The following is a 54,463-nucleotide window of genomic DNA, read 5'->3' as shown; positions in this document are numbered from 1 at the left end:
CGATGTTCGGCGTCACGGCCATCAGCTCCTCCGGCATCGTCGCGAAGGTGCTCACCGACCTCGGCCGGCTGAGCAACCGGGAGACACCCGCCGTCCTCGGGGTCCTGGTGATCGAGGACCTCGCGATGGCGGCCTACCTGCCGCTGCTGACCGCGGTCCTGGCGGCCTCCTCCGCGGGGTCGGCGGTGGTGTCGATCGCGGTCGCGCTGGTCACGCTGGCCGTGGTGCTCGCGGTCGCGCTGCGCTGGGGCGAGGGCGTCACCCGCTTCGTGGGCGCCCGCTCCGAGGACGTGCTGATCCTGCGGGTGGTCGGCCTCGCGCTCCTGGTGGCCGGTGCCGCCGAGGCGGTGCACGTGTCGGCCGCGGTGGGCGCCTTCCTGCTGGGCATCGCGCTGTCCGGCGAGGTGGCCGAGCAGATCCGGGGGCTGCTGGGGCCGCTGCGGGACCTGTTCGCCGCCGTCTTCTTCGTCTTCTTCGGGCTGTCCACCGATCCGTCGCAGCTGCCGGGCGTGCTGCTGCCCGCGGCCGCGCTCGCCCTGGTCGGCATCGCCACCAAGGTGGCCACCGGCTGGGTGGCGGGGCGCCGCAGCGGGGTCGGCCCGGCCGGTCGGCTGCGCGCCGGCGCCGCCCTGGTGCCCCGCGGGGAGTTCTCGATCATCATCGCCGGGCTGGTGGGTGCCACGGTCGCCCCGGAGTTCGCCCCGACGGTCGCCGCCTACGTCCTGCTGCTGGCCGTCGTCGGCCCGCTCGCGCCGAGGATCGCCGATCCGTTCGCCCGCCGGCTGGCGCGACGCGCGGCTCGGTCGGACCCGGCGCGGCCGAGTCCCGTCACGGCGTCCCGGCCGCACGTACTGTGAGACGGGTGAGGGGACGCACGGCGGGCCGCGCCAGGCGGCTGCTCGCCGTCCTCGTCCTCGCCGGCGCGCTGACCGGCTGCGGCAGCGACGGCTACGAGCAGGACGGCCCGTGGCGGCCGCTGCCGGAGGGCGCGCCGCCGGAGGTGGGGCCGCCCACCGAATCGGCGCCGGCGCCCGCGCCCGGCCAGCCGGCCGACCCGGGATCGGGCGAGCAGGCCGGCGACCCCAACGTCGTCGCCACCGACCTGGACGTGCCCACCGGCCTCGTCGTCCTCCCCGACGGGACGGCGATCGTCGGTGAGCGCGAGACCGGCCGGCTGCTGCAGGTCTTCCCCGACCGCTCCCCCGCGCGCGAGCTCATGACGGTCACCGGCATCGACACCGCAGGCGACGGCGGCCTGCTGGGCCTGGCGCTGAGCCCGACGTTCGCGGAGGACGGCCTGCTCTACGCCTACGTCACCACCCCGACCGACAACCGGGTGGTCCGCTTCCCGATCGGCGGCACCCCCAACCCCGTGCTCACGGGCATCCCTCGCGGCGAGACCCACAACGGCGGCGGGCTGCTGTTCGCCCTCGACGGCACCCTCTACGTCGGCACCGGCGACACGGGCAACCCCGCGCTCGCGCAGGACCCGCTGTCGTGGGCGGGCAAGGTGCTGCACGTCGACGTCTTCGGCCAGCCGGTCGGCCCCGGTCCGGTGCACGCCCGCGGCCTGGCGAACGTCACCGCGCTGTGCCTCGGCGGCGAGAACGCCATCCACGCCACCGACGACTCGGCCGACGGCGCCGACGAGATCAACGCGATCGCCTTCGACCGCGACTACGGCTGGCCGACCGAGTCGAGCGGCACCGCCGACCCCGTGACGACCTTCCCGTCGGCGGAGGGCGGCCCGGGCGGGTGCGCGATCGCCGGGCCGACGGTGTTCCTCGGCATGCTGGAGGGCGAGAAGGTCGCCATCGCCACCCTCGACGAGGACGGCAACGTCCTCGAGGAGCCCGAGGAGTTCCTCGCCGGCACCTACGGCCGGCTGCGCACCGTCGTCCTCGACGCCCAGGGCGGTCTGTGGATCACCACGTCCAACCGCGACGGCAACGGGACGCCCCGCGAGGGCGACGACAAGGTGCTGCGGATCATCCCGCCGACCAGCGGCGGCGACTCGCCCCTGTGAGTGATCGGTCGTCCCTGGCGCGGGCCCGGAGGGCTCCCGGCGGGGACGACGCGACCGGCTCCGCGCGACCCGGGGACGGCACGTGGCCGCGGTGCGATCCGGAGGATCGCGGTGCTACAGCACGCGCTCCTCGAGCATCCGCCTGACCGTCGGGGCGTCGGCCTTGCCACGGGTGGCCTTCATGACCTGCCCGACGAGGGCGCCCAGCGCCTGCACCTTGCCGCCGCGCACCTTCTCGACGACGTCGGGGGCCCCGGCGATCGCGGCCTCGACCGCGGCCACCAGCTCGTCGGACTCGCCCATCACCGCCAGCCCGCGCGCCTCGACCACCGCGGCGGGGTCGCCCTCGCCGGCCAGCACGCCGTCGAGCGCCTGGCGGGCCAGCTGGTCGTTGACCGTGCCGGCGGCCACCAGCGCGGTCAGCTCCGCGACCTGCCGCGGCGTGATCGGCAGCTCGGCCAGCTCGACGCCGGCGTCGTTGGCGCGGCGGGCGAGCTCGCCCAGCCACCACTTGCGGGCGTCGGCGGGCGAGGCGCCGGCGGCGACCGTGTCGGCCACCAGGTCGACCGCGCCGGCGTTGACCAGCCAGGCCATCTCCGTCGCCGACAGGCCCCACTCCTCGCGCAGCCGGGCACGCCGGGCGGCCGGCAGCTCCGGCAGCGCGGCGGCCAGCTTCTCGACCCACTCGGGGTCGGGCGCGACCGGCACCAGGTCGGGCTCGGGGAAGTACCGGTAGTCGGTCGCCTCCTCCTTGCTGCGGCCGGGCGAGGTGGTGCCGGTGTCCTCGTGGAAGTGCCGGGTCTCCTGCAGCACGCGCCCGCCCGAGTCGAGGACGGCGGCCTGCCGGCGCATCTCGTAGCGGACCGCGCGCTCCACCGAGCGCAGCGAGTTGACGTTCTTGGTCTCGGTGCGGGTGCCCCAGTCCAGGCTGCCGATCGGCGCCAGCGAGGTGTTGACGTCGCAGCGCAGGTTGCCCTGCTCCATGCGCACCTCGGAGACGCCCAGCGCCAGCAGGATGTCGCGCAGCTCGGTGACGTAGGCGCGGGCCACCTCGGGCGCCTTGGCGCCGGCGCCGGGGATCGGCCGGGTGACGATCTCGACCAGCGGGATCCCCGCCCGGTTGTAGTCGACCAGCGAGTGGTCGGCGCCGTGGATGCGGCCGGTCGAACCGCCCACGTGCAGGTTCTTGCCGGTGTCCTCCTCGAGGTGCACCCGCTCGATCTCCACCCGGTAGGTCTCGCCGTCGACCTCGACGTCCAGGTGCCCGGCCGTGCACAGCGGCTCGTCGTACTGGCTGGTCTGGAAGCCCTTGGGGATGTCCGGGTAGAAGTAGTTCTTCCGCGCGAAGCGGCACCAGGTGGCGATCCGGCAGCCCAGCGCGAGACCGATGCGGATCGTCGCCTCGATCGCCGCCGCGTTGGCCACCGGCAGCGAGCCGGGCAGCCCGAGGCAGACCGGGCAGGTCTGCGTGTTGGGCTCGGCGCCGAACGCGGTGGAGCAGCCGCAGAACATCTTCGAGGCGGTGCCGAGCTCGACGTGCGTCTCCAGCCCGATCACCGGCTCGTAGCGGGTGAGCAGCTCGTCGAAGTCGACGAGCCGTTCCCCGGTGGTGGTCGTCACGGGGTCTCCTCCTTGGTGGAGCGGCCGGTCAGCCAGGCGCCGACGCCGGTGAGCAGGCCGAGGACGAGGAAGACGGCGAAGACGGCCCGGCCGGTGACCAGCCAGAGCAGCAGCCCGGCGAGGATGACGAAGACCGTCAGCCCCCAGGCGACCTTGAGCGGGCCGGTCACGCCTCGGCCCCCCGCCCGGCCAGCTCGTCGAGCAGCCGGTGCCCGCGCGCGGCGTCCTGGGCCGCCTCCAGCGCGGCGGCGACCGAGTAGCAGCGGTCGTCGGCCAGCGCCGGCGCCATGACCTGGAAGCCGACGGGCAGGCCCTCGGACAGCCCGCAGGGGACCGAGATCGCCGGCAGCCCGGCCAGGCTGGCCGGCAGGGTGCACAGGTCGGCGGCGTACATGGCCAGCGGGTCGTCGACGCGCGCCCCGAGCGGGAAGGCGACGGTCGGCGTGGTCGGGCTGACCAGGACGTCGACCTGCTCGAAGGCGGCGTTGAAGTTTCGGGTGATCAGCGTGCGGACCTTCTGCGCCTGGCCGTAGTAGGCCTCGTAGTAGCCGCTGGACAGCGCGTAGGTGCCGAGGATGATGCGCCGCTTCACCTCGGGGCCGAAGCCCTGCTCGCGGGTCAGCGCCATGACGGTGTCGAGGTCGCGCTCGCCGTCGTCGCCGACCCGCAGGCCGTAGCGGACGCCGTCGAAGCGGGCCAGGTTGGACGACGCCTCGCTGGGCGCGATCAGGTAGTACGCGGGCAGGGCGAGGTCGAAGGCCGGGCAGGAGACCTCCGTCACCTCGGCGCCCATGCCCTCCAGCAGCGCCACGGCCTCGGCGAAGCGGGCCAGCACCCCGGGCTCGTAGCCGTCGGAGTGCCCCTCGCCGCCCAGCTCGCGGACGACGCCGACGCGCAGGCCGGCGAGGTCGCCGGCCGCCCCGCGCCGGGCGCACTCGGCCAGCGGCGGCAGCGGGGCGTCGATGCTCGTGGAGTCGCAGGGGTCGTGCCCGCCGATGACCTCGTGCAGCAGCGCGGCGTCGAGCACCGTCCGCGTCATCGGGCCGGCCTGGTCGAGGCTGGAGGAGAAGGCGATGAGCCCGTACCGGGAGACCGAGCCGTAGGTGGGCTTGTGCCCCACCAGGCCGGTGACCGCGGCCGGCTGGCGGATGGAGCCGCCGGTGTCGGTGCCCAGCGCCCAGGGGGCGAGGAAGCCGGCGACCGCGGCGGAGGACCCGCCGGACGAGCCGCCGGGGACCCGCTCGACGTCCCAGGGGTTGCGGGTGGCCCCGTAGGCGGAGTTCTCGGTGGACGAGCCCATCGCGAACTCGTCCATGTTGGTCTTGCCGAGCAGCACCGTGCCCGCCGCCTTGAGCCGCGCGGCGACGGTGGCGTCGTAGGGCGGTCGCCAGCCCTCGAGGATCTTCGAGCCGCTGGTCGAGGGGACGCCGTCGGTGACGAAGACGTCCTTGAGCGCCATCGGGACGCCGGCCAGCGGGCCGAGCTCGGTCCCGGCGGCGCGGGCGGCGTCGATCTCGCGCGCCCGGGCAAGCGCGGCGTCGGGGTCGACGAAGAGGTAGGCGCCGATCCGGCCGTCCTCGGCGGCGATCCGGTCGAGGTAGGCCTGGGTCACCTCGGCGGCGCTCACCTCGCCGGAGGAGAGCAGCCGGGTCAGCCCGGCGACGTCGGTGCGGACGAGGTCGCTCACGGCCGTGGTCACGCCTCCTCCCCGAGGATGCGGGGCACGCGGAAGCGGTCGTCCTCCGCGGCGGGGGCGCCGGCCAGGACGACGTCGCGCGGGAGGCTCGGCCTGACGACGTCGGGGCGCACCACGTTGGTCATCGGGACGGCGTGCGTGGTCGGGGCGACGTCCTCCGCGGCGGCGTCGCCGACCCGGGCCACGGCGTCCAGGATGACGTCGAGCTGGCCGGCGAAGACGTCCAGCTCCTCGTCGGTGACGGCCAGGCGGGCCAGGCGCGCCAGGTGGGCGACCTCGTCCCGGGAGAGCTTGGTCACGGGGTGTGGACTCCGTTCCGGCGGCGCCTCGTGCGCCGCAGCAGGTCCTTCGGATGCAACCCCGCCACTGTACGTGGCACGGGTGTGCTCGACCCCGGGCCGGGGATGCGGAAAGCTGCGGTACCGGCGATCGACGGAGATGGCCCGCATCCGCAGCGCCGGCCCGGCCCGAGCCCCGGAGGAACCGTGTCCTATCTCCTGCGCCTGGTGGTCCCCGACCGCCCCGGCATCCTGGGCGCCGTGGCGACGGCCCTGGGCGACGCCGGGGCCGACATCGTCTCCCTCGACGTGCTCGAGCGGGCCGGTGGCGTCGCCGTCGACGACGTGGTCGTGGACCTGCCCCCGGGCCGGCTCCCCGACGCCCTCATCACCGCCGCGCAGACGGTGCCGGGCGTGCGGGTGGAGTCGCTGCGCCCGTTCGCCGGGCCGCTGGACACCCACCGCGAGCTGGAGCTGCTGGACGCGCTGGCGCGGACGGCCGAGGACTCCGCCGAGAAGCTGCTGGCGGCCGAGCTGCCCCGGGTGTTCCACAGCGGGTGGGCCGTCGTGCTGGCCGGGAGCGCCCCCGACTCCTGCGAACTGGTCGCCGCGTCGGAGGCCGCGCCGGCGTTCGAGGGGCTGGCGCTGCCGTGGATGCCGCTGACCGCCCCGCGGCTGCTGCCCAGCGAGGCGGAGTGGCTGCCGGAGCGCTGGCGGGAGATGGCCATCGAGATGATGGCCGCGCCGTTCGGCGCCGGGCGGGCGGTCGTCCTCGGCCGGTCGGGCGGCCCCGCCTTCCGCCGCTCGGAGCTGCTGCGGCTGGCGCACCTGATCGGCATCGCCGGCACGGTCACCCACCTGCCTCCGGCCTAGGAGCAGGATCCCCCGCCCTGCTCGCGGCGGGTCCCCGCACGGGGCCGCGAACGGGTAGCCAGCCCGACGGCGATGCGGTGTCATCGAGACGTCCACCGACCCGACCGGACGGATGCCCGCGATGCGTCTCGGAGAGGTGCTCGACGCGGCCGGCCGACGCACCTTCGTCGGCCGTGAGGCGGAGCTCGCCCGCTTCACCGACGCGCTCAGCGGACGCGCGCCGCAGCGGATCTTCCTGGTCCACGGCGAGGGCGGGATCGGCAAGTCCACCCTGCTCGGCGAGTTCCGGGTCCGCGCGCTCGCCGCGGGCCGGCCGGCGGTCCTGGTCGACGGCCGCGAGGTGGACCCCTCCCCCGAGGGCGTGCGCGACGCGCTGGCGAGGGCGCTGCGCAGCGGTCCACCGCGGCTCGAGGAGCTGCCCGGGCTCGCGCTGTTCGTCGACCACTACGAGCACCTGACCCCGGCCGACCGGTGGATCCGCCGGGAGCTGCTGCCGGACCTCCCCGGCGACGGGTTGGCCGTGCTCGCCGGCCGGCAGGCACCGGACCCCGCGTGGCGGCGTCTGCCCGGCTGGCGCGAGCTCGGCGCGGTGCTGCGCCTGGAGTGCCTGACGGAGCGGGAGGGCACGGAGTTCCTGACCCGGTCCGGGGTGCCCGGCGAACGGCACGGCCCCCTCCTGTCGCTCAGCCGCGGGCACCCCCTGGCGCTGGCCATGCTCGCCGACGCGGTCGCCGAGGGGCCGCTGCCCAGCGAGCTGGCCGCCGCGCCCGACCTGGTGTCCGCGCTGCTCGAGGGCGTGGTCAGCCAGGTGCCCGCGGAGGCCCACGCCGTCGGTCTGGCCACCTGCACGGTGGCGTGGGCGACGACCGAGGACCTGCTCGCCGAGACGGTGGGCGACCGGGCGCCGGAGGTGTGGGACTGGCTGGCGCGCCAGCCCTACGTGTCGTGCGGCCCGCGCGGGCTGGTCCTGCACGACCTCGCACGGGACGTGCTCACCGCCGAGCTGGAACGGCGCAACCCCGAACGGCAGCGGAGGCTGCACCGGACCGTCCACGACCGCGTCGTCAGCGAGATCCGCTCGGCCGCCGGCGCCGACCGGCAGCACGCCGCCGAGCAGCTGCTGTACCTGCACCGCCACAGCCCGCTGACCAGCACGTTCTGGCAGCTGCGCAGCAGCGGCTCGACGGCCGTCGTCCCCGCGGGACCGCAGGACCGCCCGGCGGTGCCGGCGATGGTCGAGCGGTTCCTCGGCCGCGCGCACGGCGACCTGGCCCGCGAGTGGCTGCGGGAGGCGCCCGAGGGGCTGCACGTGGTGCGCCGGGAGGGCGCGGTCTCCGCGTTCGCCCTCGGCCTGCTGCTCCCCACGGGCTCCCCCCTGGAGGGCCGGGACCCGGTGGTGCGGGCGGCGCTCGAGCACGTCGCGCGCACCTCGCCCCTCCGGCCCGGCGAGCGGGTCCACCTCACCCGCTTCCTTGGCGGCGCCCAGGAGTTCGAGCGCGATCCGCACGCCGTCCTGGTGTCCTCGGTCGCCGCCCTGACGACGTACCTCACCCGACGCCTCGCCTGGTCGTTCACCGCCCCCGTCGACGTGGAGTTCTGGGGGCCGTTCTTCGAGTACCTCGCCTTCCTCCCGGTCGGGGAGGTCACGGTCGGCGGGCACCGGCACGTCCTCTTCGGCAACGACTGGCGCCGGCTCCCGCCGGACGCGTGGATGGACCTGATGAACGACCGGGAGCGGACCGGCGCGACCGGCCCGCCACCGGACTCCCTCCTGCGGCCCGCACCGCTGGGCCGCGACGCCTTCGCCGCGGCGGTGCGCGCGGCGCTGCGCGACCTCCACCGGGACGACCGGCTGGCGGCCGGCCCCCTGATGGCTTCCCGGCTGGCCCGGGGACCGGCCGGCCCGGACCCGGCCGCCCTGCGGTCCTCCGTCCGACGCGCGGTGGTCGTTCTCGCCCAGCAGCCGCGCGGCGCCGGCCGGTGCCGGGTGCTCGACCGCACCTTCCTGCGGCCGGCCCCGAGCCAGGAGGCCGCGGCGGAGGTCCTCGGCCTGCCGTTCAGCACCTACCGGCGGCACCTGGCCGCGGCCCTGGACGACCTCGTCGCGCTGCTCTGGGCGGTCGAGGTCGGCGAGGTGACGCTCCCCGAGGAGCGGCGACCGGGTGAGCACCGGGTGGGCACCGACTGACCTGGGAACCGAGCACCCGCTCGCGCCACCCTCCGCGGCACCGATCCGGAGGAGGGAGCGGAGATGGCGACGATCACGGTCCTCGGCGCCGGGATGAACGGCCTGACGACGGCGATGCTGCTGGCCCGCGACGGGCACCGCGTGACGGTCCTGGAGCGCGACCCGGCCGCCCCGCCGGCGCCGCAGCGGGCCTGGGAGGGGTGGGACCGGCCGGGCGTCGGCCAGTTCCGGCAGCTGCACTTCATGCTGTCGCGCTGGCGCGTCGAGCTGCAGGCGGCGCTGCCGGAGGTGCTCGACGACCTCGTCGCGGCCGGCGGGCTGCGGCTCAACGTGATCACCGCGCTGCCGGAGCACGTGCGGGGTCCGGTCCGCCCGGACGACGGCAGGTTCGAGACGGTCACCGCCCGGCGGCCGGTGCTCGAGGCGGTGCTGGCCGCCGCGGCGGCGCGCACGCCGGGCGTGGACGTCCGGAGGGGGGTCGCCGCCACCGGCTTCCTCACCGGGACGCCGACGGCTCCCGGCGTGCCGCACGTCGCCGGGGTGCGCACCGCCGACGGGGAGCAGATCGCGGCCGACCTCGTGGTCGACTGCCGCGGCCGCCGGGCACGGCTGGCCGACTGGCTGGCCGCCATCGGGGCCCGGCCGCCGGCGGAGGAGCGGGAGGAGTGCGGCTTCGTCTACTACAGCCGGCACTTCCGGCCGGCCGGCGGCGGGCAGCCGGTCGCGATGGCGCCGCTGCTGCAGCACTACGCCCCGTTCACGCTGGTCACGCTGCCGGCCGACAACGGGACGTGGTCGGTCGGGATCGTGACCAGCTCGGCCGACCACGCGCTGCGCGCGCTGCGCGACCCGCGCGCCTGGTCCGCGGCGCTGGCCCGCTGCCCGCTGGCCGCGCACTGGGCCGAGGGCGAGCCGTTCACCGGCGTCGACGTCATGGCCGGGCTGGAGGACCGGCACCGGCGGCTCGTGGTGGACGGCGAGCCGGTCGTCACCGGCCTGGTCCTGGTCGGCGACGCCTGGGCGCGGACCAACCCGGCGCTGGGCAGGGGGACCTCGATCGGCGTCATCCACGCCCGGGCGGTGCAGCAGGTGCTGCGCGAGGTCGACCTGGCCGACGCCGACAAGGTCGCGCGACGGGTGGACGACGTCACGGCCGCGACCGTCGAGCCGCTGTACCGCGCCACCGTGGCCTTCGACCGGCACCGCCTCGCCGAGCTGGCCGGCGAGGTGAGCGGGCGCCCCTACGAGACCGACGACCCCGGCTGGGCGATGACCAAGGCGCTGACGGCGGCGGCCCTGGTCGACCCCGACGCGCGCCGGCTCCTCGCCCGGCTGTCGCTGCTGGTCGAGCCGGCGTCCCAGGTCCTGGCCGATCCGGCCGTGGTCGCCAGGATCCGCTCGCTGGCCGCGGGCGCCCCGCGCTACCCGCTGCCCGGTCCCGGCCGGGCCGAGGTGCTCGCCGCCATCGGCGCCTGAAGCGCACGTCCGGACCCCGGGACCGCACCGCCGGAACTGTCGTCCGAGGGCCCCGGCGTCGGGCGCGTGCCGACCGGGGAGTTCTGGGACGTCGTCGAGGGCCGCGCCGCGCCGCCGCCGGTCGCCGGCCGCCGAGCTGCTCGGGTTCCGGCTGAGGGACGTCGACCCGGCCGCGATGACGATCGAGGTCGAGTTCGCCGCGGCGCCGTCGTTCACCAACCCGGCCGGCGACGTCCAGGGCGGGATGCTCGCCGCGATGCTCGACGACACGATGGGCCCGGCCCTGGTCGCCACGCTGGCCGACGGCGAGCGGGCGCCGACGACCGACCTGCACGTGCAGTTCCTGCGGCCGGCCCGCCCGGGCGTGCTGGTCGGCCGGGGACGGGTGGTCCGCCGCGGCGGCTCGGTGGCGTTCCTGGCGGGGAGCTCAGCGACGCGGACGGCCGGGTGGTGGCCACCGCCGTCGCCACGGCGTCGCTGCGCACCCGGGCGGGTAGGGGGCCGTCATGACAGCGCTGGAGCTCGGCCGTGCCGGCCTGCAGGGGTGGCGCGGCAAGGTGGCCGACGCCGCCGGACCGGTGGTGGCCCGCAACACGCCCTTCACCGAGGACCAGGTGAAGGCGGCGATCGGCGCCGCCTTCCTCGTCCTCTCGGTGGTCTACGTGGCCAAGACCGCCCGGGAGTGGATCCGGCGCACCTGAGCCGATCGACCCTGTGCCCGCGGCAGCATGTCGCCGCGGCAGCATGTCGCCGCGGCAGCACGGAGCCGCCGGCCGGTCCGCTGCCCGGCGCCGTGGAGACCGTCGACGTGGACGGCCTGCGCACCGCCTTCGAGCGCGCCGGACCCGGGCCCGCGGTCGTGCTGCTGCACGGCTGCGTCGCGGACGGCCGCACCACCTGGCGCCACCAGCTCGACGACCTGTGCGACGAGTTCACGGTCGTCGCCTGGGACGCGCCCGGCGCCGGCGCCTCGGCGGACCCGCCGGAGGACTTCGGCATCGCGGGCCACGCGGACTGCCTCGCCGCGTTCGTGGACCGGCTGGGCCTGGGCCGCCCGCACGTGGCCGGCCTGTCGTTCGGCGGGGGGCTCGCCATCGCGCTGACCGGCCGGCACCCCGCGCTCCCCCGGTCGCGGGTCCTGGTCTCCGCGTGCGCGGGCTGGCGCGGCTCGCTGCCCGAGGACGTCGCCGCGGCCGGGCTGCGGCAGGCGGTCGACCTCTCCGTGCTGTCCCCCGATCGGTTCGGGGCGACACTCCTGCCCACGATGTTCTCGCCGTCGACGCCGGCTACGGACGTGCGCGCACCGCGGGCGGTGGCCGAGGGGCTGCACGCCGGGATCCGGGGTCGCGGCTGCTGGTCCTGCCGGGTGTCGGGCACGTGTGCAACGTCGAGGCGGCCGACGCCTTCGACCGCGAGGTCCGGGCCTTCCTCTCCGAGGTGGGGGGCTGAGCCGCCTACTCCGCCGGCTCGCCGCCGTCGCCGACGGTGGCGACGGCGCGGGCGGCCTCCGGCCCCTCCTCGAGCAGCACCCGGAAGCCGTCGTCGTCCAGGATCGGCGCCTTGACCTGCACGGCCTTGTCGTACTTGCTGCCCGGGTCGGCGCCCACCACGACGAAGCCGGTCTTCTTGCTCACCGAGCCGGTCACCTTGCCGCCGCGCTCCTGGATCGCGGCGGTGGCCTGGTCGCGGCTGAAGTCGCGCAGCGAGCCGGTGACGACGACGGTCACGCCGGTCAGCGGCCCGGGCCCGTCGGCCTCGCCGTCGTCGGCCATGCGCACGCCGGCCGCCCGCCACTTCTCCACCACCTCGCGGTGCCAGTCGACGGCGAACCAGTCGCGGATCGACCTCGCGATGGTCGGGCCGACGCCGTCGGCGGCGGCGAGCTCCTCCTCGCCCGCCGCGGCGATGCGGTCGAGGGAGCGGAAGTCGCGGGCCAGCGCCTGCGCCGCCGTGGGGCCGACGTGCCGGATGGACAGGCCGACCAGCACCCGCCAGAGCGGCACGTCCTTGCGGGTCTGCAGGTTGGCCAGCAGCTTCTGGCCGTTGGCCGAGAGGGTGCCGTCCTTCTTGGTGAAGAACTCCGACTGCTCGAGCTTCTCGGCGTCGAGGAAGAACAGGTCGCCCTCGTCCTGGAGCAGGCCGCTCTGCAGCAGCGCGATCGCGGCCTCGTAGCCGAGGTTCTCGACGTCGAAGGCGCCGCGGCCGGCGACGTGGAAGACGCGCTCCCGCAGCTGCGCCGGGCAGGACCGCGCGTTGGGGCAGCGGATGTCGGCGTCGCCCTCCTTCTCCGGCCGCAGCTCCGTGCCGCACTCCGGGCAGTGCGTCGGCATCTCGAACTCGCGCTCGTCGCCCGTGCGGGCCGCGACGACGGGGCCGAGCACCTCGGGGATCACGTCGCCGGCCTTGCGGATGACGACGGTGTCGCCGATCAGCACGCCCTTGCGCTTGACCTCGGAGGCGTTGTGCAGCGTGGCGAGCTGCACGGTGGAGCCGGCGACCTTGACCGGCTCCATGAACGCGAACGGCGTGACCCGGCCGGTGCGCCCCACGTTGACCCGGATGTCGAGCAGCTTGGTGGTCGCCTCCTCGGGCGGGTACTTGAAGGCGATCGCCCAGCGCGGCGCCCGGGAGGTCGAGCCCAGCCGCCGCTGCAGGGCGACCTGGTCGACCTTCACCACCACGCCGTCGATCTCGTGCTCCACCGAGTGCCGCTGCTCGCGGTAGCGCTCGATGTAGGCCCGGACGCCCTCGAGGTCGTCGACCACCTCGTAGCGGTCGCTGGTGGGCAGGCCGAGCTCGCGCAGCCGGACGTAGGCGTCGGACTGGTTCTCGGGCTGCCACCCGTCGTGGGCGCCGAGGCCGTGCACGATCAGCCGCAGCCGCCGCGAGGCGGTCACCCGCGGGTCCTTCTGCCGCAGCGAGCCGGCGGCGGCGTTGCGCGGGTTGGCGAACGGCGCCTTGCCCTGCTCGACCATCGAGGCGTTGAGGTCGGCGAACGCCGCGACCGGGAAGTAGATCTCGCCGCGGACCTCCAGCCGCTCGGGCAGGTCCTCCCCCGCGAGCTGCTGGGGCACGTCCTGCATGGTGCGCACGTTGGCGGTGACGTCCTCGCCGGTGACGCCGTCGCCCCGGGTGGCCGCGCGCACCAGCCGGCCGCGCTCGTAGAGCAGCGCCACGGCGAGGCCGTCGATCTTCAGCTCGCACAGGTAGCGGGCGCCGGTGCCGACCTCGCGCTCGACCCGGGCGGCCCAGGCCGAGAGCTCGTCGCTGCTGAACGCGTTGTCGAGGCTCTGCATCCGCTCCAGGTGCTGCACCGGGGCGAAGGTCGCGGCGAAGCCGCCGTTGACCTTCTGGCTCGGCGACTCCGGCGTGACCAGCGCCGGGTGGGCGGCCTCGATGGTCTTCAGCTCGCCCATGAGCTCGTCGTACTGGCCGTCGCTCACCAGCGGCTCGTCGCGGACGTAGTAGGCGAAGGCGTACTTGTCGAGCAGCTCGGAGAGGTCGCGGTGGCGCGTGCGCGCGTCGTCGGGGACCTGCGTGAGGTCCTCGCGGTCCTCCGCGGCCACCACCTGCGGGACGTCGACCTCAGCCTCGGTGCTCACGCACCGAACCGTATCCGCCCGGTACGACGGCGGACCCGCGTCCACCTGCCGTGGCGGTCACCCCTGGTCACCATGACGGGCGTGCACGTCGAGCTCGCCCGCGCCCTCGTCCCCGTCGTCCACGACCTGACCGCCACCGGTGCGCCGGTGCCCCGGGTGGTCGACGACGGCTGGTCCGACGACCCGGGGACGGCGAGCGCGATGCTGTGGAGCCGGGACGGCACCCACGGCTCCGGCGTCGGCGTGCGCCTCGGCGCCCCGCGGCACGAGCAGCTCGTGCACGTCGCCGACCAGGTGCAGGAGTGGGCGTTCGACGAGCTCCGGGGGACGGCGGCGACGAACTGGCCGCGGTGCCCGCACCACCCGGCCACCCACCCGCTGCAGGCCGCCGTCCGCGACGGCGCCGCGCGCTGGGTGTGCCCGCGCGACGGCACGGCGGTCGCCGTCGTCGGCGGGCTGCGCTAGTCCGGCAGGAGGTACCTGGCGGCCTCGCGGACGTGCGCCATCGCGGCCCGCGCGTAGGCGGGGGTGGCCCCGGCCAGGCCGCAGGAGGGCGTCAGCGTCACGGCGGTGTGCAGCTGCTCGGCCGGGAAGCCGAGCTCGCGCCACAGCCCCTGCAGGCGCGACGCGGTGGCCTTCGGCGTCCCGAGCGGGGCGTCGGTGCCGGGGACGACGCCGACGAGCAGGTGGGTGCCCGCCTCCACCGCCTCGCCCACGGCGTCGAGGTCCTGCACGAGCCCGGAGTCGAAGGACACCCCGGCCGCGCCGGCCGCCCGGAACAGCCCGAGCGGCGCCCGCGGCGCGCAGCAGTGCACCACCACGGGCCCGGGCAGCGCCGCCACGGCGTCGGCCAGCTCCTGCTGAACCGTGCCGGCCTCCACCGCGGCCAGCCGGCCGTAGCCGCTGGCGGTGGGCAGCGCGCCCTCGATCACCGCGGGCACCGACGGCTCGTCGAGCTGGACGACGACCCGGGCCCCCGGCACGCGGGCCCGCACCTCGGCGACGTGCGCGGCCAGGCCCTCCGCGAGCGACTGGGCCAGGTCGCGGCGGGCGCCGTGGTCGACCACCGCCCGCTCCCCCCGCTCCCGCTCCAGGCCGGCGGCCAGGGTCCACGGCCCGGCGGCCTGGACCTTGAGCGGGCCGGCGTAGCCGTCGGCGACGTCGGTGAGGGCGTCGAGGTCGCGCTCGAGCAGGTCCTGCGCCCGCCGCAGGTCGACGCCCGGCCGCGCGACCAGCCGCCACCCGGCGGGGGTGAGGTCCACCGCGACGTCGACCAGGAGGGCGGCGGTGCGGCCGACGAGGTCGGCGCCGGGGCCGCGGGCCGGCAGCTCGGGCAGGTGCGGGAACTCCGGCAGCTCCCCCAGCACCAGGTGGACGGCCTCGACGGGGTCGCCGCCGGGCAGCGACCCGACGCCGGAGGCCGGTCCCCAGGGTGCGGGGGCCGGCTCCGGCTCGTCGCTGACGTCCTGCGGTTCGGGTTCGGACGACGGGACCACGACGGCGACCGTAGCCCAGCCGCCGCCGCGGTCCCGGCCGCCCGCCTCAGCAGCTGGGCGTGGTCACGGGGACGGCGTGGTCGCCCGTCGGCGGGGTCAGCGGCGAGCCGGCCGCCAGGTGGTCGACCGCCGTGTCGACGTCGACCGGGCCGGTGACGGGGTCGGTCCCGCGGGTGAAGGCCGTGAAGCCGTCGCCGCCGGTCGCGAGGAACGAGTTGACCGCGACCCGGTACCTGCCGGTCGGCTCGACCGGGACCCCACCGATCGTGATCGAGCAGGCGAACACCCGGTCGCCCTCGGCGCGGGCGGGGTCGTACTCGTAGCGGAACCCGTCGGACGTGGAGAGCACGAGCGTCGAGGCGCGGGCCGCGCTCGGGAACTGCTGCTCGAGGACCTGGTCGATGTCCGCGCCGGTCAGCGTGAGCGTGTTCACCGTGTTGCTGAACGGCTGGACGTCGAACAGCTCCCGGTAGGTCACCTCGCCGGCGGCGATGTCGGTGCGCAGGCCGCCCGGGTTCATGAAGGCGACGACGGGCGGCTCGCCGCCGACCGCGGCGGCCCCCGCCAGCTGGGCGTTCGCGACGAAGGTGCCGAGCACGGACTCGTCGTCGCGCACGACCTCGCCGGCGGCGTTGCGGGCCCGCAGCAGGTCCCCGGTCACCGTGCCGACCACCTGGTCGCCCGCCTCGGCCGCCCGCTCGTTCCAGTGGTCGACGATCGCCTGCACGCGCGGGTCGGGTGCCCCGCGGGTCACCGGGACGTTGGTGGCCGTGTACGTCGCCGCCCGGTCCACGTCGCCGGTCGCCCGGTCGAGGGTCAGCCGGATGTCGGTGACCAGCCGGCCGTAGAACCCGGCCTGGGTCACCAGCCGGGGCGTGCCCTCGCGGTCGGGCAGCAGGCAGTCGTAGGCCTGGTGGGTGTGCGCGCTGACGATCAGGTCGACGGCGGGGTCGACGGCCGCGTTGATGTCGACGATCGGACCGGTGAGCCGGTCGCAGCCGTTCGGGTCGAGCGCGGTCGGCCCCTCCGCCTCGCCCCCCTCGTGGACGAGGACGCCGATGGCCTCGACCCCTGCCTCCCGCAGCTCGGGGACGAACTCGTTCACCGCCTCGGCCTCGTCGAGGAAGGTCACGTCCGCGATCCCGGCGGGCGCGACGATCGTGGGGGTCGTCTCGGTGACCACCCCGATGAGCGCCACCTGCGTGCCGGCCGGGGTGTCGAACACCTGGTACGGCGGCAGGATCGGCTCGCCGGTCGCCCGGTTGCGGACGTTGGCCGCGAGGTACGGGAAGTCGGCGCCGTCGAAGGCGTGCTCCCCCTCGCCGAAGCAGCCGTCGACCCCGGGGGTGACGCCCTGGCAGGCGGTCACGTCGTCGGTGAAGGTGCCGTCGGTCGCGCCGGAGATGCGCCGCAGCTCCTCCGTGCCGCGGTCGAACTCGTGGTTGCCGACGGCCGAGACGTCCAGGCCCATCGCGTCCAGGACCTCGATCGTCGGCTCGTCCCGGAAGAAGCTGGACTCGAAGGTCGACGCGCTGACCAGGTCGCCGGCGCCCACGAACAGGGAGCCGGCCGGCCCCCGCGTGCCCGACCGGAAGGACTCCTGCAGCCGGGCGACGGTGCTGGCGACGTTCGCCGACCCGCCGACCTCGGTGACGACGTCGTCGGCGGTGTCGTAGGCCCCGTCCGGGCCGGGGGCCGTGACGAGCTGGCTGTCGCCGCCGGTGGTGGGCGAGATCCGGCCGTGGAAGTCGTTCATGGCCAGGATCTGGACCGCGACGTCCTCCGGCCTGCCGCCGCCGCCGCCGCCGTCGGCGGCGGCCCCGGCGGCGAGCGGGGTGCCGGCCACGACCAGGCCCGCCAGGGCGAACGCGGGCAGGATCGATCGACTGGGGCGCACAGGGTCCTCCGGTGGTTCTCCCCCGCGGACGGACGGCTTCCTCGTGAGCTCGGCTAACTAGCAGTGCTCAGCACCGGGCTCACGGGCACGCTAACCCGGCACGTGCGCGCGGGCCAAGTCCTACCCGGGAACGGACCCCGCCCGTTCGCCGGCCCGCAGCACGGCCCCCTGGCCGAGCACCAGGTCGCCGCGCTCCGGGTCCGGCGCGTAGAGCACCGCCGACTGGCCCGGGGCGACGCCGCGCTGCGGGTCGTCCAGCCGCAGCAGCAGGCCGTCGTCGACGGCGGTGACCTCGCAGGCGACGGGCGTGCCGTGCGCGCGCAGCTGCACCTCGGCCCGGGGGGGGGGGGCCCGGGGGGGGCGGGGGGGGGGGGGGGGGGGGGGGGGGGGGTGGGGGGGCGCGGCGCGGGGGGGGGGGGGGGGGCGGGGGGGGGGGGGGGGGGGGGGGGGGGGGGGGGGGGGGGGGGGGGGGCGGGGCCCCCCCCCCCGCCCCCCCGCTACCGGTGCTGCAGGCCCTGCTGCCGCTCGCGGCGTGCGCGCCGGTGGCGCTGGCGCTGCAGACCGCGTTGTGAAGGGCCTCCTCGTCACCGTCGTGGTCCTCCTCGGGCTCGCGCTGCTCGCCGACCGGGTGGCCGTGGGCGTCGCCGAGGACCGCGTCGCCGAGGAGCTGGCCGCCCAGGGCGGTCTGCAGGGCACGCCCGCCGTCGAGATCGGCGGCTTCCCGTTCCTCACCCAGGCCGTCGCGGGCGACTACGAGGAGGTCCGCATCTCGCTGACCGCCGAGCAGCTGGGGCAGCCGGCGGGGACCAGCGCCGACGCCGTCCTGCGGGGGGTGCGGGTGCCGTTGTCGGCGGTGCTGTCCGGGTCGGTGCAGGAGGTGCCGGTCGACCGCATCGACGGCTCGGCGACGCTCGCCTACGACCTGCTCGCCGCCGAGCTCGGCGGCGACACCACCCTGGCGCCCGAGGGCGACGGGCTGCGCATCACCAGGACCGTGGAGGCCGCCGGCCTCACGCTGCCGCTGACCGCGACGGGGACCGTCTCCCTCGACGGGGACGTGCTCGTCGTCGACGTCGAGGAGGCGGCCGGCGCGGGCGTGGACGTCCCCGCGTGGCTGGTCGACCGGGTGAGCGACCTGCTGGACCTGCGCTACCAGGTGCCCGCGCTGCCGTTCGGGCTGCAGCTGACGGGAGTGCGCCCGGGGCAGGACGGCGTCGTCGTCACCGTGGAGGCGACCGACACGGTCCTGAGCGGCTGACCGCTCCGGGAGCCGCCCCGTCCGGGAATGCCGGCGCCCGCGAGCGGTGTTGCGCCGGGGGATGAGTCCGATCGGAGCGGCCGTGCTGGCCGTCGCCCTCGTGCTGGCGGCCGCGGCGGCGTGGTGGCTGCGCGTCCGCGACGGCGCCGTGCGCGCGGCGGGAGGGGACGGCGACGTGGGTCCGCGGGCGGTGCTCGAACGGCTCGGGGTGCGCCCCCAGGACGCCGACCTCACCGTCGTGCAGTTCTCCACGGCGTTCTGCGCGCCCTGCCGCGCCACCCGCGCCCGCCTGCAGCAGCTGCAGGCCACCCGCCCGGGGCTGGCCTACGTGCACGTCGACGCCGAGAGCCACCTCGACGAGGTGCGCGAGCTCGACGTGCGCCGCACCCCGACCCTGTTCTACCTGCGCCGCGACGGCAGCCTGGTCGGCCGCAGCAGCGGCGCCCCGCGGGCCGACGAGCTCACGGCCCTGGTGGACGCCCATGTAGGGACTACAGCGTGATCCGTTACCCTCGGCCCGTGGGCACCCTGCTGACATCGCGGCGCACAGTGGACCTGTGCCGCGTCGGCAGCTGCCTGTGTCCGACCTGCTGAGGTCGGTTCCCGACCGTCCAGACGTGCCCCGTCCGCCGTCCGAAGGTCTCCGCTCCCCATGACTGCACCGCCGCGCGAGGTCGACGTGCGCGGCCCCCGCTTCGCCGCGTGGGTCACCAGCGCCGTGCTCGCCGCCGTCCTGCTCACCGGCTCCTGGCATCTGCTCGCCGCCCAGGCCGTCGTGTTCGCGGTGGGCGCCCTCGCCGGTCTGCGGTACGCGCCCTACGGGGTGCTGTTCCGGGTCCTGGTCGCCCCGCGGCTGGGCCCGGTGCGCGAGCGGGAGCCCGAGGCCCCGCCGCGCTTCGCCCAGTTCGTCGGCCTGCTGTTCGCGGTGGTCGGCGTCCTGGGCCACCTGGTCGACGCGCCGCTGGTCGGCGCGATCGCCACCGGCCTCGCGCTGGTGGCGGCCCTGCTCAACGCGGCCACGGGCTTCTGCCTCGGCTGCGAGATGTACCTGCTCACCCGGCGCGCGACGGGCACCCGCGCCCGCGCCGCCTGACCCTCTCCCACCAGGAAGGAACCCCCATGAGCCGCAACGACGTGCTCGTCACCGCCGACTGGGCGCAGGAGCACATCGGTGACCCCGGCCTCGTGTTCGTCGAGGTCGACGAGGACACCAGCGCCTACGACAAGGGCCACATCGAGGGCGCGGTCAAGCTGGACTGGAAGAAGGACCTCCAGGACCCGCTGCGCCGCGACTTCGTCAGCAAGGAGCAGTTCGAGCAGCTGCTGTCGCAGAAGGGCATCGGCAACGACGACACCGTCGTGCTCTACGGCGGCAACAACAACTGGTTCGCCGCCTACGCCTACTGGTACTTCAAGCTCTACGGCCACGAGGCCGTGAAGCTGATCGACGGCGGTCGCAAGAAGTGGGAGCTCGACAGCCGCCCGCTGTCCGACGCGACCGTCGAGCGCCCGGCCACGCAGTACCAGGCCAAGGACCCCGACACCTCCATCCGCGCGTTCCGCGACGAGGTCGTCGACGCGATCGGCCAGAAGAACCTGGTCGACGTCCGCTCGCCCGACGAGTTCGCCGGCAAGCTGGTCGCCCCGGCGCACCTGCCGCAGGAGGGCGCGCAGCGCCCCGGCCACATCCCGACCGCGGTGAACGTGCCGTGGAGCAAGGCGGCCAACGAGGACGGCACCTTCAAGAGCGACGACGAGCTGCGCAAGCTCTACGAGGACGCCGGCCTCGACACCGGCAAGGACACCATCGCCTACTGCCGGATCGGCGAGCGCTCGAGCCACACCTGGTTCGTGCTGCGCGAGCTGCTCGGCCACCAGAACGTGAAGAACTACGACGGCTCGTGGACCGAGTACGGCTCGCTCGTCGGCGTCCCGATCGAGAAGGGGGCCTGAGCATGTGCGGAGCCCCGAAGCAGGGCGGTGGCCTCGCCGGGGTCGACCTGGACACCCAGACGGTGATCCAGGGCCAGGTCTGGCACGACGGCGCGCCGGTGGCCGGGGCCTACGTCCGGCTGCTCGACGCGACCGACGAGTTCACCGCCGAGGTGGTGACCAGCCCCGAGGGCGAGTTCCGCTTCTTCGCCGCGCCGGGTGAGTGGAAGGTCCGCTCCCTCGCCCCGGTCGGCAAGGGCGAGCGGGTCCTCACCGCCGACGTCGGCCTCAACGAGACGACGGTCGCGCTCAGCTAGGCGCTGCGCCCCACGACAGCCCGCCCCGGCCCGGCCGGGGCGGGCTGTCGTCGTCCGCGGGGGTCACGCCCGGGGCCCTGGACCCCGCGGCCGCGGCGCTCCACGATGACCGTCCGTGGAGATCGGCATCCTCGGCAGCGGCGTCGTCGGCCGGGCGCTGGCCGCCGGGTACGGGCGGCACGGGCACCGGGTGCGGATCGGCACCCGCCAGGCGGTCGTCGAGGGCGTGCCCACGGGGTCGCCGGACGAGGTGGTCCGCGTCGCCGAGGTCGTCGTCCTCGCGGTCAACGGGCAGGTCGCGGTCGACCTCGTGCGGTCGGTGGCCGGCGAGCTCGAGGGCAAGGTGCTCGTCGACGCGACCAACCCCCTCGACCTGTCCTCCGGCCGGCCGGCGCTGTTCGTCGGCACGACCGACTCGCTGGGCGAGCAGGTGCAGCGGGCGGTCCCGGCGGCCCGGGTGGTCAAGGCGTACAACACGGTCGGCAACGCGCTCATGGTCGACCCCGACCTGCCCGGGGGTCCGCCGACGATGTTCATCGCCGGCGACGACCCCGGCGCGAAGCGCACCGTCACCGGGCTGCTCGAGGAGACCGGCTGGGACGTCGCCGACCTCGGCGGGATCGAGGCCAGCCGGTGGCTGGAGGCGATGGCGCTGGCGTGGACGGCGTACGGCTTCGCCCACGGCACCTGGACGCACGCCTTCCGGCTGCTGCGGGGGTAACCGGCAGTCAGCGCTCCGCGGTCAGACGGACCCGGCGCCGCAGGTGCCAGGCCGCGGCGAGCAGGACGCCGGAGACGAGGACGGCGCCGCCGGCCCAGCGGGCGCCGGGGAAGACGGCGTCGTCCAGGCTCGCCGTGCCCGCCGCGGCGGTGAGGCCCGCGGCGAGCCCGACCCCCGCCAGGAGGGGCCACACCCACCGGCCGGCGGCATGCCCCGCCGCGGGCACGCACGGCGTCCGCCGCCACCACCGGACGAGCCAGGCCGCCAGCACCGCCAGGCCGGCCACGCTGCCGGCGTACTGCAGCCACCGGTAGCCGGGCAGCGGGCCCCAGGCCGCGGCGAGCGCGGGCAGCTGCTCGGGCCCCCAGCGTCCGGCGTGCGTGAACTCGTCCCAGAGCAGGTGCGTGGCGCCGCCGAGCACCAGGGCCGCGACCAGCAGCAGCGCCTGGCGGCCGCTCGCCAGCCGGCCCCGCAGCCCCACCCCCAGCCGGGAGAGCCGACCCCGCAGCGGCGCCGGAGCCGCCGCCAGCGCGGGTGCGGCCAGCACCCCGTGCCAGACCGCCCAGGCGAGCAGGCCGATCAGCAGGTCGGAGGTGACGAGCGCCGGGGCGCTGTGCGTCGCGTACCACTGCGGCAGCGGCAGGTAGAAGGGCAGGTCCGGCGCCGTGCTGCCGATGACCAGCCCCGACGCCGGCAGCGGCGTGCGCAGGAACGGCAGCACCGCCGCCGGGTGGCTCCCGGTGAAGGGCACGGCGTCAGGCCAGGCCGAGGAGGCTCGCGAGCTCGCCCATCGCGCGGTCGAAGTAGCGGTCGGCGTCCTCGACGGCCCCGACGAAGTGGCCGAAGAGCTCGAAGCTGATCGTCCCGTAGACGGAGCTCCAGGCCAGCAGCGCGCGCACCCGCACGCCCTCGTCGATCGCCGGGTGGTCGCCGCCGAGCACCGCGACCGTCCCCTCGCTGATCAGGCCGGGGTCGCGCTCCCCGGCGGTGCCGGGCAGCTCCCCGGCCCGCGCGGCGTCCCCGAGGATGCGCCCGAGCAGCGTGCCGACCCGGACGGCCGGCGGCACCGTGTCCCGCGGCGCGCGGTACCCGGGCACCGGCGAGCCGTAGAGCAGCGCGTACTCGTGCGGGTGCCCCTTGGCCCAGCCCCGGACGGCGCGGCACACCGCCAGCCAGCGCTGCCGCGGCGGGGCGCCGGGGTCGTCGGCCCGCTCGGCCGCCTCCCCGAGGGCGTCGTAGCCGTCGATGATCAGCCGGGTCAGCAGGTCGTCCCGGCTCGGGAAGTAGCGGTAGAGCGCGGAGGAGACCATCCCGAGCTCGCGGGCCACGGCGCGCAGCGACAACCCCGCGGCCCCCACCTCGGCGAGCTGCCGCCGGGCGGCGTCGGTGATCTCGCGGGTGAGCTCGGCGCGGACGCGTTCGCGTGCGGTGGTCGGCACCCGGCCATCGTCGCCGACGTGAGCACCGGACGCAATAGAGAGCACCGCTCTTGACAGCCGCCGGTGCGGACGAGAGCATCGTCCGCATCCGAGAGCACCGCTCACCACAAAGGGGATGCGAACCATGGCACTGCACGTGATCGTCGGCAAGGGACCGGTGGGGACGGCGACGGCGGAGCTGCTCGCCGCGCGCGGGCACGAGGTGCGGGTGCTGTCCCGCAGCGGCGGCACGTCCACCGGCGCGATCGAGCACCGCGCGGTCGACGCGGCCGACGCCGGTGCCCTCACCGCCGCCGCCCGCGGGGCGGCCGCGCTCTACAACGCCGTGAACCCGGCCTACCACCGCTGGGCCACCGACTGGCCGCCGGTCGCCGCCGCCCTGCTCACCGCGGCGGAACGCGCCGGCGCCGTCCTGGTGGCCATGGGCAACCTGTACGGCTACGGCCGGCCGGACGGGCCGATGACGCCGGACTCGCCACTGCGGGCCACCGACACCAAGGGCCGCGTGCGCGCCCGGATGTGGGCCGACATGCTGGCCGCCCACGAGGCCGGCCGGGTGCGGGTGACCGAGGCGCGCGCCGCCGACTTCGTCGGGCCCACCGTGCCGGCCGGCCACTCCCACCTGCAGCGCCAGCTCCCCGCGCTGCGGGCCGGCCGCCGGGCCTGGGTGGTCGGCGACCCCGACGTCCCCCGCGGCTGGTCGTACCTGCCCGACGTCGCCGAGACGCTGGTGACCCTCGCCGGCGACGAGCGGGCCCACGGCCGGGCCTGGCACGTGCCCAGCGCGGTCCGCACGCAGCGGCAGGCGCTCACCGACCTGGCCACGGCGCTGGGGAAGCCGGAGCCGAAGGTCGGCGGCATCCCGTGGGGCGCGCTGCGCGCGGTCGGCCTGGTCTCGCCGATGATGCGCGAGGTGGTCGACGTGCGGCACCAGTTCGACCAGCCGTACGTGATCGACGCCTCCGCGACCACGGCCACCTTCGGCCTGACCGCCACCCCCTGGCGCGACGTCGTCGCCGATGCCGCGGGCGTGCGGCCCCGGGCGGGCGCACCGGCCCCCTGAGGCGGCTCGCCGCGGCCCTTCTACGGTGGGGGCCATGGTCTCTGCCTGGGTCCTCGTCGCCCTGGTGGCGCTGGCCGCGCTGGGCAGCGCGTACGGCGCCTACCGGGTCGCGCGCCGGCCGAGGGGTGCCCGCCGGTGAGCGCCCCCACCGAGCTGCCGGTGCCCGACACCGCCGACGTCCGCTCCGGACCCGAGGTCTCCGACGAGCTGCTCGCCGTGCTGCCGCTGCTCGGCGAGTGGCACGGCGAGGGCCAGGCGGCCGGCCCCGAGGGCGACCACCGCTTCGGGCAGTGGATCCGCTTCGCCCACGACGGCCGCGGGTTCCTCGCCTACGAGGCCCGGTCCTGGCGGCTGACCGACGACGGGGCGATCGTCGGTCCCGACTCCCGCGAGTCGGGGTTCCTGCGCCCCCGGGGCCGCGACGACGTCGAGCTGCTCGTCGCCAGCCCCGACGGCTGGGTGGAGATCTACGTCGGCCGGGCCCGGACGACGACGAGCTGGGAGCTGGCCACCGACGTGCTGGCCCGCACGCCCGACGCGCCCGAGGTCGTCCACGCCGTCCGCCTCTACGGCATCGTCGACGGCGCGCTCATGTACGCCATCGACCGGGCGGGCCCCGACCGGCAGCTGCGCCCCACCATGTCCGCCCGACTCGAACGGATCCGATGACCGCGCCCACCACCCCCCGCCAGGTCGCCGACGCCTACGTCGAGCAGGTCAGCGACCTCGACCCGATCGTCGCGACCGCCCTCGGCAACCGGCCGGGCGACGACCGCCTCCCCGACCTCTCCCCGCAGGGGCTCGAGGCCGAGGCCGGGCTGCTGCGCGACACCCTCGGCGCGCTCGACCGGGTCCTGGCCGCCGACCCCGCCCTGGAGGACGACCCGGTCGAGCGCCGCTGCGCCCGCCTGCTGCGCGAGCGGCTGCAGGCCGAGCTCGCCACCCACGAGGCGGGGGAGGGGCTGCGGTCGGTCTCCAACCTGTTCAGCCCGGTCCACTCGATCCGGCAGGTCTTCTCGCTGATGCCGGCGCAGACCGACGACGACTGGGCGGTGATCGCCCGCCGGCTGGCCCGCGTGCCCGAGGCCTACCGCGGCTACCGCGAGTCGCTGGAGGAGGGCTCGCGGCGGGGGCTGTTCGCCGCGCCGCGGCAGGTGGACACCGTCGTCGGCCAGCTCGGCGAGTGGCTCGCGGGGCCGTACTTCACGACGTTCGTCCAGGCGGGTCCCGAGGCGCTGCGCGGCGAGCTGGAGACGGCGGCGCGGGCCGCCGACGAGGCGGTCGCCGGCGTCCGCGACTTCCTGCGCGACACCTACCGCCCGCAGGCGGAGGGGACGCCGGACGCCGTGGGGCGCGACCGCTACGCCATGTTCGCCCGCCGCTGGACCGGGTCCGACCTCGGCGCGGGCGGCGGCCTGGAGGAGGCCTACGCCTGGGGCTGGGCCGAGCACCAGCGGATCCTCGCCGAGCAGCGCACCGAGGCCGGGAAGGTCGTGCCCGGGGCGACGCCCATGGAGGCGATGCGCTGGCTCGACGTGCACGGCGAGGCCGTCGAGGGTGTCGAGGCGGTCCGCGAGCGGCTGCAGGCGATGATGGACGAGGCGATGGACGCCCTCGACGGCACGCACTTCGACCTCGCCGAGCCGGTCCGCCGCGTCGAGGCGATGATCGCGCCGCCCGGCAGCGCCGCCGCGCCCTACTACACCCGGCCGTCCCAGGACTTCTCCCGACCCGGTCGCACCTGGCTGCCCACGCTCGGCCGCGAGCGCTTCCCGCTGTGGGACCTGGTGTCGACCTGGTACCACGAGGGCGTCCCGGGGCACCACCTGCAGCTGGCGCAGTGGGCGTACGTGGCCAAGGACCTCTCCACCTACCAGGCCTCGATCGGCTCGGTGGGCGCGAACGTCGAGGGCTGGGCCCTCTACGCCGAGCGGCTGATGGACGAGCTCGGCTACCTCACCGATCCCGGCGCGCGGCTCGGCTACCTCGACGCCCAGCAGATGCGCGCCGTCCGGGTCGTCGTCGACATCGGCATGCACCTGGAGCTGCCGATCCCCGACGACGCCGAGGGCGCCGTCGCCGAGCACCGCGGGCAGCCGTGGACGCCGGAGCTGGCGCGCGCGTTCTTCGGGGAGAACTGCGGCCGCGACCCGCAGTTCCTCGACAGCGAGCTGGTCCGCTACCTCGGCATGCCCGGGCAGGCGATCAGCTACAAGCTGGGCGAGCGCGCCTGGCTGGCCGGTCGTGAGGCGGCGCGGGAGAACCGGGGCGCCGACTTCGACCTCAAGGCCTGGCACATGGCCGCGCTGTCCCAGGGCTCGCTCGGCCTCGACGACCTCGCGGCGGAGCTCGCCCGGCTGTAGCGGCCGGCGGCCCGCGGGAGTAGCTTGGCCCGCCTCCAGCCCGTGCCCGAGGCTGCCGAGGGGGCGAGTTCCGTGGTCGTCCGAGAGCACTTCCTGCACCCCGTGGGCCGCGGCGCGGTGTTCGTGGAGCACCGGCACGCGCGGCCGAGGGTGGACGAGTCGGCGTACGTCGCGCCGAACGCCGTCGTCTGCGGCGACGTCACCCTCGGCCCGCACAGCCGGGTGCTCTTCGGGGCCGTGCTGACGGCGGAGGGCGGGCCGGTCGAGATCGGCGCCCACTGCATCGTCATGGAGCAGGCGGTGCTGCGCGGCGTGCCGCGGCACCCGCTGCGGATCGGTGACAACGTGATGGTCGGCCCGCACGCGCACCTGACCGGCTGCCGGGTCGACGGCGACGTGCGGATCGCCACCGGGGCGACGGTGTTCAACGGCGCCCACCTCGAGGTCGGTGCCGAGGTGGAGTTCCACGCCGTCGTCCACGTGAACACCCGCGTGCCGGCCGGTGTCGCCGTGCCGATGGGGTGGTTCGCCGGCGGCGACCCGGCCCAGCTCGTCCCCCCTGGCGACTGGGAACGCATCCGCGGTCTCATGGGCCCGCTGGACTACCCGGGCACCGTCTTCGGGGTCAGCCCTGCGTCGGGTCAGACGCCGATGCCGGACGTCGCCGAGCGGTACACCCGGTCACTCGCCCTGCACCGCTACGACGTCCTGCTCGACCCGGCCGGACAGCGCCCCGCGCCGGCGCCCACCGGGTCCGGCGGGACCTGACGAGGGCCGGACGGCGAGGGCCGGGGAGGACCGGCCGACCAGCACGGTCGTGACCACGCCCCCGCCGGCCTCGGGGACCCGGGGCGGCCTGCGGGGGACGCTCCGGCAGGCCCAGCACACGCGCGCTCAATCGGGCGGCGGGTTGACCGGGTCGCTGCCGGGCGACACCGGGTCGCCCGGCTCCGCCGGCCAGGCGTCGACGCCGTCGGCGGCGAGCACCGCGCCCACCGCCGCCGCGCTGCCGCCGACGTAGCTGCTCATGAGGTCGATGTCGGTGACGACGCACCAGCTGCGGTCGGCCGGGAACCAGAGGTTCGGGCTCTGCTCGGCCGGCTCGGGCGCGAAGTTGGCGGCGGCCAGCTCGACCGGCCCGCGGACGAGCCGGTGGACCCGCGTGCCGAGCACGAGGGTGGCCGCGTCGGCCGGGGCGTCGGTCCACACCCCGAAGAAGCAGTCCCCGGGCGTGGTCGTGTGCGCGGCGAGGACGGCGGCCAGGCGCGCGGCGACCGGCACCGGCAGGTGGCCCTCGGCGGGGGAGTCGTTCCACAGCTCGGGCTGGTCGTCGTCGGCCACGAAGTCCCACGCGCCGGTGATCGCCGCCCACTGCATCAGCCGGTGGGCGGTCCGGTCGTTGAGCTCGGCCACGGCGGCCCAGGGCACCTCGACGTCGTCGACGCCCTCGTAGCGGATCGCCGGGTGCAGCACGCGGGCGTAGGCGGCGAACACGGGCGGGACGAGCGAGCCCACGGTGGGCGGGTCGGCCGGGGCGAGGGCGGCGGCGAGCCACGCGCCGGGCGAGACGTCGGTCTCCACGGGGCGGCCGGCGAGGTGCACGGCGCGGAACCTACCCCGGGAACGGACAACCCCCGGGCTGCTCCGCGGCGCCGGTCCCGGAGGACGGCTGCACGCGGGCCGACTGGACAAAGGTCGGCGGCCCGGGGGTCGGGTGACTGTCCGGTTCTCGCTCGCCGCCGTACGCAGCGACGGGCGGGAGTGCCGATCGTCCGGCTTCCACACCGGACGGGCGGCCCATCACAGACGGCGGCTAGCGGACAGCCACCTCACGAGTCCGATAAGCATGCAATTGTTCGGACCACCTCCCTCCTCGTGTACCTCGACGGTACGTCGCGGACGGCCGTGCCGCCACGGAATTGTTCAGCCCTCGGCTGAATCCGGCTCGTAGACGTCCGGAACCCCGTCGTGGTCGCGGTCCACCTGTTCCTCGGCCACCAGCCGCCGGTACCGGCGGTTGCGCAGCCGGAGCACCACCGTGGCCAGCAGCGCGGCCGTGAGCGTGCCGACGAGGACGCCGACCTTGACGTGGTCGTCGCGCTCCGACCCGGTGCCGAACGCCAGCTCCCCGATGAGCAGCGAGACGGTGAAGCCGATGCCCCCCAGCAGGGCCAGGCCGACCACGTCCGGCCAGCCGAGGTCCTCGTCGAGCTGCGCCCGGGTGAACCGCTGCATCAGCCAGGTCGCCCCGGTGATGCCGATCGTCTTGCCGAGCACCAGGCCGGCGACGATGCCCAGCGCGACGCGGTCCTGGAGCGACTCGACCAGCCCCGAGAGCCCGCCCACGGTCACGCCGGCCGCGAAGAAGGCGAAGACCGGCACCGCGACGCCGGCGGAGATCGGCCGGAACCGGTGCTCGAAGTGCTCGGCCAGCCCCGGACCGGCGTCCGGCCCGCCGGCGGCCTCGGAGCGCACCACCGGCACGGTGAAGGCCAGCAGGACGCCGGCCACGGTCGCGTGCACGCCGGACTCGTGGACCAGCACCCACGTCACCACCGCCAGCGGCAGCAGCAGCCACCACGAGCGGACCCGCCGCTGGACGAGGAACCCGAACAGCGCCAGCGGCAGGAGCGCCAGCAGCAGCGGGACGACCGACAGCGCCGACGTGTAGAAGATCGCGATGATCGTGATCGCCAGCAGGTCGTCGACCACGGCGAGGGTCAGCAGGAACGTGCGCAGCCCGCTGGGCAGGTGGGTGCTGATCACCGCGAGGACGGCGAGGGCGAACGCGATGTCGGTGGCGGTCGGGATCGCCCAGCCGCGCAGCCCGCCGCCCTGCAGGTTGATCACCGCGTAGATGAGCGCGGGCACGGCCATGCCGCCGACCGCGGCGGCCACCGGCAGCGCGGCCCGCCGCGCGTCGCGCAGGTCACCGGCGACGAACTCGCGCTTGAGCTCCAGGCCGGCGACGAAGAAGAAGATCGCGAGCAGCCCGTCGGCCGCCCAGGTGCCGAGGGTGAGGTCCAGGTGCAGCGCCGACGGGCCCACCCGGGTGTCCCGCAGCGTGTCGTACGCCGCGGACCAGGGGGAGTTGGCCCACGCCAGGGCGACCACGGTGCCCACGAGCAGCAGCACCCCGCCGACGGTCTCCTGGCGCAGGACGTCGGCGATGCGCTTCGCCTCGGGCCACGAGCCGCGGCCGAAGAGCGGGAGGGGGCGGGTCACGGGCGGCTCCGGGGGTGAGGGGTCGGCGAGGACACGCGCCGACCAGACTTCCCGGCTCACCGGTTCCCGAGCCTAGCGGTCGAGCAGCTCCCGCACCCGCGCGGTCAGGCCCGCATCCCCCCGCCGGACGCCGTCGAGGGTGTGCACCGCCGCGGCCCCGCGGATGCCCGAGACGAGCCAGACGGCGTCGGCGGCGTGCAGGTCCGCGACCGTGCCGGTGGCGACCTCGGCCGGCCAGCCGGCCTGCGCCGCGCGGGCGAACAGCCGCGCCGCCGTCGTGCCGGCGAGGATCCCGGTCTCCACCGGCGGGGTGCGCAGCACGCCGCCGGCGGCCCAGACGACGGTCGACGTCGGCCCCTCCAGCAGCTGCCCCTCCAGCGAGGTGAGGACGACGTCGTCGGCGCCGTGCTCGTGGGCGTGCCGCAGCGCGGCCATGTTCACCGCGTACGACAGCGTCTTCGCCCCGCCCAGCAGCCACGGCGCGCGCGCCCGGAAGTCGGCCGGGACGCCGAGGCCGAGGCTCAGCACGGCGATGCCCTCGGCCCGCTGCCGGAGCACCTCGGCCGGCACGGGGGACAGCACACCCAGCACGGTGGGGGGGTGACCGTCGCCGAGGCCGCGGGTGAGGTAGAGCCGGACGGCGCCCTCGACGTCGGCCGGCCACTTCTCCACGAGCGCGTCGACCACGGCGCGCCAGGCCTCCGCGCCGGGGTCGGCGAGGGAGAGCAGCCGGGCCGAGCGGGCCAGCCGCGCCAGGTGCGCGTCGAGGTGCGGCGCCCGCGCGCCGACGACGGCGATCGACTCGAAGACGCCGTCCCCGCGGGCCAGGCCCTGGTCGAACGCGGTCACCACCGGCTCGTCGGGAGCGGGCGTGCGCACCCCGCCGTCCTGCCACACCGCCACCCGCTGCGCGTCGTCCACGCACCCCAGCCTGCCGCACGCCGGGAATAGGCTCGCCGCGTGGCGCACGAGCACGCACACCGGGGCACCCCGGCCGGCGATCCCGCGCCCCTGGCCGAGCGGTTGCACGCGCAGGGGCTGCGGCTCACCGCACCCCGCCGCCAGGTGCTCGCCGCCGTCGACGAGCTGCGGCACGCCACCCCCGAGGCGATCGTCGCGTGGCTGCGCGACCAGGCCGGCCCCGACGGCGCCGCGCCGGACACCTCCACCGTCTACCGCAACCTCGAGGTCCTGGAGCGCCTGGGCCTGGTCTGGCACACGCACCTCGGCAAGGGCGCGCCGGTCTACCACGCGGCGGCCGAGCACCGGCACCTGCACGTGGTCTGCCAGTCGTGCGGCACCATCGCCTCGGCCGACCCCGGCCTGCTGGCCGGGGCCGCGGAACGTCTGGCCGCCGATCTCGGTTTCACCGTGGACGTGGGGCACGTCGCGCTGTCGGGAACCTGCCGCGACTGCCGGGACCAGATCGGAACGGAGCACGCATGAACCCCCTGCTGGCACGCCCAGGAGCGGTCGCCGTCGAGGGCCGCTCCCCGGACACGGCGGTCGCCGCGCACTACGGGGACCCCCTGCGCGAGCAGCGGCTGCTCGCCGAGGGCGCCGGGCTCGTCGACCGCAGCGACCGCGACGTGCTCGTCGTCCCCGGCACCGACCGGCTGACCTGGCTGCACAGCCTCACCAGCCAGCACCTCGAGCGGCTGGCCGACGGCGCCGGCACGGAGGCGCTCGTCCTCTCCCCGAACGGGCACGTCGAGCACCACCTGGTGCTGGCCGAGCTCGGCGGCGCCACGTGGGCCGACGTCGAGCCCGGCACCGGTGGCGAGCTGCTCCGCTTCCTGCAGCGGATGGTCTTCATGCTCCGCGTCGAGCCGGCGCTGGTCACGGCGCAGTGGGCCGTGCTCTCCGTCGTCGGTCCCCGCGCCGACGAGGTGCTGGCCGCCGCCGGGCTGCCGGTCCCCGACGCGGTCGCGCCGCTGGACGGCGGCGGCTTTGCCCGCCGCATGCCGGCGATCGGCGACGGGACCGCCGCCGTCGTCGACCTGGTGGTGCCGCGGGCGTCGGTCGGGGAGGTCGCCGACGCGCTGCTGGCCGCCGGGGCGGGCCCGGCCGGGCTGGACGCGTTCGAGGCGCTGCGGGTCGAGGCGCGACGGCCGCGGGCCGGCGTCGACAGCGACCACCGCACCATCCCGAACGAGCTGGAGTGGCTGCGCACCGCCGTCCACCTGGAGAAGGGCTGCTACCGCGGGCAGGAGACCGTCGCCCGCGTGCACAACCTCGGGCGCCCGCCGCGCCGCCTGGTGCTGCTGCACCTCGACGGCGTGAGCGAGGAGCTGCCCGCGCCGGGCACGCCGGTGCAGGCGGGCCCGCGCGAGGTGGGCCGCGTGGGCACCGTCGTCCGCCACCACGAGCTCGGCGTCGTCGCGCTGGCCCTGGTCAAGCAGTCCGTCCAGCCGGGCACCGCGCTGACCGTCGGCGGGGCGGCGGCCGCGATCGACCCCGACGACGCCCCGGCCGCGGTCGACGACGAGCGCGCGGCCGCCCGCGAGCGCGTCCGGGCGGTCCGGTCTGCGACGATCGGCCGGTGACCCCCGGCACACTCATCACGCTGGCCCCGACCGGCGCCGAGTCGGCGAAGGCCGACGTCCCGAACCTGCCGGTCACCGTCGACGAGGTCGTCCGCACCGCGCGCGACTGCCAGGCGCTCGGCGCCTCGGTGGTCCACCTGCACGTCCGCGGCGAGGACACCCGGCCGACGCTCGACCTCGGCCGCTGCCGCGAGGTGGTCGCCGCCGTGCGCGGGGCCACCGACCTGGTGGTGCAGATCTCCACCGGGGGCGCGGTCACCGACCCGTTCGACGCCCGGCTCGCCGTCCTCGACGTCGACCCGGACGCCGCGTCGCTCACGCTGGGCACCGTCAACTTCGGCCGCGACGTGTTCAGCAACCCCTGGGACCTGATCGTCGAGCTGCACACGCAGATGCAGCAGCGCGGCATCGTGCCCGAGTACGAGGTCTTCGACCTCGGCCACCTGGCCACCCTGCGGCGGCTGCTGGACAAGCACGGCCCGCCGCACGGCGGGCACGTGCACGTCGACCTCGTCATGGGGGTCCCCGGCGGCATGCCTGGGACGACGCAGGCGCTCGCCGCCTGCCTGCCGCACCTGCCGCCCGGGGCGACCTTCGCCGCCACCGGGGTGGGGCGCACCTCGCTGCCGGTGATGCTCGCCGCCCTCTCCGCCGGCGGCCACCTGCGGGTGGGCATGGAGGACACGCTCACCTACGCTCCCGGCGAACCGGTGCGCGACAACGCACAGTTGGTGGCGCGGGCCGCCGGGCTGGCCCGCATCGCCCAGCGCCCCCCGCTGGCGCCCGACCAGGCCCGGGCCCTGCTCGGCATCCCCGCACGCACTCCCCTGGAGGCCTCGTGACCCCCAAGTCGTCCCCCGCCGGCGGCGCCGCCGTCGACGCGCTGCTCGACCCGGGCTTCGTGGAGAACGCGGTGCAGCAGCCGATGGGCGAGGTCCGGCGGCTGCGGCGGCAGGCCGAGCAGGAGGAGGTCAACCTCTCCTACACGCGGCGCCTGCTGCAGGGCCGGTTGGACATCGTGCGCCGCGAGCTGCAGCGCCGGGCCGACAACGACGGCCGCTCGCTGGTCGACCTGCTGCCCGAGATCCTGGCCGAGAAGGGCCGCGGGCCCGCGCACGGCCTCGGCCGGCACCAGACGGTGCAGCCGGCCGCGCCGGAGGAGTACGAGTCGTGGGTCAACGGGCTCACCGACGTCGACCTCTCCGCGATCACCGAGCTGTCCGACGCGCAGCTGGAGAAGGCCGCCCGGGCGCTGGCCGAGGCCGAGAAGGGCCTCTCCGAGCGCCGCCGCGGGGTCCAGCAGGTGATGGACGCGCTCGCCGGGGAGCTCGGCCGCCGGTACCGCGACGGCGAGGCCGACGTCGCCGCGCTGCTCGCCGACGAAGGTCGCTGATGGCCCCGTCCGGGGGCTCGCCCCGAGCGTGCGAGGGGTGAGGGGGACGGGGTCCTGCCCGTGGCCGGACAACCCGGTGCTGGTGGAGGTCTGGCGATCGGGCTTCCTGGAGTCGGTGCACCGCGGCGCCCTCGTCGTGCTGGGCCCCGACGGCGGGGTGCTCGCCGCCGCCGGCGCGGTCGACCGGCCGGTGCTGCCGCGCTCGTCGAACAAGCCGGTCCAGGCGACCGCGCTGCTCGCGTCGGGCTGGGCGCCCCGTTCGGCCGAGGAGCTCGCGATCGGCGCCGCCTCGCACTCGGGCGAGGACGGCCACCGCGAGCTGGTCGCCGGCATGCTGTCCGCCGCCGGGCTGGGCCCCCACGACCTCGGCTGCCCGCCCGCGCTGCCGCTGCACGAGCAGACGCGGGCGCGGTGGCTGGCGGCGGGGCGGGCGCCGGAGCGGCTGGCGATGAACTGCTCCGGCAAGCACGCCGCGATGCTCTCCGCCTGCGTCGCCGCCGGCTGGGACACCCGCGGCTACCTCGAGCCGACGCACCCGCTGCAGCAGGCCGTCGAGGCCCGGCTCGCCGAGATCGCGGAGGAGCCGGTCGAGGCGGTCGTCGTCGACGGGTGCGGCGCCCCGCAGCACGCGCTGACCCTCACCGGCCTGGCCCGCGGTGTGCGCTGGCTGGTCGAGGCGCCCGAGAGCAGCCCGGAGCGGTCCGTCGCCGACGCGATGCGCGCCCACCCCTGGCTGGTGGCGGGCACCGGCCGCGAGGACACCGAGCTCATGCGCGCCGTCCCCGGCCTGCTGGTGAAGGGTGGCGCCGACGGGGTGCACGTGGCCGCGCTGCCCGGTCGCGGCGCGGTCGCGCTCAAGCTCGACGACGGCGGCGACCGCGGGCGCGCGCCCGCGCTGGCCGCCGGCCTGCGCCGGCTGGGCGTCCCCGACGACCTGCTCGCCCGCTGGTTGCTGACCCCCGTCCGCGGTGGGGACGGTGTGGTCGGTGAGGTCCGCCCCGGCGTCGCCCTGGCGTCCTGACCTGCGTCTTCGGCTGTGACGATGCTCACCGCCAGGTGCTAGCAGGAGCGCTTGCAAGAGTTAGCACCCCCGGTTAGCGTCGTAGCCGTGCAGAAGCCGACGGAGTTCGTGCGGGAGCAGGTGACGACGGTCCGCGAGACGGTGGACCGGATCGCCGGCTCCGTGGCGGACACCGTGGCCGCGGCGCCCACGGCCACGGCGGTGGGCGAGTTCATCCGCGAGCAGCGCAACGCCGCGCGCGTGTCGCTGCGCGAGCTGGCCCGCTCCGCCGGCGTCAGCAACCCGTACCTGTCCCAGGTGGAGCGGGGCCTCCGCAAGCCGTCGGCGGAGGTCCTCGCAGCGATCGCCCGGGGCCTGAAGATCTCGGCCGAGACGCTCTACGAGCAGGCCGGGATCCTCGACCGGCGGCCCGGCAACCCGGACACCGTGGCGGCGATCCGCTCGGACACCGCGCTGTCGGAGCGGCACAAGGCAGTGCTGCTCGAGCTCTACGAGACCTACGTCCGCGAGCACGCGGCGACCGCCACGACCTCCCCCAGCCCCCGATCCTCGAAGGAGTCGGCATGACCGCCACCGAGACCGTGAAGCACTACGGCGACGCCGCCGTCCAGCTCACCAAGACCCAGCTGCTGGCCACCATCGGCGCCGGCGACCTCGCCGTCGAGCGCGCCAAGGCCGTCGTCGGCACCCTGCGCGCCCGCGCCGAGTCGCTCCCGGGCGAGGCCAGGGTCCAGGCCGACCTCGGCGTCAAGGAGGCCCGCACCCGGGCCACCGACGCCGTGAGCACCGCCCGCACCCGGGCCCAGCAGCTCGCCGTCGCCGCCCGGCCCGAGACCGTGCGCAGCACCGTCGCCGGCCTGGTCGAGACCGCCCGCACCCAGGCGCTGTCCACCGTCGAGGCGCTCGCCGAGCGCGGTGCCGGCGTGGTCGACGAGCTGCGCCGCCAGCCCGGCTTCCGCCGGGTCGTGGCCCGCGCCGAGCGTGCCGTCGACACCGTCGAGGACGCCCTCGAGGACGTGCTCGAGGAGACCGCGGACACCATCCAGGACGCCTCGGACGAGGTGACCTCGGTCGCGCAGAAGACCGCCGCGAAGGCCACCAAGGCCACCGCCAAGGCCGAGAAGGCGGCCGCCCAGGCCGCCGAGTCCGCCAAGGAGACGGTCGAGGCCGCCGCCACGGAGCCGGTCGCGCCGGCCAAGCGCGCGCGGCGCACGACCACCGCGGCCCGCAAGGCCACCCCGGCCAGGGCGACCACCGCCGTCGGCGAGGCGCGCGTCACCCGCGCCCGCACCGCCAAGCCGGCCGACCCGACCGCCGTCCCGGCCAAGAAGGCCTGACGCCGGATCGCCGATACCAGGGCCCCGGAGCTGCCACGAGCGCTCCGGGGCCCTGTGGCGTCCCGGGGGTCACCCCGGTGGAGGGCGGGTCGCCGCGAACCCCTGCCGCGGGGTCCGGCGCGAGTACGCTGCCTCCATGTCGTTCGACGCGCTCCTGCTGACGGTCCTGTACTGGGGCACGCTGGCCCTGACCGCGTGGGCGTTCGTCGACGCCGTCGTCCGGCCGGCCACCGCCTACGTGGCGGCCGGCAAGCTCACCAAGCCGGCCTGGGTCGCCATCACCGCGATCGCCGGGGTGGTGCTGTACGTGATGGGCCCGATGAGCTTCTTCGGGCTGCCCGCGGTCATCGCCGCCGTCGTCTACCTCGTCGACGTCCGGCCGGCGGTGCGCGGCCTGCGCCGCGGCAACAGCTGGTAGCCGCTACCGCCGCCGACGGGCGATGCCACCCGGTGCCGACCGGTGGTGGTGTCCCGCCGTGGCGTGGCCACCACCACCCGACTCCGGGTGCGCTCCGGCGCGCGCCGGCGGTGCGCGGCGCTACCGCCGGGGATCCTTCGGCAGCACGATCCACAGCACCAGGTACGCGATGAACTGCGGCCCCGGCAGCACGCAGGACACCACGAACGCCACGCGCAGCGCCGTCGTCGACAGGCCGTAGCGGCGGGCGATGCCGGCGCAGACACCACCGATCACCTTGTGCTGGGTGTCGCGGGCGAGCCGGCGGGGGACGGGCGTCGTCATGCCGTCCGACCCTACGGTGCGGGCATGGACCTGCGCGCCGTCCTGGGCGACCTCACCGAGGCCGACGTCGACGTCGTCGTGAACGCCGCCAACCCCGGGCTGCTCGGTGGCGGCGGGGTGGACGGCGCCATCCACCGGGCCGGCGGGCCGGAGATCCTCGCCGAGTGCCGGGCGGTCAGGGCCCGGCTGCCCGACGGGCGGCTGCCCCGCGGCGAGGCCGTCGCGACGACGGCCGGCCGGTTGCCGGCGCGCTGGGTCGTGCACACCGCCGGCCCCATCTGGTCGGCCTCCGAGGACCGGTCGGCGGTGCTGCGGTCCTGCTACGCCAGCAGCCTGCGGGTCGCCGACGGCCTGGGCGCGCGCACGGTCGCGTTCCCCGCGATCTCGGCCGGTGTCTACGGCTGGCCCCTGGACGACGCGGCGCGGCAGGCGGTGGCCGGCGTCCGCTCGGTCGCCGTCGAGCACGTGGCCGAGGTGCGGTTCGTGCTCTTCTCCGCGGAGGCGCTGGCCGCGTTCGAGCGGGCGCTCAGCGGCTGAAGACGCCCTCCGGCGGCTCCGGGGAGGGCTGCGCCGCGGCGTCGGTCACCGGGCGGGCGTCGCCGGCGAACCGGTCGAGGTCCTCGCCGGCGACCACGCGCGAGGGCATCGGGTCGCCCGCGCAGCGGCGCACCAGCGCCGTCACGGGCAGCGGCGCGTCGGAGGCGACGGCGACCAGGTTGCCGAACCGGCGGCCGCGCAGCGTCCCGGGCTCGGCGACCAGGCACACCTCGGCGAACACCGCCCGCAGGGTGGCCGCCTGGGCCCGGGCGAAGGCCAGCGGCGGGCCGTCGGCCACGTTGGCGGTGAGCACACCCCCGGGGCGCAGCACCCGGTGCACCTCCCGGGCGAACTCCACCGTGGTCAGGTGCGCCGGGGTGCGCGCACCGGCGAAGACGTCGACCACGACCACGTCGGCGCTGCCGCTGCGCATGCCGGCCAGGGCCTCCCGGGCGTCGGCCGCGCGCACCCGGACGCGGGCGTCCCGGGGCAGCGGCAGGTGCGCCCGCACCAGCTCGGTCAGCGGCTCGTCGATCTCGGCCACCCGCTGCCGGGAGCCGGGGCGCGTCGCGGCGACGTAGCGGGGGAGGGTGAGCGCACCGCCGCCGAGGTGGACGACGTCGAGCGGCCGGCCCTCCTCGGCGGCGAGGTCCAGCACGTGCCCCATCCGCCGGACGTACTCGAACTCGAGGTGGGTCGGCTCGTCGAGGTCGACGTGCGACTGCGGCGTGCCGTCCACCACGAGCACCCAGGAGCCGTCGCGGTCGGCGTCGCCGAGGAGCTCGGCGGTGCCGCCGAGCACGGGGGTGGGCCCCGGCGGCAGCACCTCCTCCCGCCTCCGTCGCGCCATCAGCGACCGCGCAGCACGGACTCGGCCGCCGCGTCGCCCTCGACCCGCACGTCGGCGGGCCGGCCCCACAGGTGCAGCAGCAGCTGCGTCCCCTCGCCGCTCAGGTGCGCCTGCGCGCCGCCGGAGTGCGCGTCGGCCACCTCGACCGCACCGCGGGTCACCCGCACCTCCCACCGCCGTCCGGTGGCCGTGTCGCTGACCGCCACCAGCACCTGCGCGCTGCGCAGCGGCTCGGTGTGCGCCCAGCGCGGGACGACGACGCCGAGCAGCTCGGCCACGCCGTCGGCGGCCAGCGCGGGGTCGAGCGGGGCGTGCCGAACCCCGGCCGCGGCCTCCAGGTCCATCCGGTGCACCGCCAGCTCGTGCGCCTGGCGGCGGGCCCACTCGGCGGCAACCCCGGGCGCGGCCGGGCTCATGTGCCAGGCGGGGGCGTCCGGCGGCGTCTCGCGCAGCGCCCGCACCAGCGCCGTCAGGCCCGCGCCGTACCAGCCGAGCAGGTCGCCGTCCGGGGGCTCCGGGCGCGGGGGCGGGGCATCGGCCGTGCCGGCGGTGACGATCGCCGTCGCCCAGCGGTGCACGGTGCCCAGGTGGCCGACCAGGTCGGCCGCCGTCCACGCCGGCACCCACGGGACGACGACGCCGAGCCGGCCGGCCGCGTCCAGCTCCGCGGCCAGGATCCCGACCCGCTCGCCCTCCTCGACCACCGCCTCGACGCACCGCAGCCGGAACTCCTCGGCGGGTGTCACGTCGGGGCCACGGCGGACCAGCGCACGGTCACCTCGCCGTGCTTCCACCGCTTGGAGGAGCCGACGAACGGCCACCCCTGCTCGGCCAGCGCCTCCACCGCGGCCGTCCACCGCTGCCGCGGGCCGAACGCCGACAGGCCCGCGGCAGCGGCCCAGGCGGCGTCGAGGGCGCGCAGGAACTCGTGCACCGGCTGCCCCGGCACGTTGTGGTGGATCAGCGCTTTGGGCAGCCGCTCGGCCAGGTCGGACGGCCGGTCCAGGTCCGACACCCGCGCCGAGAGGGTGAGGGTGAGGGGGCCGTCGTCGTCGAGGGCCACCCACGCCGCCCGCCGTCCCCACTCGTCGCAGGTGCCCTCCACGACCAGCCCGCCCGGCGCGAGGGCGCCGCGCATGGTCTCCCACGCCCGGTGCGCCGATTCCAGGTCGTACTGCCGCAGCACGTTGAACGCGCGCACCAGCACAGGCTGCAGCCCGGCCAGCTCGAAGCCGCCGAGCCGGAAGTCGACCCGCGGCGGGTCGCGGTCGGCGGCGACCGCGGCCACCCGTTCCGGGTCGATCTCCAGGCCGACGACCTCCAGGCCCGTCACCTCGGGCGCGAGCCGGTCGACCAGCTCGAGGGTGGTGACGGCCGAGGCGCCGTAGCCGAGGTCGACGACGAGGGGGCGGGCGGCGTCGCGCAGGCGGGGGACCTGCGTGGCCAGCAGCCAGCGGTCGACCCGGCGCAGCCGGTTGGCGTTCGTGGTGCCCCGGGTCGGCAGCCCCAGCGCGCGGGCCCGGCCGGCGGCCAGGCGGGGCGCCTTCCTGCGGATCGGCGGCAGCGTCGCCCGCTGCTTGTGCTCGCTCCCGCCGTCCACCTGTCCGGAGGGTAGTCGCCCGCGCGGTTAGCGTGGACGCGTGCAGGTGCGACGCGATGCCCGGCTGGCCGACCTCACCACCCTCGCGGTCGGCGGTCCGATCGACCGGCTCCTGGTGGTCACCGGCGCCGCGGAGCTGGTCGAGGCGGTGCGGGACGCCGACGAGGCCGGCCGGCCGCTGCTGGTGCTCGGCGGCGGCTCCAACGTGGTGGCGCCGGACGAGGGCTGGCCGGGGGACGTCGTGCTGGTGCGCTCCCGCGGGGTGGCGCGCTCCGGGGACTCGCTCACCGTGCAGGCCGGCGAGGACTGGGACGACCTCGTCGCGCACACCGTGGCCGAGCGGCTGGCCGGGGTGGAGGCGCTCTCCGGCATCCCCGGCTCGACCGGCGCGACGCCGGTGCAGAACGTCGGCGCCTACGGCCAGGAGGTCGCCCAGACCATCACCGCGGTGCGGGTGTGGGACCGGGCGGAGAAGGACGAGCGCACGCTGACCCCGGCCGAGTGCGGCTTCGGCTACCGCGACAGCCGGCTCAAGCGCGAGCCGGGCCGGTTCGTCGTCGTGGAGGTGACCTTCGCCCTGCACCCCGGCGAGCTCTCCGCGCCGGTCGGGTACGCCGAGCTGGCCCGCGCGCTGGGGATCGGGCTGGGGGAGCGCGCCCCGCTGACCGACGTCCGCGCCGCGGTCCTGCGGCTGCGGCGCGGCAAGGGCATGGTGCTCGACCCGGCCGATCCCGACAGCCGCAGCGCCGGCTCGTTCTTCACCAACCCGATCGTCCCGGCCGGGCGCGCCGTCGACGGCTGCCCGAGCTGGCCGGCGGGCGACGGGCAGGTCAAGCTCAGCGCGGCCTGGCTGGTGCAGCACGCCGGGTTCGGCCGCGGCACCCGCGCCGGGCACGTGGGGACGTCGTCGCGGCACAGCCTGGCGCTGACCACCGAGCCCGGCGCCACCGCCGCCGAGCTGCTCGCCTTCGCCGACCGGGTGGTCGCCGCCGTCCGCGAGCGCTTCGGCGTCACCCTCGAACGCGAACCGACCGCCGTCCGGCCGTGGGGGGGGGGGGGGGGGGGGGGGGGGGGGGGGGCGGCCCCCCCCCCCCCCCCACCCCCCCCCCCCCACCCCGCGGGGCGGGGCGGGGCCGGCGCGGTTCCCGCGCCCCTCCCACTCCGCTCACTCCTCCCGGTGCACCTTGTGCTGGGCGGCCTGGGCGCGGGGGCGCACGACCATCAGGTCGACGTTCACGTGGTGCGGCCGGGTCACCGTCCAGGCGATGCAGTCGGCGACGTCCTCGGCCACCAGCGGCTCGCGCACCCCGCGGTAGAGGGCGTCGGCGGCCTCCTGCGAGCCCAGCCGGATGCGCGAGAACTCCTCGGTGCGCACCATGCCCGGCGCGATCTCGATCACCCGCACCGGCTCGCCGACCAGCTCCAGCCGCAGCGTCTCGGCCAGCGTGTGCACGCCGTGCTTGGCGGCGGTGTAGGAGGCGCCGCCCTCGTAGCTGATCAGGCCGGCCGTGGAACCGACGAAGACCAGGTCCCCGGCGCCCGAGGCACGCAGCGCGGGGAGCAGGGCCCTGGTCAGGCGCACGGTGCCGAGGACGTTGACCTCGTAGGTGCGCGCCCACGAGTCGAGGTCGGCGTCGGCCACCGGGTTGGCGTCGAAGGCGCCGCCGGCGTTGTTCACCAGCACGTCCACCCGGTCCAGCGGCGCGCAGAAGGCGTCCACCGAGGCCTGGTCGGTGATGTCGAGGGCGCGCGCCCGCCCGCCGATCCGGTCGGCGAGGGCGGTGAGCCGGTCGACCCGGCGGGCGCCCAGCACGACGTCGAACCCCTCCGCGGCCAGGCGCTCGGCGGTGGCCGCGCCGATGCCGCTGGAGGCCCCGGTGACGACGGCGGTGCGGCCGGTGCCGGGCAGCGTGCGGTACCCGGACGGGGGGAGGGTTGGGGGACCGGACATGTGGTCATCCTGACGCTGTTGCAGGATGGACAGTCGGCAGGGGTGCGTTGACACCCCTCGTGCAGCCAGCACTCGACGGACTCAGGAGCGGGAGGTCGCGCGTGCCCGCTCGCCGATTCCGCCGGTCCGGGACGCCCCGGCGGGTGGCCACCCTCTCGGTGCACACCAGCCCGCTCGACCAGCCCGGTGCCGGCGACGCCGGCGGCATGAACGTCTACATCGTCGAGGTCTCCCGCCGGCTGGCCGCCCGCGGCATCGAGGTCGACGTGTTCACCCGCGCCACCTCCAGCGACCTCCCGCCGGTCGTGGAGATGAGCCCCGGCGTCACCGTGCGGCACGTCCCCGCCGGCCCGTTCGAGGACCTCGGCAAGGAGGAGCTGCCCGCCCAGCTGTGCGCCTTCACCGCGGCCGTGCTGCGCGAGGAAGCCCAGCACGAGCCGGGCCACTACGACGTCGTCCACTCGCACTACTGGCTCTCGGGCCAGGTCGGCTGGCTGGCCCGCGACCGGTGGAGCGTCCCGCTGGTGCACACCGCGCACACCCTGGCCAAGGTGAAGAACGCCGCGCTGGCCGCCGGCGACCGCCCGGAGCCCCGGGTGCGGGTGGTCGGCGAGGAGCAGGTGGTCGCCGAGGCCGACCGGCTGATCGCGAACACCGAGGAGGAGGCGCGCCAGCTGGTCCGGCACTACGGCGCCGACCCCCGCCGCACGCTGGTGGTCCCGCCGGGCGTCGACCTCGACCGCTTCTCCCCGGGCGACCGCGCCGCCGCCCGCCGCGCGCTCGGCGTGCGCGAGGACGCCGTCGTGCTCGCCTTCGTCGGCCGCATCCAGCCGCTCAAGGCCCCCGACCTGCTGCTGCACGCCGCCGCCCGCATGCTCGCCGACGACCCCGCGCTGCGCGACCGGCTCGAGGTGCACGTCGTCGGCGCGCCCAGCGGGTCGGGCCTGGAGGCGCCGCGGCAGCTCGAGCAGCTCGCGGCGACCCTCGGCATCGGCGACCTCGTGCGGTTCCTGCCGCCGCAGGCGCCGCACCGGCTCGCCGACCACTACCGCGCCGCCGACCTCGCCGTCGTCCCCAGCCACAACGAGTCCTTCGGCCTGGTCGCCCTGGAGGCGCAGGCCTGCGGGACGCCGGTCGTCGCCGCCGCCGTCGGCGGCCTGCCGACCGCGGTGCGCGACGGCGTCTCCGGCCTGCTGGTCGACGGCCGCGACCCCGCCGACTACGCGGCGGCGATCCGCAGCGCGCTGGCCCGCCGGCCGTTCCTCGCCGCGGGCGCCCGCCGGCACGCCGCCCGCTTCTCGTGGGACCGCACCGCCGAGTCGCTGGTCGAGGCGTACACGGCCGCGGCGTCGGAGATGGCCGCCGGCGTGCCCGCCCTGGCCCCGCTGCGGACCGTGCCCGGGGCGTCGGTGGCCCGATGAGCTCCGACGTGGTCGAGCGGCTGGACGCGGTCGTCGCGCAGGCGCTGCGCGACGGCGGGCTGGCGCACGAGCACCCGGCGCCGGGGAGGTGGCTGGTCGACCTGCCCGGCACCAAGAAGCTCAGGACGGTCTGCGGGCTGATCGTGGGGGAGCACGCGCTGCGGGTGGAGGCGTTCGTCTGCCGCCAGCCCGACGAGAACCGCGAGCAGCTGTGGACCTACCTGCTGCAGCACAACGCGCGCATGTACGGCGTCGCCTACTCCATCGACAGCGTCGGCGACGTCTACCTCACCGGCCGCCTGCCGCACGCCGCGGTCACCCCCGACGAGATCGACCGCATCCTCGGCTCGGTGCTCAGCTACGCCGACGACCACTTCAACACCATGCTCGAGATCGGCTTCGGCACGTCGATCCGGCGCGAGTGGGAGTGGCGGGTCAAGCGCGGTGAGTCGCTGCGCAACCTCGAGGCCTTCGCCGCGTTCGCCCAGCGGTCGGAGGGCGAGCGCCGGGGGTGAGCGATCCGGTCGAGGAGGAGCGGCCGGGCTACGCCCGGCGGTGGTGGGTCCTCGCCACCATGACCGTCTGCCTCCTGGTCGTGATCACCGGCAACACGATCCTCAACGTCGCGCTGCCCACCCTGCAGCGCGAGCTCGACGCCACCCAGGGCGAGCTGCAGTGGGCCATCGACGCCTACATCCTCGTGTTCGCCGGCCTGCTGTTCTCCTGGGGCGTCATCGGCGACCGCATCGGCCGCCGGAAGACGCTGCTCATCGGGCTGGCGGTGTTCGCTGTGGGGTCGACCTGCGCCGCGTTCAGCGGCAGCCCGGTGGAGCTGATCGTGTGGCGCGCGGTCATGGGCGTCGGCGGCGCGGCCGTGCAGCCGACGACCCTGGCGGTCATCACCAACGTCTTCCCGGCCGGCGAGCGGGGCCGGGCGATCGGCGTCTGGGCGGGGACGGCGGGGATCGGCGTCGCGGGCGGCCCGCTGGCCGGCGGCGCGGTGCTGCAGCACTTCTGGTGGGGCGCGGTCTTCCTGATCGGCGTCCCGGTCTGCCTGCTCGGGATCGCCGGCATCCTCGCGTTCGTCCCCGAGTCGAAAGACCCCCAGCCCCGGCGGCTGGACGTCCCCGGCGTGCTGCTGTCGATCCTGGCGCTCGCCGGCCTGGTGTTCGGCATCATCCGCGGCGGCTCGGGATTCGGCTGGACCGAGCCCACCGTGCTCGTGCCGCTGGTCGGCGGCGCGGTGCTGCTGGCCCTGTTCGTCTGGCTGCAGCGGCGCTCGTCGCACCCGGCGCTGGACGTCTCGCTGTTCCGCAACCCGGCCTTCTCCGCCGCCGCGGCCGCGCTCGGGCTGAACTTCTTCGCCCTGCAGGGAGCCACCTTCTACCTCGTGTACTACCTGCAGGGCGGCCGCGGCTACAGCGCGCTGCAGACCGGGTTCCTGCTCATCCCGGTGGCCGTCGGCATGGCGCTCATGGCACCGCGCAGCTCCCGGCTGGCCGAACGCTTCGGCGCGAAGGCGGTCTGCGCCGCCGGCTTCCTCGCGATCAGCGCCTCGTTCGCAGGCATCCAGCTGCTCGACCTGGCCTCGCCGGTCTGGCTGATCGTGGTCCTGTTCTCGGTCCAGGGCCTGGGCATGGGCGCGGTCATGGCCCCGGCCACCGAGTCGATCATGTCGGTGGTCCCGCGGGAGAAGGCCGGCGCCGGGGCCGCGGTGAACAACTCCGTGCGGCAGGTCGGGGGCGCCCTCGGCGTCGCGATCCTCGGCTCGCTGCTCACCACGGCCTACCGCGACGACCTCGGCCGGGCGCTGGACCCCCTGCCGGCGGGCGTCCGCGAGCAGGCCGGCGAGTCGATCGTGGCCACCCTGGAAGCGGTCCGGCGGGTCGTCGCGGGGGAGGACGCCGACGCCGCCCGGGCCGCCGCCGGCGTGGCGGAGCCCGCGCGCGAGGCCTTCGTCTCCGCGATGCACCTCACCGCGGTCGGCACCGCGGCGGCCAGCCTCGTGGCCGCCGTCGTCGTCCTCGCCTGGCTGCCCGGGCGGCGCGCCGCGGGGTGAGCCGCCCTACGGCTCCCACCAGAACGTCGTCGCGGTGCGCGGCCGGTCGTCGGCCAGCTCCCGCATGGCGGCGGCGACCTCGGCGTCGCGGGAGGCCGGCAGGCACAGCCGCCGCCGGGTGAACGCCAGGACGTCGGCCGGGGCGGCGTCGCGCCACAGGTCCGGCCGCTCCACCGTCGCCGACGACGCCCCCACGCCCAGCTCGGCGAGCACCTCGGCGAACAGGCCGGCCGTCGGCCCGGCCGGCCGGTCCTGGCCGTGGAAGTGCCGCCACAGCGGGCCGAGCGACGTCCAGGGGTGGGTGTCGGTCAGCTCGACCACCACCCGGCGCCGGGCGTGCGCGGTCAGCGCCGTCAGGAACGGCGGCAGGTCGGGCACGTTGTAGACGACGTTCGCCGCGACGACGACGTCGGCCGGCGGGACCTGCGCGGCGACGTCGGGCCAGCGGCCGCACCAGGTGCGCACGGGGACGTCGCCGGCGGCGGCGCGGTAGCGGGCCAGCATCGCGGCGGACTCGTCGACGGCGAGGAGCTCGGCGGCGCCGGTGGGGATGCTGGCCGCGCCGCCGCCGCAGCCGACGTCGAGCACGCTGCCCGGCAGCCGCTCGCGGACCGCGGCGAGGGTGGCCGCCGAGCCGCGCCCGCTGCCGAAGAGCCCGGGAGGGAAGCCGTACGGCGACTCCGGCGCGGCGGCCAGGATCCGCGGGTCGATCTCCCAGGCCGCCAGCTCCTCCGCCCACCGCTCGGCCGCACCCACGGGTGAGATCCTGCCCTGACCGGTGCCGCCCCGGGCGGGAAGCGGTTAGCGTGGGTGCGATGGACGGCAGCACCGCGCAGCAGCGCTTCGTCCGGGCGCTGATGGGCGTCGTGGCCGCGTCCGCGCTCGTCTACCCCATGCTGCTGTGCGCCGTCCAGCTCGTCTTCGCCCAGCTGCTCGTCGTCGACGTGATGGCCACCGTGCTGTGGCTGTCGGTGGCCGTGGTCTGCAGCGTGGGCCTGGTCGCCGCGCTGCGGTGGGGCGCCGCCCGGCGGATCCGCTCGTACTGGCTGCTGCTCGGCCTGGCGCCGCCGGCGGCCTACGAGCTGTGGCTGGTCTGGCCGGCGATCACCGGCTGAGCCGGCCGCGGAGGCGTCCGGCAGGATGGCGGCGTGAGCACCGGAACCCTGGTACTGCTGCGCCACGGCGAGAGCGAGTGGAACAAGGCCAACCTGTTCACCGGGTGGGTCGACGTCCCGCTCTCCGACAAGGGCCGCGCCGAGGCCGCGCGCGGCGGCGAGCTGCTCGCCGAGCAGGACCTGCTGCCCGACGTCTGCCACACCTCGGTGCTCAAGCGGGCGATCGCCACCGCCGAGCTGGCACTGGCCGCGGCCGACCGGCAGTGGATCCCGGTGAAGCGCTCGTGGCGGCTCAACGAGCGGCACTACGGCGCGCTGCAGGGCAAGGACAAGGCCGCCACGCTCGCCGAGTACGGCGAGGAGCAGTTCATGACCTGGCGCCGCTCGTACGACACCCCGCCGCCGCCCATCGAGCCCGGCAGCGAGTACAGCCAGGACGGCGACGCCCGCTACGCGGTGCTGCCGCCCGAGGTGCGCCCGGCCACCGAGTGCCTGGCCGACGTCGTCGTCCGGATGCTCCCGTACTGGTACGACGCGATCGTCCCGGACCTCCGGGCCGGGCAGACCGTGCTGGTCGCCGCGCACGGCAACAGCCTGCGCGCCCTGGTGAAGCACCTCGACGGCATGGGGGAGCAGGAGGTGGTGGGGCTGAACATCCCGACCGGCATCCCGCTGCGCTACGACCTCGACGAGGACCTGCGCCCGGTCAAGCCCGGCGGCGAGTACCTCGACCCGGAGGCGGCGGCCGCCTCGATCGAGGCCGTCAAGAACCAGGGCAAGCGCTGACGAGGGGGCCCCGGAGGGTCCCCCGAGGAGGCCCCGCGAACGGCTCAGCGCCGCAGGGGCACGGCACCTGGCCGCGGTCGACCGCCCGGAGGGCGGTCAGGAAGCACTCGCGTGCATCTCCCGCTCGCCCGTCACCAGGTACACCACCCGGCGGGCGACGCTGACGGCGTGGTCGGCGAAGCGCTCGTAGTAGCGGCCGAGCAGCGTCACGTCGATGGCGGCCTCGATGCCGTGCGGCCACTCCTTGGACAGCAGCTCGCGGAACAGCTGGCGGTGCAGCTGGTCCATGAGGTCGTCGTCGGCCTCCAGCCGGCCGGCCGCCTCGACGTCGAGCTTGGCGATGACGGCGGCGGTCTGGGCCACCAGCCGCTCGGCGACGTGCCCGGCCTCGAGGAAGATCGGCCGCACCTCGGTGGGCACCGCGGGCTCGGGGAAGCGCATGCGGGCCAGCTTGGCCACGTGCACGGCGAGGTCGCCCATGCGCTCCAGGTCGGCGACGATGCGCATGGCGGCGGTGATGGTGCGCAGGTCGGTGGCGACCGGCTGCTGCTGGGCGAGCAGCGTGAAGCAGCGCTGCTCGATGCTCTCCCGGGTGGCGTCGACCTGCTCGTCGCCCGCGATCACCAGGTCGGCGAGCGCGACGTCGGCGTCCAGCAGGGCGGTGGTGGCCTTGTTCATCGCCGAGCCGACCGAGTTGGCCATCTGCACCAGGCAGTTGTTGATGTCGGCGAGTTCCTCGTGGTACTGCTGGCGCACTGTTCGGAGCCCCTCTCCCGGCCGGTCGGGCCGGCGATACTGAAGACGCGCGTCCTCGCTCAGGGTAGGAGAACTCCGGGGTGCCCCAGCCGGCGCGCCGGTGAACGCGGGGCCACACGACGGTGAACAGTGCCCCGTACCGGGTGACGTCGGTCGCGAAGCGTTCCTGGGAAGGCTCCCGACCCACCTAGCATCGACGTCGTGACGACGCTGGTCGCGCTCCTGATCGGCCTCGCCGTCGGCGCCGGGATCGCCGCGGCGGTGCTGGTCCCGCGCCTGCGCGCGGCCCGGGAGGCCCGGCCCGCCGACCCGGCGCCGGGCGGCCCCTCCGAGGCGGCGCTGGCGCGGCGGCTGCTCGACCTCATGGACCCCGCCGTCGTGCTGCTCGACGCCGACGACGTGCTGGTCATCGCCAACCCCGCGGCGCGGGCCCTGGGCATCGTGCGCGACACCCGTCTGCTGGTGCCCGAGCTGCTCCAGCTGGCCCTCGAGGTGCGCACCGCCGGGAGCCGGCGCCGCGACGTCCGCCTGCCCGGCGGGCTGGTCGGCAGCGGGCCGCGCCTGATGGAGGTGCACGGCGTGCGGCTGGACAGCGGCGCGGCGCCGCCGCCCGGGCCGGTCGCGCTGATCCTGGTGGACGTCACCGAGGTCCGCCGCGGCGAGGCGGTGCGCCGGGACTTCGTCGCCAACGTGGGCCACGAGCTCAAGACGCCGGTCGGCGCGCTGGCGCTGCTGGCCGAGGCGCTCCAAGACGCCGCGGACGACCCGGAGACGGTGCGCCGCTTCGCCGAGCGCGCCGGGCACGAGGCCGAGCGGCTCGGCCGGCTGGTCCGCGAGCTCATCGACCTCTCGCGGCTGCAGGGCGCCGAGCCGCTGCCCGATCTCGAGCCGGTCGCCGTGGACACCGTCCTCGCCGAGGCCGTCGACCGCACCCGCACGGCCGCCGCCGCGAAGAGGATCACCATCGCGACCGGCGGCGAGCACGGGCTCGTCGTCCGCGGCGTCGAGGCGCAGCTGGCCACGGCGGTGACCAACCTGCTGGCGAACGCGGTCGCCTACAGCCCCGAGGACACGAAGATCGCGGTCGCCGCCCGCGGCCGCTCCGGGTTCGCCGAGATCGCGGTGACCGACAGCGGGATCGGCATCCCGCGGGCCGACCGCACGCGCGTCTTCGAGCGCTTCTACCGGGTCGACCAGTCCCGGGCCAGCCGCACCGGCGGCACCGGCCTCGGCCTGGCGATCGTCAAGCACGTGGCCAACAACCACGGGGGATCGGTCACCGTCTGGAGCGAGGAGGGCGTCGGCTCGACGTTCACGCTCCGGATCCCCCTGGCCAACGACGTCCCCGCGGCCGGGACGGACGGCCGGACGGTGACGGGCGAGCAGGAACCGGCGGACGACGTCGTCGCCGCCGACGTGTCGAGAGGACGGGAATGACGCGGGTACTGGTGGTCGAGGACGAGGAGTCGTTCTCCGACGCGCTGTCCTACATGCTCAAGCGCGAGGGGTTCGAGGCCGCCGTGGCCGCGACCGGGCCGGACGCGCTGGCGGAGTTCGACCGCGGCGGCGCCGACATCGTGCTGCTCGACCTGATGCTGCCGGGCCTGCCCGGCACCGAGGTGTGCCGGCAGCTGCGCAGCCGCAGCAACGTCCCGATCATCATGCTGACGGCCAAGGACGGCGAGATCGACAAGGTCGTCGGCCTGGAGCTCGGCGCGGACGACTACGTCACCAAGCCGTACTCGGCCCGCGAGCTGGTGGCCCGGATCCGGGCGGTGCTGCGCCGCCGCGGCGAGGGGGAGGCGCCGGCCGAGCCGGTGCTCGAGGCCGGGCCGGTGCGCATGGACGTCGAGCGGCACGTCGTCGCGGTGGACGGCGAGCCGATCGCGCTGCCGCTCAAGGAGTTCGACCTGCTCGAGCTCCTGCTGCGCAACGCCGGCCGGGTGCTCACCCGCATGCAGCTGATCGACCGGGTGTGGGGCTCGGACTACGTGGGCGACACCAAGACCCTCGACGTCCACGTGAAGCGGCTGCGGGCGAAGATCGAGCCCGACCCGGCCAACCCGCGCTACCTGCTCACCGTCCGCGGCCTCGGCTACAAGCTGGAGGCGTCGTGATCGGTCGGCCTACCGGCCGACACCGCGGCCCGGTGCCGTCCCCCCGCTGAGCCGAGCCCCGGCGGTCCGGCCCCCTCTCGGGAGACCCTGCGGGCCCCCGCTCGAGGAGGCCGACACCGCGGCCCGGTGCCGTCCCCCCGCTGAGCCGAGCCCCGGCGGTCCGGCCCCCTCTCGGGAGACCCTGCGGGCCCCCGCTCGAGGAGGCCGACACCGCGGCCCGGTGCCGTCCCCCCGCTGAGCCGAGCCCCGGCGGCCCGGCCCCCTCTCGGGAGACCCTGCGGGCCCCCGCTCGAGGAGGCCGCCGCCGGCGGCTCCTCAGTTCCCTCGACCTGTCTCGTCCTGCAGCTCGTCGATCCTGCGCGAGGCGTCGGCCTTGGTGAGGTCCTCGGGCACCTCCTCGCCGGCTTCCCGGGCGAGGGTCTGCAGGTAGCTCTTCTGGGCTCCGGTGGCCGGCTCGTCACCGGTCACCCAGTCGGACGGGTCCTTCTCGGCGGTGCGGTCCTGCGGCGATTCGCTCATGTGTTCGATGCTAGGCCGCCACGAGCCCGTTCGCCTCCCGAACCGGGACGGCCGGGACGGCCTCGGCCCAGCGCCGGCCGGTGCGGTGCACGTGCGTCTCGCCGCAGGGGCACGCCACCGTCACGGCGATGTGGTCGGCGTGGTTGGCGATCCCGCGGATGCCGAGCGCGGAGATCAGCTCGTCGCGGCCGGTGACGGGGCAGGTGATCAGCAACATGCGAGAAGCGTCCTGCGGCGGTGTCGTCCGCACGAGTGGCAGGACTGACCGCTATCGCAGGTTTTCTGCCACACTGTCGGCATGACCGTCCCGGACCGTCCCCTGGTCGTCAGCGTCGTCCTCGCCGACGGGCTCGTCGGCAGCTTCGGGCTCGGCGTCTGCCACGAGGTGTTCGCCTACGACCGCCGCCACCTCGGCCTGCCCCGGTTCGACTTCGGGCTGGTGGCCGAGGTGCCGGGCATCCTGCGCACCGACACCGGCCTCGGGATCGTCGTCGAGCACGGGCTGGAGCGGATCGACCGGTCCGACATCGTGCTCATCACCGCCTGGGAGCTGTTCGAGCACGTGCCCTCGGCGGCGATGCTCGACGCGCTGCGCCGCGCGCACGCCCGCGGTGCGCAGCTCATCAGCCACTGCACCGGCGTCTTCGTGCTCGCCGCCGCCGGGCTGCTCGACGGCCTCCGGGTGACCACGCACTGGCGGTACGCCGGCGAGCTCGCCGCGCGCTTCCCGCAGCTGGAGGTGGACCCGGCGGTGCTCTACGTGGACAACGGGGCGGTCATCACCGGCGCCGGCACCGCGGCCGGCGTCGACACGCTGCTGCATTTGGTGCGGCGGGAGTGGGGCGCCGCGGCGGCCAACGCGCTGGCCCGCGAGATGGTCGTGCCCCCGCACCGCGACGGCGGGCAGGCGCAGTTCATCGACGCGCCGGTGCCCGCCTGCGCCGACGACCTGCTCGGTTCGGTGCTCGAGTGGGCCACCGGCCACCTCGCCGAGGACATCAGCGTCGAGCACCTGGCCCGCCGGGCGCTGATGAGCCCGCGCAGCTTCGCCCGCCGGTTCAAGGCCACGACGGGCACCACGCCGCACGCGTGGCTGCTCGGCCAGCGGCTGGCCGCCGCCGAGGAGCTGCTGGAGAACACCGACGCCCCGGTGGAGGAGATCGCCCGCCTGGTCGGCTTCGGCACCGCGGCCGGGCTGCGCGAGCAGTTCACCCGCCGGCGCGGGGTCTCCCCGCGCGCGTACCGGCAGACGTTCCGGGCCGGGTCAGCGGCCGGGACGGCGCCGGTGCAGCTCGACGAGCACCGGCTCGGGGCTGGCCGGGTGCGGCGCGACGAGGCCGGCGTCGAGGCGGGCCTCGGCCAGCCGGCGTAGCTCGTCGTACGCCGGGCCGCCGATCAGCCCGGTCAGCTCGGCCGCGTAGGTGACCACCAGCGGCTCGGGGGAGACGTGCGCCGCCGGCGAGCCGGTGCACCACCAGTGCAGGTCGTGCCCGCCGGCCCCCCAGCCGCGCCGGTCGAACTCGCCGATCGTCGTCTGGAGCACCGTGGTGCCGTCGGGGCGCTCGACGTGCTCCTGCTCGCGGCGCACCGGCAGCTGCCAGCAGACGTCGGGCTTGGTGGTCATCGGGTGCAGGCCGGTGCGCAGCGCCATGCGGTGCAGGGCGCACCCCGTGCCGCCGGGGAACCCGGGACGGTTGAGGAAGACGCAGGCGCCGTCGACCACGCGGGTGCGCAGCGAGCGGACGCCGTCGGCCTCGTCCCCGGCCGCCCCGTCGTCGGCGGCGTCCTCCTCGCTCCAGCCCCCGCGGCCGACCGGGGCCAGCTGCCAGTCGTCGTCGGTGAGGTCGGCCACCGCCGCGGTGACCCGCAGCAGGTCGTCCTCCTCGGTGAAGAAGGCCCCGTGGCTGCAGCAGCCGTCGTCAGGGCGGCCCTCCACCACGCCCGCGCAGCCGCGGCCGAAGATGCAGGTCCACGCCGAGGTGAGCCACGTGAGGTCGGCGCGCACGACGTGCTCGGGATCGGCCGGGTCCGGGAACGTCACCCACTCGCGGGCGAAGTCGAGCGGCACCTCGGGCGGGGGCTCGGCGGGCACCTCGCCAGCGTAGGCACGCCCCCCGGGCCGGCGGACCCCGTGTCCGGACGGTGCCCGTGATCGCCAGCGGGCAGACTGTCACCATGCGGTTGGGAGTCCTGGACGTCGGGTCGAACACGGTGCACCTGCTCGTGGTCGACGCGCACCCCGGCGCGCACCCGACCCCGATGCACGACGACCGGTCGCTGCTGCGCCTGGCCGAGCACGTGGGCAAGGACGACAAGCTCTCCAAGACCGGGGAGAAGGCCCTGGTCCGGGCCGTGCAGAAGGCCTGCGACCAAGCCGAGAAGCAGGGCTGCGAGGAGTTCATGGCCCTGGTCACCTCCGCGATCCGCGAGGCCGAGAACGGTCTGGAGGTGCTCGACCGGGTCAGGAAGCAGACCGGGGTCGAGCTCAAGGTGCTCAGCGGGGAGGACGAGGCCCGCCTGACCTTCCTCGCCGTCCGCCGGTGGTTCGGCTGGAGCGCCGGGCGGCTGCTGGTGCTCGACATCGGCGGTGGTTCGCTGGAGCTCGCCGGCGGCGTGGACGAGGAGCCCGAGGTCGCGCTCTCCCTGCCGCTGGGGGCGGGGCGCATGACGCGCAAGTACCTGCCCGAGGCCCGCACCGGTGGCCGCCCCGACCTCAAGGCGCTGCGCGCCCTCGACGAGCACGCCGAGCGGCTGCTCGAGCCCGCCGCCCGCAAGCTGCGCGCCCTGGGGCAGCCCGACCTGGTCGCGGCCACCAGCAAGACCTTCCGCACGCTGGCCCGCCTGACCGGCGCCGCGCCCTACTCGGCGGGGCTGCAGGTCGACCGCCGGCTGACCCTCAGCGGCCTCGGCCAGCTGGTCGGCTTCGTTTCCCGCATCGAGTCCGGGGCGCTCGCGGAGCTGCCCGGTGTCTCGCCCGACCGGGCGCACCAGATCCCGGCCGGGGCCGTCGTCGCCCAGGCCGCCATGCGGGCACTCGACGTGCCGGCCGTGCGCATCTGCCCGTGGGCGCTGCGGGAAGGTGTCATCCTGCGTCGACTCGACTCGTTGGAAGGGGCGTGATGGCCGAGCCACGGCGGGACCCCGAGACCGGGGGCCGATCCCTCGCGGAGATCCTCCGGGAGGCCGGCATCGAGTCGCCCACCCGCGGCCGGCGGCGGCGGGACGATCCCGACGACACCGGCCTGCGCCAGCGGCGCGCCGAGCCGGAGGACGAGGACCCCGGCACCGGCCGCGTCGGCGGCCGGCCCTACGGCCGGCGCGCCGGTGACCTGCGCATCGCCGGGGCCGCCGCCCCGTCGCAGGCGGCCGACCCGCAGACGGCGGCGATCCCCGGGGTGCGCCCGTCGGGCAAGCCCGAGGTCCCCGCCGCGACCGGGCAGACCGGGGTGGTGCGCGAGCGCCGGGCCGACGACCAGCGCGCCGGCGGTGACCGCCGGCACGGCGACCGGCGGGTGGACGACGACCGGTCGACCGGCCGGGTCGGCGAGCGCCGCCAGGGTGACCGCCGGCTCCAGGGCCGGCGGCTGGAGGACCGGCGGGCCGAGGACCGGCCCGACGACGACCGCGCCACCGGCCGGGTGGGCGAGCGCCGGGCGCTCGAGCCGCGCCCCGACCGCCGCGCCGGCGACCGGCGCGCCCCGGCGCCCCCGGTGGAGCAGCGCCGGCCGGAGCGGGTGCCCGCCCCGGCGACGCCCCTCGACGACAACCCGTCGACCGGGCCGATCCCGGTCGTCGCCGACGAGCGCGGCGTCGCGGACGCCGCCGGGACGCCCCAGGAGGGCGTGCTCGCGTGGCTGCGCTTCGGCGGCGAGCTGGTCATCGCCCTGGCCGCCGGGGTCGGCATCTACTTCCTGTTCACGGTGATCTGGGAGACCCTGCCGCACCTCGCCGTCCTGGTGGCACCGCTGGCGGTCACCGGGCTGGTGGCCGGCGTGGGCGCCTACCGGCACAAGATGTCGCGGGACCCCGTGGGGCCGAGGCTGCTCGCCGTCCTGGTGTTCGCCGGGGTGCTGCTCACCGTCGCCCCGGCGGCGGCGCTCCTCGCGACCGGCTAGGTGTAGTGACCACGGACGTTGTTGACGGCGTAGGAGGCTGAGCGAACAAGGAGACCTCCGAGCGAAGGTGTGGGTGCTGACGCCTCACCGACCGCCCGGAGGTCTCGTTGTCCCACGCTAATGCCCGT

Annotated in this window: 60 protein-coding genes and 2 pseudogenes (1 of these 62 cut by a window edge); 39 read left to right on the top strand and 23 right to left on the bottom strand. The window is 76.2% G+C overall.

Features of this window, described 5'->3' with window-relative positions; genetic code table 11:
* Together ACI78S_RS11670 and ACI78S_RS11665 are read left to right on the top strand one after the other, a co-directional pair.
* Positions 1-857, top strand: the 3' portion of a protein-coding gene (locus ACI78S_RS11670) for a cation:proton antiporter (RefSeq protein WP_456973352.1). It extends 358 nt beyond the left edge of the window; 857 of the gene's 1,215 nt are visible here — the last part of the coding sequence; its start codon lies off the left edge, out of view; it ends in the stop codon at positions 855-857.
* Positions 858-862: 5 nt separating this feature from the next.
* Positions 863-2,026, top strand: coding sequence for a PQQ-dependent sugar dehydrogenase (locus ACI78S_RS11665; RefSeq protein ID WP_456973350.1), 1,164 nt, complete (start codon positions 863-865; stop codon positions 2,024-2,026).
* A 114-nt stretch (positions 2,027-2,140) separates the two neighbouring features.
* Here ACI78S_RS11665 and gatB read toward each other — a convergent pair whose 3' ends face one another.
* Genes gatB through gatC form a run of 4 tightly spaced genes read right to left on the bottom strand, consistent with a single transcriptional unit; the run spans position 2,141 to position 5,641 of the window.
* Positions 2,141-3,646: an Asp-tRNA(Asn)/Glu-tRNA(Gln) amidotransferase subunit GatB gene (gatB, locus tag ACI78S_RS11660; RefSeq protein WP_456973348.1), complete on the bottom strand. Its 1,506-nt coding sequence runs from the start codon at positions 3,644-3,646 to the stop codon at positions 2,141-2,143.
* The gene (locus tag ACI78S_RS11655) at positions 3,643-3,816 is read right to left on the bottom strand and encodes a hypothetical protein (RefSeq protein WP_456973346.1); all 174 of its coding nucleotides are present in this window, start codon (positions 3,814-3,816) and stop codon (positions 3,643-3,645) included. Before ACI78S_RS11655 ends, gatB begins: the two co-directional genes overlap by 4 nt.
* On the bottom strand, positions 3,813-5,345 hold the full coding sequence (gatA, locus tag ACI78S_RS11650) for an Asp-tRNA(Asn)/Glu-tRNA(Gln) amidotransferase subunit GatA (RefSeq protein ID WP_456973344.1): 1,533 nt from the start codon (positions 5,343-5,345) through the stop codon (positions 3,813-3,815). The genes ACI78S_RS11655 and gatA overlap by 4 nt, the downstream gene beginning before the upstream one ends.
* Positions 5,342-5,641, bottom strand: coding sequence for an Asp-tRNA(Asn)/Glu-tRNA(Gln) amidotransferase subunit GatC (gatC, locus tag ACI78S_RS11645; RefSeq protein WP_456973342.1), 300 nt, complete (start codon positions 5,639-5,641; stop codon positions 5,342-5,344). Before gatC ends, gatA begins: the two co-directional genes overlap by 4 nt.
* Positions 5,642-5,827: 186 nt before the next feature.
* Between gatC and ACI78S_RS11640 the strand changes: the two genes are divergently transcribed.
* The 6 genes and pseudogenes from ACI78S_RS11640 (at position 5,828) to ACI78S_RS11615 (ending at position 11,721) form a co-directional block, all read left to right on the top strand.
* Positions 5,828-6,493 carry an ACT domain-containing protein gene (locus tag ACI78S_RS11640; RefSeq protein WP_456973340.1) on the top strand — a complete coding sequence of 222 codons (666 nt, stop codon included), beginning with the start codon at positions 5,828-5,830 and terminating at the stop codon, positions 6,491-6,493.
* 121 nt (positions 6,494-6,614) lie between these two features.
* Positions 6,615-8,681 carry an ATP-binding protein gene (locus ACI78S_RS11635; protein ID WP_456973338.1) on the top strand — a complete coding sequence of 689 codons (2,067 nt, stop codon included), beginning with the start codon at positions 6,615-6,617 and terminating at the stop codon, positions 8,679-8,681.
* Positions 8,682-8,744: 63 nt separating this feature from the next.
* Positions 8,745-10,157, top strand: coding sequence for an FAD-dependent oxidoreductase (locus ACI78S_RS11630; RefSeq protein WP_456973336.1), 1,413 nt, complete (start codon positions 8,745-8,747; stop codon positions 10,155-10,157).
* Positions 10,054-10,560, top strand: a pseudogene (locus tag ACI78S_RS11625) (PaaI family thioesterase); the annotation flags it as partial. The gene ACI78S_RS11630 and the pseudogene ACI78S_RS11625, both read left to right, overlap by 104 nt.
* A 103-nt stretch (positions 10,561-10,663) precedes the next feature.
* Complete coding sequence (locus ACI78S_RS11620) at positions 10,664-10,858, top strand: hypothetical protein (RefSeq protein WP_456973335.1); 195 nt, start codon at positions 10,664-10,666, stop codon at positions 10,856-10,858.
* Entirely contained in the window at positions 10,840-11,721 is an 882-nt protein-coding gene (locus tag ACI78S_RS11615) for an alpha/beta fold hydrolase (protein WP_456973333.1), read from the top strand. Before ACI78S_RS11620 ends, ACI78S_RS11615 begins: the two co-directional genes overlap by 19 nt.
* On the opposite strand, the gene ligA is transcribed toward ACI78S_RS11615, so the two are convergent.
* Positions 11,612-13,759, bottom strand: coding sequence for an NAD-dependent DNA ligase LigA (gene ligA / locus ACI78S_RS11610; protein ID WP_456973331.1), 2,148 nt, complete (start codon positions 13,757-13,759; stop codon positions 11,612-11,614). The genes ACI78S_RS11615 and ligA overlap by 110 nt on opposite strands.
* Positions 13,760-13,840: 81 nt before the next feature.
* On the opposite strand from ligA, the gene ACI78S_RS11605 reads away from it, so the two are divergent.
* Complete coding sequence (locus ACI78S_RS11605) at positions 13,841-14,224, top strand: hypothetical protein (protein ID WP_456973329.1); 384 nt, start codon at positions 13,841-13,843, stop codon at positions 14,222-14,224.
* Here ACI78S_RS11605 and ACI78S_RS11600 read toward each other — a convergent pair.
* From ACI78S_RS11600 to ACI78S_RS11590, 3 genes are all read right to left on the bottom strand, one after another.
* Positions 14,221-15,255 (bottom strand): methionine synthase, encoded by a 1,035-nt coding sequence (locus ACI78S_RS11600; RefSeq protein ID WP_456973327.1) that lies wholly within the window; start codon positions 15,253-15,255, stop codon positions 14,221-14,223. The two genes, ACI78S_RS11605 and ACI78S_RS11600, sit on opposite strands and share 4 nt — an antisense overlap.
* A 46-nt stretch (positions 15,256-15,301) precedes the next feature.
* On the bottom strand, positions 15,302-17,152 hold the full coding sequence (locus tag ACI78S_RS11595) for a bifunctional metallophosphatase/5'-nucleotidase (RefSeq protein WP_456973325.1): 1,851 nt from the start codon (positions 17,150-17,152) through the stop codon (positions 15,302-15,304).
* Between the two features lie 120 nt (positions 17,153-17,272).
* Positions 17,273-17,740, bottom strand: a complete 468-nt coding sequence (locus tag ACI78S_RS11590) for an aminomethyltransferase beta-barrel domain-containing protein (RefSeq protein WP_456973323.1) — start codon at positions 17,738-17,740, stop codon at positions 17,273-17,275.
* On the opposite strand from ACI78S_RS11590, the gene ACI78S_RS11585 reads away from it, so the two are divergent.
* From ACI78S_RS11585 to ACI78S_RS11560, 6 genes are all read left to right on the top strand, one after another.
* Positions 17,721-18,410 carry an LmeA family phospholipid-binding protein gene (locus ACI78S_RS11585; protein WP_456973321.1) on the top strand — a complete coding sequence of 230 codons (690 nt, stop codon included), beginning with the start codon at positions 17,721-17,723 and terminating at the stop codon, positions 18,408-18,410. The genes ACI78S_RS11590 and ACI78S_RS11585 overlap by 20 nt on opposite strands.
* A gap of 61 nt (positions 18,411-18,471) precedes the next feature.
* Positions 18,472-18,912 (top strand): thioredoxin family protein, encoded by a 441-nt coding sequence (locus ACI78S_RS11580; RefSeq protein ID WP_456973319.1) that lies wholly within the window; start codon positions 18,472-18,474, stop codon positions 18,910-18,912.
* Positions 18,913-19,062: 150 nt separating this feature from the next.
* Positions 19,063-19,503 carry a DUF4395 domain-containing protein gene (locus ACI78S_RS11575; RefSeq protein ID WP_456973317.1) on the top strand — a complete coding sequence of 147 codons (441 nt, stop codon included), beginning with the start codon at positions 19,063-19,065 and terminating at the stop codon, positions 19,501-19,503.
* A 26-nt stretch (positions 19,504-19,529) separates the two neighbouring features.
* Positions 19,530-20,363: a sulfurtransferase gene (locus ACI78S_RS11570; RefSeq protein WP_456973315.1), complete on the top strand. Its 834-nt coding sequence runs from the start codon at positions 19,530-19,532 to the stop codon at positions 20,361-20,363.
* 2 nt (positions 20,364-20,365) lie between these two features.
* Positions 20,366-20,659: a DUF1416 domain-containing protein gene (locus ACI78S_RS11565; protein WP_456973313.1), complete on the top strand. Its 294-nt coding sequence runs from the start codon at positions 20,366-20,368 to the stop codon at positions 20,657-20,659.
* 115 nt (positions 20,660-20,774) lie between these two features.
* On the top strand, positions 20,775-21,380 hold the full coding sequence (locus ACI78S_RS11560) for an NADPH-dependent F420 reductase (RefSeq protein WP_456973311.1): 606 nt from the start codon (positions 20,775-20,777) through the stop codon (positions 21,378-21,380).
* A gap of 7 nt (positions 21,381-21,387) precedes the next feature.
* Here the strand turns inward: ACI78S_RS11560 and ACI78S_RS11555 are convergent, their stop codons facing one another.
* Positions 21,388-22,131, bottom strand: a complete 744-nt coding sequence (locus ACI78S_RS11555) for a DUF4184 family protein (protein ID WP_456973309.1) — start codon at positions 22,129-22,131, stop codon at positions 21,388-21,390.
* A gap of 4 nt (positions 22,132-22,135) precedes the next feature.
* Positions 22,136-22,819: a TetR/AcrR family transcriptional regulator gene (locus ACI78S_RS11550; RefSeq protein WP_456973307.1), complete on the bottom strand. Its 684-nt coding sequence runs from the start codon at positions 22,817-22,819 to the stop codon at positions 22,136-22,138.
* A 124-nt stretch (positions 22,820-22,943) separates the two neighbouring features.
* Here ACI78S_RS11550 and ACI78S_RS11545 point away from each other — a divergent pair, with 124 nt between their 5' ends.
* The 4 genes from ACI78S_RS11545 to ACI78S_RS11530 all read left to right on the top strand — a co-directional run bounded on the left by ACI78S_RS11545 (position 22,944) and on the right by ACI78S_RS11530 (position 27,013).
* Positions 22,944-23,882, top strand: a complete 939-nt coding sequence (locus tag ACI78S_RS11545) for an NAD-dependent epimerase/dehydratase family protein (RefSeq protein ID WP_456973305.1) — start codon at positions 22,944-22,946, stop codon at positions 23,880-23,882.
* Positions 23,883-24,017: 135 nt separating this feature from the next.
* Positions 24,018-24,551: an FABP family protein gene (locus ACI78S_RS11540; RefSeq protein ID WP_456973303.1), complete on the top strand. Its 534-nt coding sequence runs from the start codon at positions 24,018-24,020 to the stop codon at positions 24,549-24,551.
* Complete coding sequence (locus tag ACI78S_RS11535) at positions 24,548-26,245, top strand: DUF885 domain-containing protein (protein ID WP_456973301.1); 1,698 nt, start codon at positions 24,548-24,550, stop codon at positions 26,243-26,245. Before ACI78S_RS11540 ends, ACI78S_RS11535 begins: the two co-directional genes overlap by 4 nt.
* Before the next feature lie 72 nt (positions 26,246-26,317).
* Positions 26,318-27,013, top strand: a complete 696-nt coding sequence (locus tag ACI78S_RS11530) for a gamma carbonic anhydrase family protein (protein ID WP_456973299.1) — start codon at positions 26,318-26,320, stop codon at positions 27,011-27,013.
* A gap of 126 nt (positions 27,014-27,139) precedes the next feature.
* On the opposite strand, the gene ACI78S_RS11525 is transcribed toward ACI78S_RS11530, so the two are convergent.
* The 3 genes from ACI78S_RS11525 to ACI78S_RS11515 all read right to left on the bottom strand — a co-directional run bounded on the left by ACI78S_RS11525 (position 27,140) and on the right by ACI78S_RS11515 (position 30,391).
* Positions 27,140-27,847: a hypothetical protein gene (locus ACI78S_RS11525; protein WP_456973297.1), complete on the bottom strand. Its 708-nt coding sequence runs from the start codon at positions 27,845-27,847 to the stop codon at positions 27,140-27,142.
* 321 nt (positions 27,848-28,168) lie between these two features.
* On the bottom strand, positions 28,169-29,470 hold the full coding sequence (nhaA, locus tag ACI78S_RS11520; protein WP_456973295.1) for a Na+/H+ antiporter NhaA: 1,302 nt from the start codon (positions 29,468-29,470) through the stop codon (positions 28,169-28,171).
* A 72-nt stretch (positions 29,471-29,542) separates the two neighbouring features.
* Complete coding sequence (locus ACI78S_RS11515) at positions 29,543-30,391, bottom strand: aminotransferase class IV (protein WP_456973293.1); 849 nt, start codon at positions 30,389-30,391, stop codon at positions 29,543-29,545.
* Between the two features lie 39 nt (positions 30,392-30,430).
* Here ACI78S_RS11515 and ACI78S_RS11510 point away from each other — a divergent pair, with 39 nt between their 5' ends.
* The 8 genes from ACI78S_RS11510 (at position 30,431) to ACI78S_RS11475 (ending at position 36,185) form a co-directional block, all read left to right on the top strand.
* Positions 30,431-30,916, top strand: coding sequence for a Fur family transcriptional regulator (locus ACI78S_RS11510; RefSeq protein ID WP_456973291.1), 486 nt, complete (start codon positions 30,431-30,433; stop codon positions 30,914-30,916).
* Positions 30,913-32,016 (top strand): CAF17-like 4Fe-4S cluster assembly/insertion protein YgfZ, encoded by a 1,104-nt coding sequence (ygfZ, locus tag ACI78S_RS11505; RefSeq protein ID WP_456973289.1) that lies wholly within the window; start codon positions 30,913-30,915, stop codon positions 32,014-32,016. Before ACI78S_RS11510 ends, ygfZ begins: the two co-directional genes overlap by 4 nt.
* Entirely contained in the window at positions 32,013-32,858 is an 846-nt protein-coding gene (locus tag ACI78S_RS11500; protein ID WP_456973287.1) for a 3-keto-5-aminohexanoate cleavage protein, read from the top strand. Before ygfZ ends, ACI78S_RS11500 begins: the two co-directional genes overlap by 4 nt.
* Positions 32,855-33,409, top strand: a complete 555-nt coding sequence (locus ACI78S_RS11495; protein WP_456973285.1) for an RsiG family protein — start codon at positions 32,855-32,857, stop codon at positions 33,407-33,409. Before ACI78S_RS11500 ends, ACI78S_RS11495 begins: the two co-directional genes overlap by 4 nt.
* A gap of 37 nt (positions 33,410-33,446) precedes the next feature.
* The gene (locus ACI78S_RS11490) at positions 33,447-34,430 is read left to right on the top strand and encodes an asparaginase (RefSeq protein WP_456973283.1); all 984 of its coding nucleotides are present in this window, start codon (positions 33,447-33,449) and stop codon (positions 34,428-34,430) included.
* 87 nt (positions 34,431-34,517) lie between these two features.
* Positions 34,518-34,997, top strand: a complete 480-nt coding sequence (locus ACI78S_RS11485) for a helix-turn-helix domain-containing protein (protein WP_456973281.1) — start codon at positions 34,518-34,520, stop codon at positions 34,995-34,997.
* Positions 34,994-35,767, top strand: a complete 774-nt coding sequence (locus ACI78S_RS11480) for a hypothetical protein (protein ID WP_456973279.1) — start codon at positions 34,994-34,996, stop codon at positions 35,765-35,767. The genes ACI78S_RS11485 and ACI78S_RS11480 overlap by 4 nt, the downstream gene beginning before the upstream one ends.
* Before the next feature lie 136 nt (positions 35,768-35,903).
* The gene (locus ACI78S_RS11475) at positions 35,904-36,185 is read left to right on the top strand and encodes a DUF2516 family protein (RefSeq protein WP_456973277.1); all 282 of its coding nucleotides are present in this window, start codon (positions 35,904-35,906) and stop codon (positions 36,183-36,185) included.
* A 120-nt stretch (positions 36,186-36,305) separates the two neighbouring features.
* Here the strand turns inward: ACI78S_RS11475 and ACI78S_RS11470 are convergent, their stop codons facing one another.
* The gene (locus ACI78S_RS11470; protein WP_456973275.1) at positions 36,306-36,509 is read right to left on the bottom strand and encodes a PspC domain-containing protein; all 204 of its coding nucleotides are present in this window, start codon (positions 36,507-36,509) and stop codon (positions 36,306-36,308) included.
* A gap of 24 nt (positions 36,510-36,533) precedes the next feature.
* Between ACI78S_RS11470 and ACI78S_RS11465 the strand changes: the two genes are divergently transcribed.
* Positions 36,534-37,046: an O-acetyl-ADP-ribose deacetylase gene (locus ACI78S_RS11465; protein WP_456973273.1), complete on the top strand. Its 513-nt coding sequence runs from the start codon at positions 36,534-36,536 to the stop codon at positions 37,044-37,046.
* Here ACI78S_RS11465 and ACI78S_RS11460 read toward each other — a convergent pair.
* Genes ACI78S_RS11460 through ACI78S_RS11450 form a run of 3 tightly spaced genes read right to left on the bottom strand, consistent with a single transcriptional unit; the run spans position 37,036 to position 39,496 of the window.
* Entirely contained in the window at positions 37,036-37,896 is an 861-nt protein-coding gene (locus tag ACI78S_RS11460) for a spermidine synthase (RefSeq protein ID WP_456973271.1), read from the bottom strand. The genes ACI78S_RS11465 and ACI78S_RS11460 overlap by 11 nt on opposite strands.
* Positions 37,896-38,642 carry a maleylpyruvate isomerase N-terminal domain-containing protein gene (locus tag ACI78S_RS11455; protein ID WP_456973269.1) on the bottom strand — a complete coding sequence of 249 codons (747 nt, stop codon included), beginning with the start codon at positions 38,640-38,642 and terminating at the stop codon, positions 37,896-37,898. The genes ACI78S_RS11460 and ACI78S_RS11455 overlap by 1 nt, the downstream gene beginning before the upstream one ends.
* On the bottom strand, positions 38,639-39,496 hold the full coding sequence (locus tag ACI78S_RS11450) for a class I SAM-dependent methyltransferase (protein ID WP_456973268.1): 858 nt from the start codon (positions 39,494-39,496) through the stop codon (positions 38,639-38,641). Before ACI78S_RS11450 ends, ACI78S_RS11455 begins: the two co-directional genes overlap by 4 nt.
* 40 nt (positions 39,497-39,536) lie before the next feature.
* Between ACI78S_RS11450 and ACI78S_RS11445 the strand changes: the two are divergent.
* Positions 39,537-40,475, top strand: a pseudogene (locus ACI78S_RS11445) (UDP-N-acetylmuramate dehydrogenase); the annotation flags it as partial.
* 186 nt (positions 40,476-40,661) lie between these two features.
* Here the strand turns inward: ACI78S_RS11445 and ACI78S_RS11440 are convergent.
* Positions 40,662-41,447, bottom strand: coding sequence for an SDR family oxidoreductase (locus tag ACI78S_RS11440; RefSeq protein ID WP_456973266.1), 786 nt, complete (start codon positions 41,445-41,447; stop codon positions 40,662-40,664).
* A gap of 101 nt (positions 41,448-41,548) precedes the next feature.
* On the opposite strand from ACI78S_RS11440, the gene mshA reads away from it, so the two are divergent.
* The 3 genes from mshA to ACI78S_RS11425 are packed head-to-tail and all read left to right on the top strand — an operon-like array spanning position 41,549 to position 44,927.
* On the top strand, positions 41,549-42,868 hold the full coding sequence (gene mshA, locus ACI78S_RS11435; protein ID WP_456973264.1) for a D-inositol-3-phosphate glycosyltransferase: 1,320 nt from the start codon (positions 41,549-41,551) through the stop codon (positions 42,866-42,868).
* A complete protein-coding gene (locus tag ACI78S_RS11430) occupies positions 42,865-43,383 on the top strand; it encodes a YbjN domain-containing protein (protein WP_456973262.1) in 519 nt (172 codons plus the stop codon). The genes mshA and ACI78S_RS11430 overlap by 4 nt, the downstream gene beginning before the upstream one ends.
* Entirely contained in the window at positions 43,380-44,927 is a 1,548-nt protein-coding gene (locus tag ACI78S_RS11425) for an MFS transporter (protein WP_456973260.1), read from the top strand. Before ACI78S_RS11430 ends, ACI78S_RS11425 begins: the two co-directional genes overlap by 4 nt.
* A 6-nt stretch (positions 44,928-44,933) precedes the next feature.
* Here ACI78S_RS11425 and ACI78S_RS11420 read toward each other — a convergent pair whose 3' ends face one another.
* The gene (locus ACI78S_RS11420) at positions 44,934-45,683 is read right to left on the bottom strand and encodes a methyltransferase (RefSeq protein ID WP_456973258.1); all 750 of its coding nucleotides are present in this window, start codon (positions 45,681-45,683) and stop codon (positions 44,934-44,936) included.
* Positions 45,684-45,742: 59 nt separating this feature from the next.
* On the opposite strand from ACI78S_RS11420, the gene ACI78S_RS11415 reads away from it, so the two are divergent.
* The gene (locus ACI78S_RS11415; RefSeq protein ID WP_456973256.1) at positions 45,743-46,042 is read left to right on the top strand and encodes a hypothetical protein; all 300 of its coding nucleotides are present in this window, start codon (positions 45,743-45,745) and stop codon (positions 46,040-46,042) included.
* 33 nt (positions 46,043-46,075) lie between these two features.
* Positions 46,076-46,828 (top strand): phosphoglyceromutase, encoded by a 753-nt coding sequence (locus ACI78S_RS11410; RefSeq protein WP_456973254.1) that lies wholly within the window; start codon positions 46,076-46,078, stop codon positions 46,826-46,828.
* A 96-nt stretch (positions 46,829-46,924) separates the two neighbouring features.
* Here ACI78S_RS11410 and phoU read toward each other — a convergent pair whose 3' ends face one another.
* Positions 46,925-47,584: a phosphate signaling complex protein PhoU gene (gene phoU, locus ACI78S_RS11405; RefSeq protein ID WP_456973252.1), complete on the bottom strand. Its 660-nt coding sequence runs from the start codon at positions 47,582-47,584 to the stop codon at positions 46,925-46,927.
* A gap of 201 nt (positions 47,585-47,785) precedes the next feature.
* On the opposite strand from phoU, the gene ACI78S_RS11400 reads away from it, so the two are divergent.
* Together ACI78S_RS11400 and ACI78S_RS11395 are read left to right on the top strand one after the other, a co-directional pair.
* A complete protein-coding gene (locus tag ACI78S_RS11400; protein ID WP_456973250.1) occupies positions 47,786-49,021 on the top strand; it encodes a sensor histidine kinase in 1,236 nt (411 codons plus the stop codon).
* The gene (locus ACI78S_RS11395; protein WP_456973248.1) at positions 49,018-49,701 is read left to right on the top strand and encodes a winged helix-turn-helix domain-containing protein; all 684 of its coding nucleotides are present in this window, start codon (positions 49,018-49,020) and stop codon (positions 49,699-49,701) included. Before ACI78S_RS11400 ends, ACI78S_RS11395 begins: the two co-directional genes overlap by 4 nt.
* Before the next feature lie 315 nt (positions 49,702-50,016).
* Here the strand turns inward: ACI78S_RS11395 and ACI78S_RS11390 are convergent, their stop codons facing one another.
* Both ACI78S_RS11390 and ACI78S_RS11385 read right to left on the bottom strand, forming a co-directional pair.
* Positions 50,017-50,220 (bottom strand): DUF3072 domain-containing protein, encoded by a 204-nt coding sequence (locus ACI78S_RS11390; protein WP_456973246.1) that lies wholly within the window; start codon positions 50,218-50,220, stop codon positions 50,017-50,019.
* A gap of 10 nt (positions 50,221-50,230) precedes the next feature.
* Complete coding sequence (locus tag ACI78S_RS11385; protein ID WP_456973245.1) at positions 50,231-50,437, bottom strand: hypothetical protein; 207 nt, start codon at positions 50,435-50,437, stop codon at positions 50,231-50,233.
* An 81-nt stretch (positions 50,438-50,518) separates the two neighbouring features.
* Between ACI78S_RS11385 and ACI78S_RS11380 the strand changes: the two genes are divergently transcribed.
* A complete protein-coding gene (locus tag ACI78S_RS11380) occupies positions 50,519-51,592 on the top strand; it encodes a helix-turn-helix domain-containing protein (RefSeq protein WP_456973244.1) in 1,074 nt (357 codons plus the stop codon).
* Here the strand turns inward: ACI78S_RS11380 and ACI78S_RS11375 are convergent.
* The gene (locus ACI78S_RS11375; protein ID WP_456973243.1) at positions 51,485-52,312 is read right to left on the bottom strand and encodes a hypothetical protein; all 828 of its coding nucleotides are present in this window, start codon (positions 52,310-52,312) and stop codon (positions 51,485-51,487) included. The two genes, ACI78S_RS11380 and ACI78S_RS11375, sit on opposite strands and share 108 nt — an antisense overlap.
* A gap of 83 nt (positions 52,313-52,395) precedes the next feature.
* Between ACI78S_RS11375 and ACI78S_RS11370 the strand changes: the two genes are divergently transcribed.
* Positions 52,396-53,340, top strand: a complete 945-nt coding sequence (locus ACI78S_RS11370) for a Ppx/GppA phosphatase family protein (RefSeq protein WP_456973241.1) — start codon at positions 52,396-52,398, stop codon at positions 53,338-53,340.
* The gene (locus tag ACI78S_RS11365; RefSeq protein ID WP_456973239.1) at positions 53,340-54,335 is read left to right on the top strand and encodes a hypothetical protein; all 996 of its coding nucleotides are present in this window, start codon (positions 53,340-53,342) and stop codon (positions 54,333-54,335) included. The genes ACI78S_RS11370 and ACI78S_RS11365 overlap by 1 nt, the downstream gene beginning before the upstream one ends.
* Positions 54,336-54,463: the final 128 nt, after the last annotated feature.

The organism is Geodermatophilus sp. SYSU D00815, assembly GCF_054050035.1.
The sequence above is the reverse complement of the archived record's forward strand: the minus strand, read 5'-3'. Positions and strand labels throughout refer to the sequence as shown.

Coding starts and splice junctions, on each gene's coding strand:
- ACI78S_RS11635 (WP_456973338.1), top strand. CDS start 6,615: ATGCGTCTCGGAGAGGTGCTCGACGCGGCCGGCCGACGCACCTTCGTC.
- ACI78S_RS11630 (WP_456973336.1), top strand. CDS start 8,745: ATGGCGACGATCACGGTCCTCGGCGCCGGGATGAACGGCCTGACGACG.
- ACI78S_RS11620 (WP_456973335.1), top strand. CDS start 10,664: ATGACAGCGCTGGAGCTCGGCCGTGCCGGCCTGCAGGGGTGGCGCGGC.
- ACI78S_RS11580 (WP_456973319.1), top strand. CDS start 18,472: ATGAGTCCGATCGGAGCGGCCGTGCTGGCCGTCGCCCTCGTGCTGGCG.
- ACI78S_RS11575 (WP_456973317.1), top strand. CDS start 19,063: ATGACTGCACCGCCGCGCGAGGTCGACGTGCGCGGCCCCCGCTTCGCC.
- ACI78S_RS11570 (WP_456973315.1), top strand. CDS start 19,530: ATGAGCCGCAACGACGTGCTCGTCACCGCCGACTGGGCGCAGGAGCAC.
- ACI78S_RS11565 (WP_456973313.1), top strand. CDS start 20,366: ATGTGCGGAGCCCCGAAGCAGGGCGGTGGCCTCGCCGGGGTCGACCTG.
- ACI78S_RS11545 (WP_456973305.1), top strand. CDS start 22,944: ATGGCACTGCACGTGATCGTCGGCAAGGGACCGGTGGGGACGGCGACG.
- ACI78S_RS11535 (WP_456973301.1), top strand. CDS start 24,548: ATGACCGCGCCCACCACCCCCCGCCAGGTCGCCGACGCCTACGTCGAG.
- ygfZ (WP_456973289.1), top strand. CDS start 30,913: ATGAACCCCCTGCTGGCACGCCCAGGAGCGGTCGCCGTCGAGGGCCGC.
- ACI78S_RS11480 (WP_456973279.1), top strand. CDS start 34,994: ATGACCGCCACCGAGACCGTGAAGCACTACGGCGACGCCGCCGTCCAG.
- ACI78S_RS11475 (WP_456973277.1), top strand. CDS start 35,904: ATGTCGTTCGACGCGCTCCTGCTGACGGTCCTGTACTGGGGCACGCTG.
- ACI78S_RS11470 (WP_456973275.1), bottom strand. CDS start 36,509: ATGACGACGCCCGTCCCCCGCCGGCTCGCCCGCGACACCCAGCACAAG.
- ACI78S_RS11465 (WP_456973273.1), top strand. CDS start 36,534: ATGGACCTGCGCGCCGTCCTGGGCGACCTCACCGAGGCCGACGTCGAC.
- ACI78S_RS11460 (WP_456973271.1), bottom strand. CDS start 37,896: ATGGCGCGACGGAGGCGGGAGGAGGTGCTGCCGCCGGGGCCCACCCCC.
- ACI78S_RS11440 (WP_456973266.1), bottom strand. CDS start 41,447: ATGTCCGGTCCCCCAACCCTCCCCCCGTCCGGGTACCGCACGCTGCCC.
- ACI78S_RS11430 (WP_456973262.1), top strand. CDS start 42,865: ATGAGCTCCGACGTGGTCGAGCGGCTGGACGCGGTCGTCGCGCAGGCG.
- ACI78S_RS11415 (WP_456973256.1), top strand. CDS start 45,743: ATGGACGGCAGCACCGCGCAGCAGCGCTTCGTCCGGGCGCTGATGGGC.
- ACI78S_RS11395 (WP_456973248.1), top strand. CDS start 49,018: ATGACGCGGGTACTGGTGGTCGAGGACGAGGAGTCGTTCTCCGACGCG.
- ACI78S_RS11390 (WP_456973246.1), bottom strand. CDS start 50,220: ATGAGCGAATCGCCGCAGGACCGCACCGCCGAGAAGGACCCGTCCGAC.
- ACI78S_RS11385 (WP_456973245.1), bottom strand. CDS start 50,437: ATGTTGCTGATCACCTGCCCCGTCACCGGCCGCGACGAGCTGATCTCC.
- ACI78S_RS11380 (WP_456973244.1), top strand. CDS start 50,519: ATGACCGTCCCGGACCGTCCCCTGGTCGTCAGCGTCGTCCTCGCCGAC.
- ACI78S_RS11370 (WP_456973241.1), top strand. CDS start 52,396: ATGCGGTTGGGAGTCCTGGACGTCGGGTCGAACACGGTGCACCTGCTC.
- ACI78S_RS11365 (WP_456973239.1), top strand. CDS start 53,340: ATGGCCGAGCCACGGCGGGACCCCGAGACCGGGGGCCGATCCCTCGCG.